Consider the following 56,354-nt stretch of genomic DNA (forward strand, 5'->3'; position numbering starts at 1 on the left):
GATGGCGTCGGCCAGGGCCTGCGGGTCGTCCTGCGGCACCAGCCGCCCCGTCACGCCGTCCCGGACCAGCTCGGGGATGCCGACCACCTCGGTCGAGACGACGGGGATGCCCCGCGCCAGTGCCTCGACGAGGACGGTCGGCAGGCCGTCGCGGTCGCCGTCGCCGTCGACCCGGCACGGCAGCGCGACGAGCGAGGCGCGGGCGTACGCGGCCTCGACGCCGGAGGACTCCATCGCCCCGTGGAAGGTCACCCGGTCCCCCACCCCGAGCGCGTCGGCGAGCGCCACCAGCTCCTCGCGCAGCGGCCCGTCCCCCACCACGTCGAGCCGCAGCCAGGGGTCGTCCGCGGCGGCCAGGGCCACGGCCCGGACGAGCACGTCGACCCCCTTCTTCGGCACGAGGCGGCAGACGCAGAGGACGGGCGCGTCGCGCCGCCCGGCGTGCACCACGTTGACCGGCCCGAGTGGGACGCCGTTGCGCACCAACCGGATCCGCGTTCCCGGGAGGACGTAGCCCAGATGCTCCACGTTGTAGTCGGACACCGTGACGACGGTCGAGGTGCCCGTCAGGCGCTCGGCGAGGACCTCCGCGTTCTCGACGTGGAAGACGTCCTTGGCGTGGGCGGTGACCGTGACCGGCACACCGGTGAGCCGGCCGGCGAGCGCCGCGACCTCGGCGGCCGAGGTGGCGAAGTGGGCGTGCAGGACGTCCGGGCGCTCCAGCCGCACGCGCTCGGCGACGAGCAGCCCGTGGGCCAGTCGGCGCAGCGCGCCGCGGTCCCCGGAGCGCACCCGCGCCTTCGCCGCCCGCACCTCGCGCCACACGGCGCGCGGCTGCGCGACCGCGGCACGCACCGCCGGCCCGAGCCATCCGGTCCGCCGGGGCAGGTAGCGCACGCGGGCCCGCACCCGGTCGACCTCGGCGTGGCGCGGGCCGTCCTCGGGCGGCATCAGGCTGTCGACGAGCACCTCGGTCCCGAGCTGCTCGACCTCCACCAGCTCGCGGACGACGAAGGTCTCGCTGAGCCGCGGGTAGCGCTTGAGCACGTAGAGGACCTTCATCACCGGCTCCCCGCCGCGCGCCGCCGGTCGAGGTCGAGGACCGTCCCGGTGCCGTCGGGACCGACGCCGGGCGCCGCGTGCCGCGGGACCGACGTGGCGTCGACCTCGCTCGGCGAGCCGACCCGCACGAGCCGGCCGCGGTCGAGCACCGCGACCGTGTCGGCGCCCCGGATGGTCGAGAGCCGGTGCGCGATGAGGAGGGTGGTGCGGTCGTCGGGCAGGTTGGACAGCGCCTCCATGACCAGCTCCTCGGTGTGCACGTCCAGGGCGGACGTCGGCTCGTCCAGGACGAGGACCGGGGCGTCACGCAGGATCGCCCGGGCGATGGCCAGCCGCTGGCGCTGCCCGCCCGACAAGGTCGTCCCGCGCTCGCCGACCCAGGTCTGCAGCCCGTCGGGGAGGCGCCCCGCGAACTCGTCGACGAGCGCGAGCCGCGCGGCCCGGCGGACGGCGGAGTCGGGGGCGGTGACGTCGCCGAGCCGGATGTTGTCCCACAGGGTGCCGCGCATCACGAGGCAGTCCTGGAGGACGACCGCGACCTGGGAGCGCAGGTCGGCCAGGGCCCGCGAGCGGACGTCGACGAAGTCGAGGTAGACGGCACCGGCCGTGGGGTCGACCAGCCGCGGGACGAGCGAGGCCAGGCTCGTCTTGCCGGCACCGGTCGGGCCGACGAGCGCGAGGGTCTGCCCGGGCTCGACCTCGAGCGAGACGTCGTCCAGCACCTGCGTGCTGCCGTAGCGCAGCGAGACCCCCGCGAACTCCAGGTGGCCGCGGGCCCGTCGCGGGCGGATGGGGCGGGCCGGCTCCGCGACGTCGGGGTGCTGGGCGAGGACGTCCTCGATGCGCTCCGCGGCGGCCGCGCCCTTGGCGAGCGAGGTGCTGAGCCGGGAGAGCGCCTTGAGCGGCTTGTAGAGCGACCCGAGGTAGGAGACGAAGACGAGGAGCATCCCGAGGGTGATCTCGCCGGAGCGGACCCGCGAGGTGCCCACCCACAGCACCATCGCGGCCGAGCCGGCCGCCGTGAGGTCGACGAGCGGGCTGAACCGGGCCTGGATGCGCGCCGACTCCAGGCCGGCGCGCAGGCTCTGGCCGGCGAGGTCGTCGAAGGTGCGGCGCTGCGAGCGCTCGAGCCCGAGGGACTGGACGAGCGGCATGGCCGCCAGGCTCTCGGCGGTCGCCGCGGCGACGACGCCGTCGGCGGCGCGGGCGGCCCGGCTGGTCTTCTTCAGCCGCACCGTCGAGCGGTGCACCGTCCACGCCAGCACCGGGGCCAGCACCAGTGCCACGAGCGCGAAGACCGGGTCCATCACGACCATGACGGCGAACATCCCGACCACGAGCATCACGTTGGGCCCGATGACGGCCAGCGACTGCACGAGCATGTCCTGCGTGCGGTCGACGTCACTGGTCACGCGGCTGGCGAGGTCGCCGACGCGCGAGCGGCCGTGGAAGGCCAGCGACAGCCGGTGCAGGTGGGTGAAGACGGTGCCGCGCAGGTCGGCGGCGAGGCGCAGGCCGGCCGAGGCGAGGACCCGCGTGGACCAGTAGTCGAGGACGGCCGCGAGCGCGACGACGACGAGCAGCATCACGGCCGAGAGCGTGGCGACGACCATCGGGTCGGTGATGCCGAGGAACGGCGCGGGGTCCGAACCGAGGGCGTGGTCGACGACGAAGCGCAGGGGCCACGGCTCCGCGAGCCGCACGACGACCTCCAGGACGGCGAGCACCGCCCCGAGGGCGAGCAGCTTCCGGTACGGGCGGACGTGCCCCGAGAAGCGGCGGAGCACGCCGACCACGCCGCTCACCGGGCCACCGCCAGGACCGGGGCGGACTCGAGGACGGGGGCGCTGCGGGCGCCGGCGAGGGCGAGCACGCGGCCGGCCACCCGGGCCGCGCCGTCGACGTCGAGGCCGCTGCGGGCCAGGTCCCAGCCGGTCTGGAGCCGGGGGCGGTCGAGGAGCCAGCGCACCTCGTCCGGTCCGGCGCCGGGGTCGAGGACGTCGGCCAGGCCGAGGCAGGCGAGGCGCCCGGCGCGGATGGCCTGCTCCCGGCGCGGCGCACGGCGCGGGACGAGCAGCGGCCGCAGCCCGGAGACGATCGCCTCGTAGGTGGAGTTGTAGCCGCCCATCTGCACGCTCGCGCTCGCCGCCTCGTACAGGTCGGTGCAGTCGTCGCGGGGCGCGACCACGTCGACACCGGCGGGGACGCTCCAGCGCGCCGCCGGACCCCGGACCACGACCACCCGGTCGTAGCGCGCGGTGTCCGCGACGGCCTCGAGCACGGACCCGACGACATCGCCGTCGCCGCCGCCGCCGGCCGTGACGAGCACCGTCCCGCCGACCGGCGGGGCGAGCGGGCGGGGCGTGGCCACCGGCGCGGTGACGATGCCGCAGTACTCGGGGGTGACGGGTAGTCCGTACTCCTCGACGTGGTCGCAGATGGCGGGGGCGCCGTAGACGAGCACCTCGTCGACGAACCGGCCGGCGCCGGCCCAGTCGGGCCCGGCGAGCTCGGCGCGCACGACGGGCGGCTCGTCGAGGATGTCGCGCAGCCCGAGCACGACGGCCGCGCCGCCCCGGCGGGCCGCGGCGACCGCCGGGCGCAGCTCGCCGCCGATGCCGAGCGGGTGCCGGTCGACGAGGAGCACGTCCGGCCGGGCCTCCTCGACGACCTCGGCGAACCGGCGCGCCCGCTCCCGCAGCGCGACGGCGAGGTCCCCGCCGTCCCGCGTGGTGTACCGCCCGGTGGCGTCCTTGGTGACGGCGGGGACGCGCACCACGCGCACCCCGTCGGCCCCGAGCCACTCGTGCTCGCTGGCCAGCCCGGTGACGAGGGTGATCTCGGCGTCGGGGTCCTGGGCGCGCACCGCGGCGGCGATCCGCGAGTTGCGCCGCGCGTGGCCGAGCCCGAAGCCGTCGTGCGAGGTGAGGACCACCCGCCGGCGACGGCCGCCGTCGTGCGCGGTCCGGAACCGGGAGGTCGCCGCAGCAGGGGTGCAGGTGTCCATGCGCGGAACCGTAGGTTCGGGGCACGGACGCCGACCATCGGACCTTGGGCCGACCACGGGTGTCCTCAGGTACTAGGCGGTTGGTACTAGTTCGGTCGGGCCGGGGTTTTGTTGGACGTCCAAGCACCTCGTTACCCTCGGGGCATGGCTGCGACGAGGCTGATGCCGACCGAGGAGGGGCGGGACCTCATCGAGCTGACCCGCGAGATCTGCGCCAAGGAGCTGCGGCCGCGGGTCGACGACGCCGAGCGCGCGGCCGCCACCGGTGAGCAGTTCCCCACCGAGGTCTTCCGCACGCTCGGCGAGGCCGGCCTGCTCTCCCTCCCCCACCCCGAGGAGCACGGCGGCTACGGCCAGCCCTACGAGGTCTACCTCCAGGTCGTCGAGGAGATCGCCTCGGCGTGGATGAGCGTGGCCGTCGGGGTCTCCGTGCACTCGCTGACCGCCTACCCCGTCACCGCCTTCGGCACGGCCGAGCAGCAGGCGGCCCTCCTGCCCGGGATGCTCTCTGGCTCCCAGCTGGGGGCCTACTGCCTCTCGGAACCGTTGGCGGGCAGCGACATCGCCTCGATGACCACGCGCGCCACCCGCGACGGCGACTCCTACGTGCTGCGCGGCCGCAAGGCCTGGATCAGCCACGCCGGCCACGCCGACTACTACACGACCTTCGCCCGCACCTCCGACGACGGCGGCCGCGGGCTGTCCTGCCTCGTCGTCCCCGCCGACGCCGAGGGCATCACCTTCGGTGCGCCCGAGAAGAAGATGGGCCTGCACTGCGACACCGTGCGCGAGGTGATGTTCGACGACGTGCGCGTCGCCGCCGACCGGCTCATCGGCGACGAGGGTCAGGGCATGGCCATCGCGCTCTCCGCCCTCGACGCCGGCCGGCTCGGCATCGCCGCCGCCTCCACCGGGCTGGCCCAGGGCGCCCTCGACCTCGCCGCCTCCTACGCCAAGGAGCGCAAGCAGTTCGGCCGCGCCATCGGCGAGTTCCAGGGGCTGTCGTTCCTGCTCGCCGACATGGAGGCCGCGGTCACCAGCGCCCGGGCCACCTACCTGCACGCGGCCCGGCTCAAGGACGCGGGGCAGGCCTTCAGCAAGGAGGCGGCGGTCGCCAAGCTCGTCGCCACCGACGCCGCGATGCGGGTCACCACGGACGCCGTCCAGGTGCTCGGCGGGGCCGGGTACACCCAGGACTTCCCGGCCGAGCGGTTCATGCGCGAGGCCAAGGTGACCCAGATCTTCGAGGGCACCAACCAGATCCAGCGCCTCGTCATCGGCCGTCACGTCCTGCGCTGACCCGGGAACCCCGACCGGCCCCGGCACGTCCCACGGGCACCCCCTGCGGAAGGAACACCGTGCGCACCCGCCTGACCGTCACCGCCGCCCTCGCCGCCCTGGCCCTCGCCGGGTGCGGCTCCACGAGCAGCACCGCCGGCTCCTCGCCGAGCTCGCCGGACCCCGTGCCCACCGCGTCCTCGCCCTCGGCGACGCCGCCGAAGCTGCCGTCGTCCTCCCCCACCGTCCCGCCGCCGGTCGACGACGCCATCCCGGAAGGGCTCGCGCAGCGCCCCGCGGTGAAGGCCGCGCTCGCCGACGCCGCCGGCCGTGCGGGCATCGTGGCCACGTCGGTGCAGGTGGCCGGGTACGAGCAGGTCGAGTGGGCCGACGGCTCGCTCGGCTGCCCGCAGCCGGGGATGTCCTACACGCAGATGACCGTCCAGGGCGAGCGCCTGGTGCTCTCGGACGGCCAGCGGAGGATGGAGTACCACGCCCGGCTCGGCGGCGACTTCACGTACTGCGCGACGCCGGGGCGCTGACCGTCCCGGCCACGGACGTGGCCGGACCGGGCCATCTCATACGTGGCCCGGTCCGTGGACAACGGTAGGCAGCACGGCGCCGCACCGGGGGGTTCGACACGCGGCGGGCACGTGAACGTCGAGGAAACCCGGGGCCCCGGTCCGGTCAGCCCGGCCGGTCGTCGAGGTCGCGGGAGATGCCGGGGAGCAGCGTCTCGCCCCGGCGCAGCGCCTCGAGCGCCTCGGGGTTCACGGCGTCGATGTGCTCCAGGCTCTTGCGGCGGTAGCGCACCAGCTGGACGACGCCGACGCCCCAGAAGAGGAACTGCACCGACATCGCGAGGCGGAAGTCGGCCAGCGTGTAGTCCTCCGGTCCGCCCGGCGCGAGGCGGTCGAGGACGACGCCGATCAGGGCGATGGCCAGCAGGGACGCCGTGAACCCGCCGACGTTGACCACCCCGGTGGCCCGGCCGAGCCGCGAGGACGGGTGGAAGGTGCGGGCCAGGTCGAAGCCGACCATCGAGCCGGGGCCGCCCACGGCGGTGACGACGGCGAGGAGCACCAGCACCCAGCCCGGTGCCGGCCCCGGCCAGAGCAGGACGACCGCCCACGACGTCGCGATGACGGCGACGATGCCGAGGACCAGCTGCGAGCGCCGGTACGGCAGACGGGCGGTGAACGTGGCGATGACCGGCCCGGCCGCCATCGCCGTGAAGGTCATGACGACGAGGACGAGCGAGGCGTCCCGCTCCGACATCCCCTCGCTGAGCAGGAACGGGTAGCCCCAGAGCATGGTGAAGACGGTCGCGCCGAACTGGGAGGTGAAGTGCACCCAGAGCCCCAGCCGGGTGCCGGGGTTGCCCCACACCTCGGCGAGGGTCCGGGCCAGCGCGCGCACCTTGATCCGCTCGACGGCCTCGCCGCGGTACGGGGAGTCCTTGACGACGAGGACGAGCGCGACGGTGAGCACGAGCCCGATGCCGCCCGCCGTCGCGAACGAGCGGGTCCAGCCGTAGGTCGAGAGAGCGGCGGCGAGCGGGGTGGCGGCCACCACCGCCCCGAGCTGGCCGACCATGCCGGAGAGCTGGGTGACGAAGGGCGCCTGCTTGACGCGGAACCACACCGCGACCAGGCGGAGCAGCGAGGTGAAGACCATCGCGTCGCCGGCGCCGAGCATCACGCGGGCGGCCAGGCCCACGGGGAAGGAGCCGGCGACCGCGAACCACAGCTGGCCCGCCGACATGAGCACCAGCCCGGTGAGCAGCAGGCGCTTGGAGCCGAACCGGTCGAGGAGGACGCCGACCGGGATCTGCATCGCCGCGTAGACGGTCAGCTGGACCACGGTGAAGGTCGAGAGCTGGGCCGCGGAGATGTCGAAGCGCTCGGCCGCGAGCAGGCCGGCGACGCCCAGCGAGGTGCGGTGGAAGACGGCGAGGACGTAGACCGACAGCGCCACGGACCAGATGGCCCAGGCCCGGCGCTTGCCGATGGTGTGCACCTGGCGGAGCACGGGGCGGGTCACGGAGGCGATTCTACGAGCGCCGGGAGCCTCGGCCGTCCGCCGTCCGCCAGCCCGAGCCCCTCCCTTCGAGTCGAGTGCGGAGGTGGTCGCCCCGGCAGCCACCTCCGCACTCGACGGCGCATGGTTGGGGGTGTTCAGCGGGGCAGGCGCTCCTCGGCCACGCCGTTGCCGCCGTCGACGACGAGCAGCTGCCCGGTGACGTACGCCGCGCCGGGGCTCGCGAGGAAGGCGACGGCGGCGGCCACCTCGGCGGGCGTCCCCGAGCGCCCGGCCGGCACGAGGTGGCCCTCGCGCTCCTCGGACGGCGTCTGCGACCCGGTGGCGACCCACCCGGGCGCGACCGCGTTCGCGGTGATGCCGTGCCGCGCCTCGTCGACCGCCACCGCCCGCGCCAGTCCGACCAGCCCGGCCTTGGCCGCGGCGTACGCGACGTCGGAGCGCAGCGCCATGACCGGGCCGGCCGTCGAGGAGACCATCACGATGCGCCCGGAACCGCTGCGGCGCACGTGCGGCAGCGCGGCGCGGGTCACGAGGTAGGCGGTGTCGAGGTTGCGCGCGATCGAGGCCGACCACCGGTCGGGCGGCGTGCCCTCGAGGTCGCCCTGCAGGTAGTCACCGCCCGAGGCGACCGACACCATCCCTGCGTTGTTGACGAGGACGTCGAGCCCGCCGCCGAGTTCGAGCGCCGCCGCCACGGCCGCCGATGCGCCGGCCTCGGTCGTCAGGTCGGCGACGGCCCCGGCGGCCTCGTGGCCCTCGGCCCGCAGCTCGGCGGCCCGCTCGTGAGCGCGGTCGGTGGTCGCCCCGAGGACGACCCGCGCGCCGCACTCGGCGAGCAGGCGTGCGCACGCCATCCCGATGCCGCTCGGCGACCCGGCACCGGTGACGAGCGCGGTGCGCCCCGAGAGGTCGAACGCGGCGGGGAGGGAGGGGGCCACGCTCAGGCCAGCGCCGCGCCCATCGACTCCTCGAGGACGTCCATCGCCTCGTGGAGCAGGTCGTCACCGATGGAGAGCGGCGGCAGGAAGCGGAAGACGTTGCCGTAGGTGCCGCAGGTGAGCGTGACGACGCCGCGCTCGTGGCAGCCCTTGTTGACCGCGCCGGCGAGCGCCGCCGCGGGCTCCTTGGTGGCCGGGTCGGTGACGAGCTCCATCGCCATCATCGCGCCGCGGCCGCGGACCTCGCCGATCTCGGGGTGCTTCTCGGCGAGCGAGCCGAGCCGGTCGCCGAGGATCTTGCCGATGCTGCGCGCCCGGCCGGCGAGGTCGTCGACCTCCATCGACTCGATGCTCGCGAGCGCCGCGGCGCAGGCCACCGGGTTGCCGCCGTAGGTGCCGCCGAGGCCACCGCCGTGCACGGCGTCCATCAGGTCGGCGCGGCCGGTGACTCCGGCGAGCGGCATCCCGCCGGCGATGCCCTTGGCGGTCGTGATGAGGTCGGGGACGACGCCCTCGTGGTCGCTGGCGAACCAGTCACCGGTGCGGCAGAACCCGGACTGCACCTCGTCGGCGACGAAGACGATGCCGTGCTCACGGCAGTACTCGGCCAGGCCGGGCAGGAAGCCCTCCGGCGGGACGATGAAACCGCCCTCGCCCTGGATCGGCTCGATGACGACGGCGGCGGTGTTCTCCTCGCCGACCTGCGCGTGGATCATGTCGGTCACCGTGCGCAGCGCCTCCTCGGCGCAGCGCTCGGGGCCGCCGGCCCATCGGTACGGGTAGGCCATCGGCACGCGGTAGACCTCGGGGGCGAACGGCCCGAAGCGGTGCTTGTAGGGCATGTTCTTCGCGGTCATGCCCATCGTGAGGTTCGTGCGGCCGTGGTAGCCGTGCTCGAAGACGACGACGGCCTGGCGACCGGTGGCGTGCCGGGCGATCTTCACGGCGTTCTCGACGGCCTCGGCACCGGAGTTGAACAGCGCCGAGCGCTTCTCGTGGTCGCCGGGCGTGAGCTGGTTGAGCTTCTCGCACACCCCGAGGTACGGCTCGTAGGGCGTGACCATGAAGCAGGTGTGCGTGAACCGGGCGATCTGCTCGGTGACGGCGTCGACGACCCGCTGGTTGCCGTTGCCGACGGTCGTCACGGCGATGCCGGAGCCGAGGTCGATCAGCTGGTTGCCGTCGACGTCGCGGATGATGCCGCCCGCGCCCTCGGTGACGTAGACCGGCAGGCCGGTGCCCACGCCGGAGGCGACCGCGGCGCTCTTGCGGGCCTGGAGCTCCTGGGAGCGCGGGCCGGGGATGGCGGTCGCGAGGATCCGCTGCTGCTCGATCATGGCGGCATCCTAACCGCGCGAAATCCCCGCCGAAAGCGGCGGAATCCGTCGTCCCACGGGCCGTCGAGGCCCCGATCCGCGCCGGGAGCGTGGCCTGGTCGGGGACGGGGTAGGACCGACGCACCACCGACGAAGGAGGCGGCCGTGCCCGCACGCAAGGACCCCGGCCCCTCGGTCAAGGACGCCGAGCTCTACGAGAGGCTCCGTGACGAGGGCAACAGCAAGGAGAAGTCGGCGCGCATCGCCAACGCCGCCGCGAACAGCTCGCGCTCGGCCGTCGGGCGTCGCGGGGGCCGCTCCGAGGCCTACGAGGAGTGGACCAAGGACGAGCTGATGCGGCGCGCCCGCGAGATCGGGATCGACGGGCGGTCCTCGATGACCAAGGCCGAGCTCGTGGAGGCGCTGCGCTCGCACTGACCCCCGGCCAGACCGGGACCCCTCGTGACCTGCGACGACGCCGCCCGCGGGACAACGAGAGGCGCCCGAGAGCTGCGTGCAGGGGGGTCGCAGCTCCCGGGCGCCGGCTCGGGGTCACCATCCGCCCGTGGGGCGGTCCATGACACGAGTATCGTACCCGACGGGGACCCGTGGTCGGTCCCGCAGTGACGACGAGGCGGGAAGGCGGGAGACGGCGTGAGGCTCCTGCTCGTCGAGGACGAACGCCCCCTGGCCGCGGCCCTGGACGACGCGCTGCGCGAGGCCGGCTGGGTCGTCGACCTCTGCGAGGACGGCCGTGAGGGGCTGCGGATGGGCGTGGTCGGCCAGTACGACGTCGTCGTCCTCGACATCATGCTGCCGGGGATGAACGGCTACGACGTCCTCAAGCACCTGCGCGAGCACAAGGTGTGGACCCCCGTCCTGATGCTCACCGCCAAGGACGGCGAGTTCGACCAGACCGACGCCTTCGAGCTCGGCGCCGACGACTACGTGACCAAGCCCTTCAGCACGCCGGTCCTCCTGGCCCGGCTCCAGGCGCTCGCCCGGCGCGGGGCTCCCGAGCGCCCGGTCGCCCTGACCGCCGGCCCGCTGAGCCTGGACCCCACCACCCGCCGGGTCACCCGCGAGGGCCGCGAGATCCAGCTGACCGCCCGCGAGTACGCACTGCTGCACCACCTGATGCGCAAGGCCGGCCTGGTGCAGAGCAAGGCCGAGATCCTCGAGAACGTCTGGGACTCGGACTACCCCGGCGCCGACAACGTCGTCGAGGTCTACATCGGGTACCTGCGCCGGAAGGTCGACACCCCCTTCGACGTCAAGGTCATCGAGACCGTGCGGGGTCTGGGCTACCGGCTCAACCCGCTGGAGGTCCCGCCGGGAGCCTGACGGCGAACCGGCACCACCCCTCGGGGCTCTCGGTGGCCTGCACCGTGCCGTCGTGCGCGGCCACCACCTCGGCGACGATCGCGAGGCCCAGCCCCGTGCCACCGGTGCCGCGGGTCCGGGAGTCGTCCAGCCGCACGAAGCGACCGAAGACGCGCTCCCGGTCGCGCGGGTCGATCGGGGGGCCGTCGTTGTCGACGGTCAGCACCGCCTCCTCCCCCTCGTGGGCCAGCCGCACGCGCACGACCTCGGTCATGTGCCGCTCGGCGTTCTCGAGGAGGTTGCGCACGACGCGCCCCAGCCGCGCCGGGTCGGCGTCGAGGCGCACCGGCTCGACCGCGACGGAGACGGGCATCCCCCGGGCGCGCAGCGCGCCGGTCTCGGCGAGCACGACGTCGTCGAGGTCGACCTCGGTGCGGTGCAGGACCATCGCGTGCTCGTCGGCCGAGGCGAGGGTCAGGAGGTCCTCGACGAGCACCGCGAGCCGGTCGACCTCCGCCGAGGCGCGGGCCGAGACGCTGGCGCGCTCGGGGGGCGGGCGCTCCTCGGCGAGCCGGTCGAGCAGGACCCGGATGGTGGCCAGCGGGCTGCGCAGCTCGTGGCCGGCGTCCGCGACGAACGCGCGCCGCGAGGCGTCGGCGTGCTCCATCCGGTCCAGGAGGTGGTTCATCGTCTCGGCGAGGCGGGCCAGCTCGTCGCGCCCCGCGGGCACCTCGAGCGCCGGTCCCGGCCGCGGGGGCGCCCCGGAGGAGGTGATCGCCTCGACCTGGTCGCGCATCCGCTCCACGGGCCGCAGCGCCTGGCCGACGGCGAACGTCGTCACCGAGCCGAGCAGGGCGATCAGGCCGACCGCCCCGATGAAGGCGAACTCGGTGGACTGCCCGAGAGCGGCCGCCTCCACCCGGGTCGGCACCCCGACGAGCAGCGTGTAGTGCGTGCCCTCGGGGTCGACGGCGTCGGCGACCGCGACGACGTAGGACCCCGGCCGCTGCCCCGGCAGGTCCTCGACGGACCCGATCCGGACCTGCGAGCCCTCGACCTCGGGCCGCACGAGCGGCGACGTGGGCGCCCCACCGGTCGCCGCCACCACCTCACCGGTGCGCGGTTCGACGACCTGGAGGATGCGCGTGCCGCCGGCGACGGCGTGCGTGGCGATGAGGTCGCTGACGCCGTTGACCGCGAGGCCGGCCCGCAGCTCGAGGACCTCGGCCTCGGCGACGTCGCGGGCGGAGGCCTCGAGGACCTGGTTGAGCGAGATGTACACCAGCCCGGCGAGGGCGGCGCTGATGAGCAGGACCACCGGCATCGTCAGGGCGAGGATGCGGCTCCTCAGACCCAGCCGGACGCGCATGCGGCGAGTCTAGGCCGGGGCCGCGCGGGCGACCCGGTGGGCGAGGATGGGGCGATGACACCGCCGCCCCGCTCGTTCGTCCTCCGCTCCGGGGGGCTGGCCCTCGAGGTCCTCACCTCCGGGGCGTCGGTGCGCCGCCTCGTGGTCGACGACGGACGCCCCGGCGAGGACCCGGTCGACGTCGTCCTCGGCCACGCGGACCCCGCGACCTACGTGGGTGGGGGCGGCTACCTCGGCGCGACCGTCGGTCGGTTCACCAACCGCCTCGCGGGCGGCACGGCGACGGTCGACGGGGTGGCCGTGCAGGTGCCGGCGAACGACGGACCGAACGCGCTGCACGGTGGCCCGGAGGGCTTCGACGCGCGCGAGTGGGAGGTGCTCGACGACGGCCCGGCGCACCTGCTGCTCGGGCTGACCAGCCCCGACGGCGACCAGGGGCTGCCCGGCGAGGTCGTGGCGCGGGCGCGGTACACGCTGCGCGAGAACGAGGTCGAGGTCTCGTACGAGGCGACGACCACGCGTACCACGCTGCTCGGCCTCACCAACCACTCCTACTTCCATCTCGACGGCGAGGGCTCCGGCGACGTCCTCGACCACACGCTCGAGGTGGCGGCCTCGGCGTACACGCCGGTGGGTGACGGTCTCGTGCCGACCGGCGAGGTGGCCCCGGTCGCCGGCACCCCCCTCGACCTCCGGGCCGGTCCGCACATCGGCGACGTGCTGGCCCGGGAGTCCGAGCAGCTCGGGCTCGCCGGGGGCATCGACCACCACTTCGTCGTGGACGGCGACGGGATGCGCCGGGCCGCGGTGCTCACCGGGCGTTCGGGGCGGCGGCTCGAGGTGCACACCGACCGGCCGGGGGTGCAGGTCTACACGGGCGCCCACTTCGACGGCAGCGTCGTCGGGCTCGGCGGGCGCCCCTACGACCGGGCGGCCGGGGTGGCGCTGGAGACGCAGGGCTTCCCGGACGCGCCGCACCATCCGGCGTTCCCGTCGGCCGTCGTCCGGCCGGGTGAGGTGTTCTCCTCCCGCACCCTCTGGCGCCTCGGCCGGGCCTGACCCGCGGCAACGGCCCGGTTCCCGCCGAGTCGAGTGCGTCCGTGGTCGCCACAGCGACCACTTCCGCACTCGACCGACGCACTGCTTGAGTCGAGTGCGGAAACGGCTGCCCTGACGACCGCTTCCGCACTCGACCCGAGGACGGGGGTGGGATGGGGTCAGGGGAAGACGGTGCGGACGGCGGCCATGTCGTCGCCGCCGTGGCCCTGCCCGGAGGCCTCGGCGAACAGCTCGTGGACGGCGTGCAGCAGCCCCGTCGGGAACCCCTCGGCCGCGGCGGCCTCCACCATCAGCCCGACGTCCTTGACGACGCCGTCGACGGCGAAGGAGGTGGACCAGTCGCCGGCGAGCATCGCGCCGCCCTTGACCTTCGCGTACGGCGCGAAGACCGGGCCGCCGTCGATGGCCTCGAGGAAGAGCGCCGGGTCGACGCCGAGGGTCTGCGCGAGCGCGAGGGACTGCGCCGTGCCGGCGGTGAGGAGGGCGACCCAGGCGTTGCACGCCAGCTTGAGGGCGCTGGCCGCCCCGACCTCGTCACCCGCCACGACCGCGCGCGAGCCGATGGCCTCGAGCACGGGAGCGACCTTCTGCCGCAACGCCTCCGGCCCGGACAGGAGCACCACGAGGGCTCCCTCCTCGGCGGGCTTGCGCGTGCCGAGCACCGGCGCGTCGAGCACCCGGTCACCCCCGACCTCCGCGACCCGGGCCGCCCCCTCGACCCCGACCGTGCCGCACTGGAGCCAGGTGGCGCCAGGGGCCGCCGCCACGACCTCGCGGCCGACGGCCAGGGTGGCCTCGGTGTCGAAGAGCATCGTCACGACGACCTCGGCGCCGTCGACGGCCTCGGCCACCGACCGGGCCACCGTCACGCCGTCGTCCGCCAACGGCTCGGCCCGCTCCGCGGTGCGGTTCCACGCCCGCACCTCGTGGCCGGCCCGTCGCAGCGAGCGCGCCATCCCGGCGCCCATGATCCCCGTCCCCAGCACCGCGACCCGCACGTCGTCCTCCTCCGCTCGTGGCGGCGCCGACCGGCCGGCGGCGCCGTCGTCCACCCTGCCACCGTGCACGCTCCCGCGGCCGGGGAGGGACCGGCCGCGGGAGCGTGTGGTCAGGGGTGGGTCACGGGTGGACGAGGATCTTGACGTTCTCCTCCTTGTTGTCGACGAGCTGGCGGAAGCCCTGCTCGACGATGTCGCCGAGGTCGATCCGCCCGGTGATGAACTGGTACGGGTCGACCTTGCCGTCGCGGACCATCGCGATCGTCGCCGGGTGGTCGTCGCAGTAGGCGAGGCTGCCGAGGACGTCGACCTCGCGGAAGACGAGGTCGTTCATCGCGACGGAGGCCTCGTGGCCCCAGATCGCGACGTTCACGCAGCGGCCACCGGCCCTGGTCGAGCGGATGGCCGTCGCGAGCACCTGGTCGATGCCGGCGCACTCGAAGGACACGTCGGCGCCGCGGCCGGCGGTGACCTCCATGACGGCCTCCACGACGTCGGCGTCACGCGGATCAACGACGTGGTCGGCGCCGGCGACGACGGCCTTCTCCTTCCGCGCCCGCGCCGGCTCGACGACGACGACCTCCTCGACGCCGACCGCCTTGAGGCAGGCGGTCGTCACGAGCCCGATGGGTCCGGCGCCGAAGACCAGCGCGGAGTGCTGCGGCTGCGCGCCCGAGAGCCGGACCGCGTGGTACGCCACGGCCAGCGGTTCGATGAGCGCGCCGACGTCCGTGCCGAGCTCACCCAGGGGATGGACCCAGCGCCGCTCGGCGACGACGAACTGGCTGAAGCCGCCTCCCTGTCCCGAGAGGCCGACGAAACCCAGTGTCGCGCAGACGTTGTAGCGACCCTGCTGGCACGCGTCGCAGCGCCCGCAGATGATGTACGGCTCCACCACGACCCGGTCGCCGACGGCGAGGTCGGTGACGCCCTCGCCGAGCTCGGCGACGACGCCGGCGAACTCGTGGCCGAGGGTGATGGGTGCCGACTCGCCGGTCAGCGGGTGCGGCGCCTCGGCCGTCGGCGCGAAGATCGGCCCGTCGAGGTACTCGTGCAGGTCGGTGCCGCAGATGCCGCACCACTCGACCTCGACCTTGACGGTGCCCGGCCGGGTAGCCGGCTCGGGGACGTCGTCGATGCGGATGTCACCACGGGCGTGGAAGCGGGCGGCCCTCATGACGTGTGGTGCACCTCCTGGAGCCGGTACACCGGGGTGTCGATGCCGTGGAAGCGGGCCGCCAGCTGGAGGGCCAGGTAGAGCGAGTAGTGCCGCGACTGGTGGAGGTTGCCGCCGTGCATCCAGAGGTTCGGCACCTGCGTCGGCTTCCACATGTTGCGCTGCTCGCCCTCCCACGGGCCGGGGTCCTTGGTGGTGTCGGAGCCGAGGCCCCACACCTTGCCCAGCCGGTCGGCGGTCTCCTGGTCGATGAGGTCGGCGACCCAGCCGTTCATCGAGCTGTAGCCGGTGGCGAGGACGACGAGGTCGGCAGGTAGCTCGGTGCCGTCGTCGAGCACCACGGCGTCCTCGGTGAGCCGGACGACCTGGCCGTGCGCCAGCTTGACGTCGCCGTTCGCCACGAGGTCGGCCGCGCCGACGTCGATGTAGTAGCCGGAGCCGCGCCGCAGGTACTTCATGAACAGGCCCGAGCCGTCGTCGCCCCAGTCCAGCCAGAAGCCGGCCTTCTCGAGCCGGTCGTAGAAGTCGTGGTCGACCTCGGCCATCTTCTCGTAGGCGGGGATCTGGAACTCGTGGAGGATCCGGTACGGCAGCGAGGCGAAGATGAGGTCCGCCTTCTCGGTGGTCACCCCCGCGTCGAGCGCGCGCTCCGAGTAGAGGTCACCCAGGCCGTACTCCATCAGGCTGTCGGACTTGACGATGTGCGTCGAGCTCCGCTGCACCATCGTGACGTCGACGTCGTTCTCCCACAGGGCACCACAGATGTCGAAGGCGCTGTTGTTGCTCCCGATGACGACCGCCCTCTTGCCGCGGTAGGCATCGGGTCCGGGGTGGCGCGAGGAGTGGTGGAGGTCGCCGCGGAACACGTCGGCGCCCTCGATCTCCGGCATCCGGGGCTTGCCGCTCATCCCCGTGGCGAAGACGAGCTGGGTCGGGCGCAGCGTGAGGGGCTGGCCCTCCTTCTCGACCTCGACCACCCAGTGGCCGGCCTCCTCGTTCCACGTCGCGCTCTTCGCCTCGGTGCTCGACCAGTACGGCACCTCCATGACGTTGACGTAGGACTCCAGCCAGTCGCCGATCTTGTCCTTCGGCGCGAACACGGGCCAGTTGTCGGGGAACTTGAGGTACGGCAGGTGGTCGTACCAGACCGGGTCGTGGAGGCAGAGCGACTTGTACCGGCCGCGCCACTGGTCACCGGGGCGCGGGTGCTTGTCGACGACCAGCGCCGGCACGCCCATCTGGCGCAGGCGCGACCCCATCGCGATGCCGCCCTGCCCGCCGCCGACGACCAGCACGTACGGCTGGGTGGTCGAGCCGAGCGACTCGGCCTCGGCCTGGCGGCGCTCCTTCCACGTCGTGCGCTCCTTGCTCGAGCCGTGCTCGGCGCCGGCCGGCCGACGGGTGCGCCGCGGCTCCTCGTGGCCCGTGAGCTCGTCGAGGGTCGTGAGGAGCGTCCACGCCTTGTCGGCGCCGTCCTCCTCCTTCAGGCGGAGCAGGCCGGTGCCCCGGCCCACGGCGGTCTCGAAGGTGAACCAGGCGGTCACCACGCCGCCGTCCTCGGTGGCGGGCTCGCTCGTCGCGAACGCGCGTGGGGCGGTGCGCTCGAGGGTCGCGCCCAGCAGGTCGCGCACGCCGTCGGGGTCCTCGACGGTCGTCAGGTTCCAGGTGAAGGAGACGAGGTCGCGCCAGAAGCTCTGCGCGGCGAACATCCCGGCGGCCCGCTCGACGTCGCCGGCGGTCAGCGCCTCCTCGAACGCGGAGAGCCACGCGTCGGCGCGGTGGGGGGCCGAGCCCTCCTCGGTCGCGGGTCGCTCCAGGGTGTCGGTCATCGGCTGCTCCTTCGCGGCAGGCGGGACGTCGTCGTCCCGCGCTCCCGGTCAGGACACCCTGCGGCGGGTCCGGCGGGGAAGGGTTGCAGCGCGTTGCACTGCCCGGTCGCACGGGGCGGGGCGCGGGGCGGCGGGCTACATTGGCGGGGTCGTCCGGGGCCGCTCCCCCGGGCGGTGAGGAGTCGACGATGACGCCGTACCGCGCCGGCAGTGCCGTCGTGCCGGGCACCGACCTCGGGCAGCACGCCCGGGCGCTGCGCCGCGTCCATGACGCCGTGATGGGTGGCGCCGCCCCTCCCGCGCCGCTGCGGCCCCTCGTCTCCCGGTCCTGGACCCGCGTCATCGGCTTCGGCCTGGACCCCACGCACGCCAACGCCCGCGACCCGCTGCCGTGGGCCGAGGTCGAGCGGCGGCGCCACCACTCACCGCTGGCGCTGGTCATCGACGAGATCCGCTCGGTGCTGACGTCGGTGGCCGACGCCTCGCGCTTCATCGTCGTCGTCACCGACGCCGACGGCGTCATCCTCTGGCGGGAGGGGTCGGCGGCGGTGCTGCGGAAGGCCGACGGGCTCGGGTTCACCGAGGGCGCCACCTGGACCGAGGACCACGTCGGGACCAACGCCATCGGCACCGCGCTCGCGGAACAGGCTCCGGTGCAGCTGTTCTCGGCCGAGCACTTCGAGGAGGGGCAGCACCCCTGGTACTGCACGGCCTCCCCGGTGCACGATCCCCGGACGGGGGCGCTGCTCGGTGTCGTCGACGTCTCGGGCCCGGCCCTGACGCTGCACCCGGCGCTCATCGCCCTCGTCGACACCGCCACCAAGCTCGCCGAGGCCCGGCTCTGGCGCCACCACGAGCAGTCCCTCCAGCGGCTGCGGCGCTCCGCCGAGCACGTCCTCGCGACGACCAGCGGTCCGGTGCTCCTCGTCGACGACGACGGCTGGGTCGCGCACTACAGCGGCGTGCTCGTCCGCGACCGCATCGCGGCGCCACGTCCCGACCGCCCGCTCACCGTGCCCGGCCTCGGGCTGTGCCTGCCGGAGCGGCTCGGCGAGGGCTGGCTGGTGCGCCCCGACGAGCGCCGCACGACGCTCACCGCGCGGCTCGTCACGGTCGGTGGCGAGGCGGTGCTCGAGGTGTCGGGGTCCGCCGACGGCGGGGCCGGTTGGCGGGCCTCGCTCACCCCCCGGCACGCCGCCGTCCTGCGGCTGCTGGCCGGCGCCGGTGCCGACGGGATGAGCGCCGCCGCCCTCAGCCGGGCGCTGTTCGGCGACGAGGAGCACCAGGTGACCGTGCGGGCCGAGGTCAGCCGGCTGCGCCGGGTCGTCGGCGCCCTCGTCGCGGCCGCGCCCTACCGGGTGGCCGAGGGCGTGCACCTCACCTGCGACCCCGCCTGACCGTCCTCCGACGCCTCCCGGTCCCTGAGGCCCTGACCGGGCGCTCCTCGCCGCGCCGGACCGGACGAACCGCGTTAGCGTGAAGACGTACCGACACCGGTACAGGGGAATCATCACCACGACACAAGGGGAATCTGCATGCGCCACAAGCTTCTCGGAGCCGCTGCCACCATCGGGGCGATCGGCATGGTCGTCGCGGCGGCACCGACCGCCTCCGCCGCCACGGGGTACGCCCGCTGCCCGGACAACCGCATGTGCGTGTTCACCGGGCCGAACGGCTCCGGCGCCATCGGCATCTTCGCCAACGGCGACGTGAACCTCGCCGACGGCACCGGGCCCACCGGGCTGAACAACAACATCGAGAGCATGCGCAACCGCACGTCCGGCAGCTGGTGCTTCTACAAGGACACCAGCTACAACGGGTACGTCTGGCGCGGTGGCCCGGGCGGTGGCGCGAACACCATCCCGGCCGCGACCAACGTCATCAGCTCCCTCAAGCGCTGCTGACCGACCTCCTCCTCGCCCGGGCGGCCGGTATCGTGCCCGGGCGAGGACGGGAGGCCCGATGACCGCCGCACCACGCAGCCCCACCGGGGCGTGGACCTGGCTCGTCCGGGCTGTGGCCGCCGCCGCCGTCCTGGTCGTCGGGTGGGTGGCCACGACGGCGTGGGAGGCGGTGCTGCACGCGCATCCCGCCTACCCCGTGCTCCTCGCCCTCACGGTTGCCGGTGCCGGGGTCGCCGGGTGGCGGTCGCGGCGACCGCGCGCCCGGCCCGGCCGGTGGCGCACGGTCGGCCGGGTCGTCCTGCTCCTCGTCGGCATCCTCTGGGTCGCGGCCGTCGCGTGGTTGCGGCCCTTCGGCGCGGTGCAGCCGGCCCTCGACGCGATGCGCTCCGACCGGACCGTCGCCGTCACCGAGTCCCCGACACGGATCACCTTCTCCCCCAGGTCGACTGCGAGCGATGTCGGCCTCCTCTTCCAGCCCGGCGCACGGGTCGACGCCCGCGCGTACGCCGCGGTCCTGCGCCCGCTCGCCGAGGCCGGGCACCCCGTCGTCGTCGTCAAGCAGCCTCTGGGCATCGGCTTCCTCGCCACGTCCGCCCTCGACGGCGCCCGCGCGGAGCATCCGGAGGTCACCCGGTGGGTGGTCGGCGGCCACTCGCTCGGCGGGACCGTCGCCGCCCTGGAGGCGGACGCCGCCGACGACGACGCCACCGCGCCTGCGGCCGGCCTCCTCCTGTTCGCCTCCTACCCGGCGAGCGACGTCAGCCGCAGCCTCACCGCCGCGGTGGCCTCGGTCTCCGGGACCCGGGACGGGCTCGCGACGCCGGCGGACATCGCCGCATCGCGGGCGCTGCTGCCGCCGGGGACGGTCTTCACGGTCGTCGAGGGCGGGTCGCACGCACAGTTCGGTGACTACGGCGCCCAGCCGGGCGACGGGACGGCCACCCTCGACCACGACGAGGCCCGGCGCCAGATCTCCGCGGCGGCGCTCGCCCTCCTCGACTCCCTCGACCGGTGACGCCCGGCGGCATCCTCCGTCAGGACGACGGGCCGAAGCGCTCGGTGCGGATGGCGCCCGAGTCGTGCCCCTTGTCGAGGAGGATGCGGGTCGCGGTCTCGACGAACCCCGACGGCCCGCAGCAGTAGACGTGCGGCGGGACGTCGAAGGCGTCGACCCCGGGCAGGTCCTCGGGACGCAGCCGCCCCGGTGCGCGGGTGTCGTCCGGCAGTCCGCCGCGCGAGTAGAGCCGGTCGATGCGCAGGCCCGGGCTGGTCAGCGAGAGGGCGTGCAGCTCGTTCGTGTAGAAGACGTGGTCCGGGGTGCGGGCGCTGTAGACGAGGTGGAACGGGGTCGTGGTGCGGGTGCGCTGGCGCTCGCGGAGCATCGCCATGAGCGGGACCACGCCCGAACCGCCCGCGACCAGGAGCACCGGCTCGGGCATCTCCGCGCTCCAGCGGAACCAGCCGCCGATGGGGCCGCGGACCTCGAGCCGGTCACCGGCCCGGGCCTCCTCGACGACCCACGGCGAGACCTCGCCGTCCCCGACGAGCTGCACGGTGAGCACGAGGCGGTCGGGCTCGGGGGCCGAGGCGACCGAGTAGGTGCGGGTGGCGGTGTAGCCGTCCGCGGCGGTGAGCCGGACGTCGACGTGCTGGCCGGCGTCGTGCCCGGGCCAGCCGGGGACGTCGAGGGTGACGGTGCGGGCGGTGCGGGTCTCGAGCCAGGCGTCGTCGACGGTCGCGACGCGCCAGGGCATGGGCTGCGGTGCGGTGCTCATCGAGGGACCTCGTCAGTCGCCGACGTAGCGCTGCTCGCGCCACGGGTCGCCGAGGGCGTGGTAGCCGAGCTGCTCCCAGAAGCCGAGGTGGTCCTCGGTGAGCATCTCGAGGCCGCGCACCCACTTCGCCGACTTCCAGAAGTACAGGTGCGGCACGAGGAGCCGGGCCGGCCCGCCGTGCTCGGCGGTCAGCGGCTTCCCGCCGTAGTGGGTCGCGACCCACGCGCGCCCGCCGGTGACGTCCTCCATCGGCAGGTTCGTCGTGTAGCCGCCGTAGGAGTGGACGAGCACGTGCGTGGCCAGCGCGCCGGCGCCGTCGAGCACGGCCTCCAGGGGCACGCCGCGCCAGGTGGTGTCGAGCTTGCTCCACTTGGTCACGCAGTGGATGTCGGTCGTGAGGTCCTCGCGCGGCAGGGCCATGAGGTCGGCCCAGGACAGGCTGCGACGCGCGCCGTCGGTGTCGACGAGGTCGAGGCGCCACTCCTCGGTGCGCACCCCGGGGGTCGGGCCGGCCGAGAGCACCGGGAAGTCGCGCTCCAGGTACTGGCCCGGGGGGATGCGCGGGTTCGACGGGCCGCGGCGGCCGGCGAAGCCCCTGGTGACGACGTCCATCCGGCCATTCTCCCCGACGGACCGCGCCGGCCGGGCCCCGGGCTCAGCCGCGGTCGATCTGCATGACGACGGCCTTCGGCTCGGTGAAGAACTCACGCGAGAAGTTGCCACCCTCGCGCCCGACGCCGGAGTCCCCGACGCCGCCGAAGGGCGTGCGCAGGTCGCGGATGAAGAAGCAGTTGACCCAGACCGTGCCGGCGCGCAGCCGCGAGGCGACGCGGTGGGCCCGCGACAGGTTCTCGGTGAAGAGCATCGCGTTGAGTCCGTAGCGGGTGTCGTTGGCGAGGTGGACGACCTCGTCCTCGGTGTCGAAGGAGTTGACGACGCAGACCGGGCCGAAGATCTCCTCGCAGTAGGGCGCGGCGTCGAGCGGCAGGCCGTCGATGACGGTCGGCCGGACGATCCACGAGCCGTCCTCGGCCACCCCACCGGTCCTGATGGTCCCGCCGAGCTCGCGCGCCGACTCGACGTAGGAGGCGACCTTGTCGAAGTGCCGCTTGCTCGCGAGCGAGGAGAATTTCGTCGCCGGGTCGAACGGGTCGCCGATGGTCAGCGCCTCGGCGGCCTCGACGAAGCGCGCCATGAACTCGTCGTAGACGGAGGAGTGGACGAACAGCCGCGAGCCCGCGAGGCAGATCTGGCCGGCGTTGCGGAAGATCGCCTCGACCGCCCAGTACACCGCGTTGTCGAGGTCGGCGTCGGCGAACACGACGTTGGCGCCCTTGCCGCCGAGCTCGAGCGAGACCGGAGCCAGATGGGTTGCCGCGGAGGCCATCACGTGCTTGCCCGTCGTCGACGAACCGGTGAACGTGACGCGGTCGACCCTGTCGTCGGCGGTGAGCGCCGCGCCCGCCGGTGCGCCGTGGCCGTTGAGCACGTTGAGGACGCCGGGCGGGAAGCCGGCCTCGACGGCGAGCCGGCCGAGCATCGTCACCGACGCCGGGGTGTCCTCCGAGGGCTTGATGATGCACGTGTTGCCCCAGGCGATCGCCGGCGCGATCTTCCACGAGGCCATCATCAGCGGGAAGTTCCACGGGCTGATGGCGGCCACGACGCCGGCCGGCCCGAACTCGCTGTAGGTGTGGTGGCCGGAGTCCATCGGGTAGACCTCGCCGACGGCGTCGCGCTGGTGGTCGGCGAAGAACCGGAAGTTCCAGACCGACCGGGCGACGTCGTGCTTCGCCTGCGCGAACGGCTTGGCCATGTTCGTGGAGTCGAGGCGGGCGAGGTCGTCGGCGCGCTCCTCCATGAGGTCGGCGAGCCGGTGGATGGCGGCGGCCCGCTCGACGCGTCCCATCCGCGGCCAGGGTCCCTCGTCGAAGGCGCGGCGCGCGCTGAGCACGGCACGCTCGACGTCCTTCTCGGACGCCTCGGCCGCCTGCGCCCACACCTCGCGGGTCCACGGGTTCCAGACGTCGAAGCGGGCCGCGTCGATCGACTCGACCTCCTCGTTGTCGATGACGTGGCCGAAGAACTGCAGGTCGCTCATGACGGCTCCTCCTCTGTGCGGGAACGGCGCTCGGCGATCGTGACGTCGCCGGCGGCGAAGTGGGTGGGCGGGACCTCGCGCAGGATGACGCGCACCGACTCGCGGGGGGCGCCGACCGCCTCGACGACGGCGTCGGTCAGGGCGGTGACGAGGGTGCGCAGCTGCTCCGGGGTGCGACCCTGCGCGAGGGTGACGTCGACGACCGGCACGGCTCAGCCCTCCCCACCGGCGAGGAACACCGAGCCGAGGTTCGTGAAGTGCAGCGCGGTGCTCGAGCCCGGCGGCGCGAAGACCGCGTCGGTCATCCCTCCGGTCAGCACGACCCAGCCCGCCTCGATGGCGTGGCCGCGCCGGGCGAGGTCGTTGGCGGCCAGCGCGAGGGCCTCTCCGGGGTGGCCCTGGACGGCAGCGCCGGTCGCGGAGTCGGTGACGACACCGTCGACCTCGACGAGCACGGCCTCGAGGGCGAGGTCGAGCTCGGACGGCGGCAGCCCGACCGGGCCGGTGACGAAGGCCCCGGACGACGCGTTGTCGGCGGCCACGTCGCCCGCGGTGAAGCGGAAGTCCTTGTACCGGCTGTCGATGACCTCGGCTCCGCCCCAGACCGACTCGACGGCGGCCATCGCCTGCGCGCAGGTGATGCCCGGCCCCTCCAGCCGCTCCCCCATCACGAAGACGATCTCCGGCTCGACGCGCGGGTGGATGAGCCGGTCCTGGGGCACGGGGTCGCCGACCGGCAGCACCATCGCGTCGGTCAGCCAGGCGACGAAGGGGAAGTGCACACCCATCCGCTGCTGCTTGGCACGGCTAGTCAGGCCGAGCTTGACCCCGACCAGCTTCTCCCCGCGCTCGAGCCGCTTGGCGAGGTTGAGGTCCTGCACGGCGTACCCGGTGTCGAGGTCGAGGCCCGGCCACTCGTCGGTGAAGGGCTCGCGCTCGCGGCGCTCGTCCTCGCAGGCGAGCAGCTCGGCGGCGACCGACTCGACGTCCCAGCGCCCCGCGGGTGCGCCCGCCATCAGCGCACCCCCACGGCGGCGAGATCGCCCAGCTCGAGCTCCTGGGCCCGTTCCTCGGCGAGCTGGAGGGCGATGTCGATGATCATGTCCTCCTGGCCGCCAACGTAGCCGGCCTCGCCGACCTTCGTGAGGATGGCGTGCGCCGGCACGCCGTAGCGCTCGGCCGCCCGCTCGGCGTGGAGGAGGAAGCTCGAGTAGACGCCGGCGTAGCCCTGCGTGATCGAGGCGCGGTCCATCCACGGCAGGCGTGGGATGAACGGCCGCACGACCTCCTCTGCGGCGGAGAGGACCTCACCGAGGTCGACGCCGGTGCGCACCCCGAGCCGCTCGAAGGTCGCGGCGAGCACCTCGGTCGGGGAGTTGCCGGCGCCGGCGCCGAGGGCGCACAGCGCACCGTCAATCTGGCGGGCGCCGGAGCGGTACGCGAGAACGGAGTTCGCGACGCCCATCGACAGGTTCTGGTGGCCGTGGAAGCCGACCTGGGCCTCGGCGCCGACCTCGCCGACGACCGCCTCGATGCGCTCCTGGGCGGTGTCGAGCACGAGCGCGCCGGCGGAGTCGACGACGTACACGCACTGCGCGCCGGCGTCCACCATGATGCGCGCCTGCCGGGCCAGCTCGGCGGGAGCGGCCTTGTGCGACAGCATGAGGAAGCCGACGGTCTCCATCCCGAGCTCGCGGGCGGCGCCGAAGTGCTGGAGCGAGACGTCGGCCTCGGTGCAGTGCGTGGCGATGCGGGCGACCGAGGCGCCGACCGCGTGTGCGGCCCGCAGGTCGTGCACCGTGCCGAGGCCGGGCAGCATCAGGATCGCGATGCGGGCGCTGGTGGCCTCGTCGACGGCGGCCTCGATGAGCTTCAGCTCGTCGACGAGCGAGAAGCCGTAGTTGAAGCTCGAGCCGCCGAGGCCGTCGCCGTGGCTGACCTCGATGACCTCGACGCCCGCGCGGTCGAGCGCGCCGACGACGCCGCGCACCTGGGCCTCGGTGTACTGGTGCTGCATCGCGTGCGAGCCGTCGCGCAGCGTCGAGTCGGTGATGCGGAGGTCGCGTGCGCCACCGGCGGACGGCGTCCGCGCGAGGACCTCGGACTCGGTCACCTCGCGCCCCACGACGGGCATGTCCTCGGGACGGATCGTCATGTCTCCCACGGGTTCACACTCCTGCGCTCTGCGCGCCGACGAGCGAGCCCGGCACGTCGCCGAGCTCGGTCGAGGACTTCCACGTCGTCTCGACCCCGAGCCGGTGGGCGACCATGAGGTCACCGACGCGGGCCGCGGCCGCGGTGATGATGTCGAGGTTGCCCGCGTAGTCGGGCAGGTAGTCGCCGCGTCCGCGCACCTCGATGGGGACGAACACGCGGGCCTGGCCCTTCCACAGCGGGCGGGCCGGGTCGAACTGCGGGTCGGCCCGTAGGTGGTAGCCGGGCACGTAGTCCTGGATGGTGCGGACCATCGCGTGGATCGACTCCAGCAGCCGGTCCTGGAGCGGCCCGGGCTCGCCGGCCTCCTCCGGGATCGCGCAGAACACGCTGTTGCGCATCATCATCGGCGGCTCGACCGGGTTGAGGATGATGATCGCCTTGCCGCGCTCGGCGCCGCCGACGGCCTCGACGGCCGAGGCCGTGGTCTCGGTGAACTCGTCGATGTTGGCGCGGGTGCCGGGGCCGGCGGAGCGGCTGGAGACCGACGCGACGATCTCGGCGTAGGGCACGGGGACGACGCTGGAGACCGCGTGGACCATCGGGATGGTGGCCTGGCCGCCGCAGGTGATCATGTTGACGTTGGTCGCGGACAGGTTGAACTCGAGGTTGACCGCGGGGCAGAGGTAGGGGCCGACCGCCGCCGGGGTGAGGTCGATCGCGAGGATGCCGGCCTCGGCGTAGCGCGGGGCGTTGGCCTCGTGCGCCTTGGCCGAGGTGCACTCGAAGACGACGTCCGGCAGCTCGTCCTGCGCGAGCAGCCAGTCCACGCCCTCGTGGCTGGCCTCGAGGCCGACCGAACGGGCGCGACGCAGGCCGTCGCTCGCGGGGTCGACGCCGACCATGTACCGCGGCTCGATGATGTCGCTGCGGCGCATCAGCTTGAACATCAGGTCGGTGCCGATGTTGCCGGGGCCGACGATGGCGGCGGTGGCGCGACGCGGGCTGCGGTCGGGGGTGGCGGTCATGCCGGCTCCTCAGACGAATCGGGCGGTGACGCTGCCGAGCCCGGCGAACGTCGCGGTGAAGGTGTCGCCGACCGCCACGGGGACCATCGCGCAGACGGCCCCGGGGAGGACGACGTGGCCGGCCTCGAGCGTGACGCCGCGGGCGCCGACGGTGTTGGCCAGCCAGACGAGGGAGGTGAGCGGCGACCCGAGCACGGCTCCGCCGGCCCCGGTGCCGGCGACCGCACCGTTGCGGTGCAGGACCGCGCCGGCGAGGCGCAGGTCGACGTCAGCGACGGGGGTCGGGGTGGAGCCGAGGACGACGCCGCCGGAGCTCGCGTTGTCGGCGATGGTGTCGAAGAGGCCGATCCGCCAGTCGCGGATGCGGCTGTCGACGATCTCGAGGGCCGGCAGGACGAAGTCGACGGCCTGCAGCGCCTCGTGGACGGTGACGCCCGGGCCACGCAGCGGCGCCTTGAGGACGAAGGCCACCTCGGGCTCGATGCGCGGCTGGATCCATCGCTCGGCCGGGATCGGCTGGTGCTCGAGGAAGAAGAAGTCGTCGAAGAGGTGCCCGTAGTCGGGCTCGGTGACGCCGAGGAGGCGCTGCATCGCGGCGCTGGTCAGACCGACCTTGTGGCCCTTGACGGTTCGCCCGCGCTCGACGAGCCGCTCGACCTGGAGCTGCTGGATCGCGTAGGCGTCGTCGAGCGCCATCCCGTCGTGGGTCGCGGTCAGCGGTTCGAGCGGGACCCGGCTGTCGTAGGCCGCGAGCAGCTCCGCGGCGACGCGGGAGCGGGTCTGGTCGTCCACGGACCGTCCTTCCGGGCTGGGGTGAGGTGGGCGCGGTGCGCGTCCTCCTCGACGGTACGGAGGGACGGGACCGGCGCGCGCGCCATGTTCCGCTCCCGGGAACGTGCGGCGGTTCGGCGCGACCCGCTGACCGGGGTCGGCCGGGTGTCGGCGGAGGGGTCAGCGACCGTGGGCGAGCGCGATGCGACGGCTGGCGGCGAGGAGCACCGGCACCAGGCGCTCGACCTGCGGCTCGATGACCTCGCTCGGTCCGAAGACCGACACCGAGGCGACGGCCTGCCGGTGGAGCATCACGGGGACGGCCACGGACGACGCACCGTCGAAGGACTCGCTGTGCGACACCGCGTACCCGACGCGGCGGACGCCGTCGAGGGTGCGGTCCCAGTCCGGTTCGGCGCGAACGGTCCTGCTGACCCGCGGCGGGAAGCCGGCGCGCCGGCGGGCGGCATCGAGGTCGGTGTTCCAGGCGGCGATGGCCTTGCCGCTGCTCGTGGTGTGCGCGGGGAGGCGGCGCCCGAAGTGCCCGAGGATGCGCACGCCGTCGCTGTTCTCGATGCGCTCGACGAAGACGATGTCGGCGCCGTCGGGCACGGAGAGGTTGACGGTGAGCCCGGTGGCGGCGGCGACCTGGCGCAGGAACGGCAGCGCGACGTGGCGCAGCTCGTTGCGGGCCAGGGCGAGCGCGCCGAGCTCGTAGACGTGGATGCCGAGGCGGTACTGGCCCTGGGCGTCCTGCTCGACGAAGCCACGGCTGGCGAGGGTCTGGAGGAGGCGGTGGGCGGTGGACTTCGCGACGCCGAGGCGGCGGGCGATGTCCGAGACGCCCAGCTCGCCGTCGGTGGCGAAGCACTCGAGGACGTCGAGGGCGCTCCCGACCGACTTCAGGCCGGCCGCGTGGGGCTCGGCCGCAGGGGTGCGCTTCGGCGTGCTGGCGCACCAGGCCTGCTCCTGGACGATGGTCGACATCCGCGGCTCCCTTGCCTCTGACGATGGGATGACAGTGCCCCCCGGGGCATGGTTCGATCAACGCATGCGTTCCACTGGGCGGAACGAGGCGCCCGTGACCCTCCTCTCGCGCGCCGCCGCCGTGGTCGGCGCCTTCGACCACCACTCCCCCTCGCTGTCCCTCGCCGAGCTCGCACGGCGCACCGGGCTGCCGAAGTCGACCGTGCACCGCATCGCGGCGGAGCTGGTCACGCTGCGGGTGCTCGAGCGGACCGAGCCGGGGGCGGGGGCCGACGGCTACCGGCTCGGGATGTGGCTCTTCGAGCGCGGCGAGCTGGTGCCGGCCCATCGCTCGATCTCGGATGCGGCGCTGCCCGTCATGGAGGACCTGCGCGCGGCCACCCGCCAGCGCATCCACCTCGCCGTGCTCGAGGGCGTGGACGTCGTGTACCTCGAGATCCTCGGCGACATCGGGATCGACATCGCGTCGCGCACCGGTGGCCGGGTGCCCGCGCACGCGACCGGGGTGGGGAAGGCGATCCTCGCGTACAGCTCGGCGGCGACGGTGCGGGCCAGGGTCGAGGCGGGCCTGCCGCGGCTGACGGCCCGGACCATCGTCACCCCCGGTGGCCTGACCCGTGAGCTGCGCAAGATCCGCTCGACGGGGATGGCCCTCGACCTCGAGGAGGCCAACGCGGGCGTCTCGTGCGTCGCCGCTCCGGTGTTCGGGGCCAACCACAAGGTGCGTGCGGGGTTGTCGGTCACCGGGCCGACCGGCTCGGTGGACCCGGGCACGCTCGGTCCGGCCGTGCGCACCGCGGCCTTCACGCTGAGCCGGGCGCTGCGCGACTCAGGCCTCTGACGCGGTCGACCCTGTCCTGATCGCGCCACCCGTCGGCAGTGCACTGACGGCCGCTCATCTGCGCGATGGCGGAGCCAGCGGTGCTGCCATGGGACCGCGAGCAGCAGCCATGAAGCTCTGCCCCGGGCGGCCGCCGGGCCAGAGACGCGCTTCGAGGCGGTCGCCGAGGTAGACGTCCACCGTTCCCTCGGACCCCCATTGCGCAGTGGCGCCACCGCCTATGACTCGACGCTCGCCGCACTCCCTGCTCAGCGCGGCCGTGTTCATGAACGGGGGATGCGCATCCGGTTGCGCCCATGGCGCAGTGAGGGGCGCCGGCCGGGTGTTGTAGAGCCACACGTCGCCGACGATTTCCTCGTCACGCAGCAGGTAGGCGAAGGCGGCGCCACAGGCGTCCTCCTCGAGGACAACTCGGAAGCCGCTGGGGCCACAGAGCTCCACGCGTCGGCCGTCACCTGGCGTCATCACCTCAGCGTGTCACAGTGGACGATCGCGCCTTGCCAGTCAGCAGCCTTCCCTGCGGCAGGAGAGCCCGTTATGACAGGGCTACGTGGACCTCGGCGGTCACCCACAGTCCACCTTCAGCGATCTGCGTGACCGCTCGGAGCGTCACCGCGTCCCCTGTGGTCCTCACTGTGCGCGCCGACCGGTAGCGGTAGCGAAGGTGCTCATCCCAGACCGCCGAGAGTTCCATAGCGATCGCCTGTGCGTCGCATCGCTTGCCGACGGCTCGCCCGACGATGAGCCACTCAGCGCCCCCGGTCCTTTGCACCTCCATCCCCTGCCACAGACCGGGACCGTCGTCGGCAGACGATCGGCCGCCGAGGAAGGCGCAGCAGTCAATCTCCATACCCAGCAGGTCGTCTCCATCGCTGGCAGGACCAGAGGCGCAGATCTCCGATCGGACTCGCTCGAACTCATCGCAGTCCACACGTGCATCGTGGCCCATTACGTGGCCGCTCACCGGCAGATGAGGTCGGGTCGGACGACGGGTCAGGCGACGTGGGGCTCGGCCTGAGGTGGAGAGAGTGCGGCGAGGGCGCGGTCGTAGGAGCCGTCGGTGAGGTCCCACGTGACGTAGTGGCCGTGCTGGTCGGGTCGCTGGCGGACCTCGGCCCAGAGTCGTCGGCGGTGGACGGTGGTGTGGTGCCGTTGGCAGAGCAGGGCGGCGTTGGCCACGTCCGTGGCGCCGCCGTCGACCCAGTGCCGGACGTGGTGGGCGCGGGCCCACGCGGCGGGCGCGGTGCAGCCGGGGAAGGTGCAGCGGCGGTCTCGTAGGCCGAGGTGGCGTCGTTGGGCCCGGGTGAACAGGCGGAGGACGCGGCCGATCGTGAGCGGCTGGTCGTCGGAGCCGAGGACATGGGGGATGAGGGCGGCGTCGCAGGCGAGGCGGCGCAGGGTCTCGGCGCTCAGGAGGGTTCCGTCCGCCACCGTGTCGAGGACCTCGCCGGCGCCGGTGCCGGCCTGCAGGTCGGCCAGGGCGATGGTGACGTGCAGGGTGGCGGCGGCGCCGAGGTCGGTGGCCGCCGCGGCGCTGCCGGCGGCCAGGCAGAGCTCGGTGAGGGCCTCGACGCGGCGTTGTCCGGCCGGGCGGAGGTCGGCCTCCCCGGTCTCGGGGTTGGGGGCGGGCGCGGAGAGCGGTCCGAGGGCGGCTTCGAGGGTGGCGGCCTGTTCGGGGGTCATCGCCAGCTGGTACTCGGTGAGGTCGCCGGACTCGATGCGCGGGGAGGACAGGCGCGCGGCGCAGGCGAGGCGGGCGTGCAGGTCGTCGAGCTCGCCGTCGTGGCCGTAGCGGGCGATCAGGGCCGGGCGCAGGCGCCGCATCTCGGTGGTACCGGAGGTGGCGGCGAGGTCGACCAGGGCGTCGGTGACGGTGGGGAGCGCCTCGTCGTGCAGCATGGGCCGGAGGCGCTCGACCTCGCGCAGGACCGCACACCCGGTCCCTGCGTCGAGCCACCCGTCGCGGACGGCGACCCACACCTGGCCGACGGGACCGGACGGGTCGGGGTCGCGACGGGTCAGACCGGACCCGGCGGCGGACACCTCGAGCGCGATCCTCGCCACGGCCGCGGCACCGCCCTGCCGCAGGGAGGGCGCGTTCTCCCGCAGCCACGCGGCCACCTCACCCCCGGCCACCTCGCCGCGACCGGTGGCCTCGACGGCCACCGCCACGCGCGCCGCCGAGGCCAGCGCGGCCACGGTGTCCACGAGGGCCAGGACGTCGGTCAGCTCCGCGGCCGACGCCGTTGAGAGCGCTTCACCGAACCCGGTGAGCGCTTCGCGAGCAGCCTCCAGCTGCGCACGGCGCTCGGCGAGTTCGATTGTCCCCGTTGACATGCCGTCATTCTCGCAGCCGCCACCGACAGCCCGACAGCCCTACCGGACGATCTGTGGACAACCCCCTCGACTCACCCGCCCTGTGGACGGAGCCCACCGCACTCAGCGCTTGATGAGGGGTGAACGCACCCCGCCACCGGCGCGGTCGCCCTCGGTGAAGAAGTCCTCGCGGTGGATGTCGCGCGGGAAGAGCCGCTTGGACATCAGGGTCTTCAGCGCCGCCTCCACCATCGGCGGCGGCCCGCAGAGGTACCCGGCGCACCCCGAGAGCGTCTCGTGGTCGGCGGCGATGACGTCGGTGACCAGGCCGAACCCGAACCCGTCGGCCGACTTCCCGCAGTCCTCCGGGGTCTCCTCCGACAGGCACGGCCGGTACGTGAACCGGTCGGGGAAACGCGTTGCGAGGGAACAGAAGTAGTCGACGTCGTAGAGCCACTCGCGGGTGCGGGCCCCTTGGTACAGCGTGAGGTGAGCGTCGGAGGCGCCGTTCTCGACCGCGTGCCGGATCATCGACTTCAGGGGCGCCAGCCCCGTCCCCCCACCGACGAGCACGGCATGCCGGTCGTCGCCGGTCCTCAGCACGAAGCGCCCGTAGGGTCCGGACACCGACACCGTGTCACCGACCGCCAGGCCGCCGAACACCCAGCCGTCCGTCCCGCGCCCACCGGGCACCCGGCGGATGTGGAACTCCAGGCGCCGGTCCTCGGTGGGCGGCGAGGCGATCGACCAGGTGCGGTCGACGGCCGGCAGCCCGTCCCGCGTCGGCACCTGGAACTTCAGGTACTGACCGGCGTTGAAGCCGATCTCCCGGTCCAGCTCCACGACGAGCCGCACGGTCTCCCGCGCGACCTCGGTCAGCTCGATGACGGTCGCCGTGTAGTCCTGCACGGGGAAGACCTCGACCGACTCGTCGACGTCGATGTCCACCTCGATGACGACGTCCGATCGCGGTCGGGCGGTGCAGGGCAGCAGCTTTCCCTCGTCGCGCTCGTAGTCCATCAGCGCGAACGAGCTCGCTGCCCCGTGGTCCACCTCGCCCTCGAGGACGTCGGCCTTGCACGTGGCGCAGGTGCCGTGCGTGCACGAGTGGGGCAGCCAGACCCCGCTGCGCAGGCACGCCTCGAGGATGCTCTGGTCCTCGCGGCACTCGACCTCGCGGCCGAGCGGCTCGACGGTGATCGTGTGGGACTGGGTCATGGTGGGTCGTGCTCCGTTCGGTGGCGCCACGTCGACCGCCGCGCAGGGTCAGGGAGCCCCCGAGCGCGGCGGCCGACGTTGACGGTGGGCGGGCCTCAGACGAGGACGCGCATCCCGATGACGTCCTTGTGCTCGACGCCGAGCTCCTCGAGGGTCTGGTCGTCACGCGGCTCGATGACCTCGCCGTGCAGGGTCCAGACGCGCCGGGCGGCCGGGTCGAAGTCCGGGTCCTCCTCGGCGTAGGGCACGAGCAGGCCGTTCCAGAAGTCGCCCCACGTCATCGCCTTGGGCGCCCGGAAGCAGGCCGACGCGCAGAACCACATGTTCTCCTGGAACCACACGTGCACGAGCTGGTCGTCGCCGTACAGCTCCTGGCGGGAGCGGGACGGGAAGTCGTACGTGCCGATGCTGTTGACGGCCATGGCGCTCAGGCCTCCGATCCGATGTGCGAGTGGTCCGCGGCGTCGTGCCACTGGTCCCAGTGGACGGCGTCGACCGAGCCCTTGTACTCGCCGCCGTCGCCCTCCTGGATGCCGTACCAGGCGAGCACGTCGGGCACCGTCGGGCCGCCGCAGTTGCCCTGGTAGATCTGGTGCACGGGGAGCCAGGCCTGCACGTACTTCTCCGGCTCGCGCTCGAAGATCCACTGGCACCCGTCGGAGCAGGTCTGGAACTTCTCGCCCCGGTACTCCGAGTGCCGCTGGCAGATCGTCGTCGGGTCGTCCGGCTCGGTGAAGAGCATCGGGATCTGGCAGACCTGGCAGAGCTGCGGAAGACCACGGACGAAGTGCCGCCCACCGTTCTCGAGGTTGCGAGCCTCCCTGTCCCACAGCGGCTTGTACAGCTTGTCGAACGTGCCGGGGTAGTTGTCGGACAGCCACCCCTGGGCATCGGCGTCGGGGAAGGTCGTCGTGAAGGCCGCCGCGTGCGAGAACTGGTACAGCGTCCAGTACACCTGGTGCGACAGCACCTCCTTCTCGGCGATTGCGTCGTCGACGTGCTTCGGCGGGGTGATGCCGTAGAAGGCGAGGTCCTGGAACAGGCCACCCAGCATCTGCTCCTCGAAGTAGAGCTCGAAGGCCTCCTTCCAGCTCATCACCTTGCGCGGCAGCATGTAGTCGAGCATCTGGGCGACGAGCGCCGTGACGCGATACCCACGCCAGAACCACTTGTCGATCCAGGCCTGGACGATCGGCACGTTCGCCTCGTCCTGCTCGAGGAGGAACTTGATGGCCTCGAGGCCGAGGGTCATGTGCCGCGACTCGTCGGACTGCGCCGAGAAGCCGAAGGTCATCGTCGGCAGGTCGCCGTTGAACGAGGCGCCCGACATGAACGGCACGAAGAGGAGGTTGGTCAGCAGGTACTCGAAGGAGAACCCGATGGCGATGAGGAACTCGAACGGGCCGGCGGTCAGGGCGTCGTCGAAGAACGACTTCGGCACCGAGAGGTACCAGACCCGGTCGTGCTGCTCGAGGTAGTTGTGGAAGCCGCCGTAGTACTTGTTGTAGTTGGAGAGGGTGTGGATCTCGGTCTGCGTGTGGCGCATCTCGTCGATCGACTGGCACAGCGCGGCGAACCGGGGACCGGGGCCGTTGAGGTGGCGGGCGAGGTAGGCGAAGTTGCGGTGCGCCTGGTACTCCAGCGGCGTGACGCCCTGGAGGAACAGCTTCATCGCGTTGAGGTAGGACGCCTCGGTGAGGGTCAGGTGGCCCTGGCTCTGGGCGAACCCGTCGAGCACGGCGTAGAGCCGCTTGTCCTTCTCCGCCTGGTACTTCGTGTAGGCGTCGACCGTGAGGCGGAAGGGGTCCTCCCACTTGCTCCAGTCGTGGATCCTGATGCCCTCGAACTCGGTGTGCGGGAACACGTCGCTCTTCGCGACGTAGCTCGGCTCCCAGTCGAGGTCCCGGGTCAGCGCCTCGTAGCGCTGTTTCATCGTCAGCTTGCGCGGGGCCTTGGGGGCAATGGTCATGGTGCTTGTCCTGTCTATGAGGTCTGGGTCACGAGCGGGTCCCACGCTCCGCGTGGGCGGACTTCGTGGGGTGACTCAGTGGTCCCAGGCGATGACGATCTCGTCGTCATCCCATTCCTTGATGTGCCCGAAGTAGCTCACGATGGCGAGCTGGAACTCGTGCGTCTCCCACTCGCGACCGAGGCGCTCCTCGACCGACTCTCGGGTGATGACGAGGCGACCCGGTGCGGTGATCCGCACGATCCCGGGGATGTGCTGCACGGTGCAGCCGTCGTTCGTCGACTCGATGGCCTCGACGACCGAGCGGTTGGTCTCGCTCTCCTGGATGTCGACGCCGACGGGGCGGGTGGGGGCGGTGGTGTCCATGGGCTCCGGTCCTTCCCGGTCAGTCGCTCAGGGCCGCGACGGCGTCGCGGATCGTGGTCGCGGTGGCGTCGAGGGAGGCCACCGCACCGGCACCGACGAGCTCGTCGGCGCGCGCCGCAACCGGACCGAGCGCCACGAGGGCGGCGGCGAGAGCCTCGGCGGTGGTGTCGGCGAGCAGCTGCTTGTTGGCCGCACCCGTGCCGGGGTCGGCGACCCACGCCTTGTACAGGGCCTCGACCCACGTGCGCTGGTCCGTGAACCAGGCTGAGAGGTGCTGGGCCACCAGGCTGTACGACCCCGCGCCCTGGTCGATCGCGGCGTCGTCGAGGTGGGTGGAGAACAGCCCGTAGACGAGCCGGTCGGCGACGTCGAGGCGGACGAGCGCCTTTCCCCAGTCCTTCTCGAGGAAGAGCTCCTCCACGTACCGCCGCAGGCCCTGCAACGAGGCGTCCTCGACCCAGCGGGTCTTCGCGTCGGCGAGCAGCTCGGCCGTCCCACCGCCGAGGGCGATGCCAACGCGGCTCAGGGCCTGGGCGTTGCCGATCCGGTCGAAGGCGGCGTAGGCGGCGCACTGCGTGATCGTCGTGCCGAACCCGAAGCGGGCGATGTCGCACGACACCATCTGCGCGCCGGACTCGTAGTGCCGCAACGGCACGAGCAGCTCACCCATCACCGACGACCAGGCCTCCGGGAGGCGGGAGAGCAGGTCGCGCTTGTCGAGGTAGTCGAGCGTGGCGGCCACCGCGTCGGCCATCGCGGCCCGGGAGGTGACGTAGGGCGCGTAGTAGTACTGGCGCGGGTCCGTGAACGAGTACGGGTCGGTCAGCCGGAACGCGCTGTAGGCCTCGTCGTAGATGTCGTGCTCGGGATCCCAGAGTGGCCGGTAGTGGAAGTTCTCCTTGGCCTGGATGTCGATGGTGCCCTCCTCGTAGCGCGAGGCGGGACGGTCGCCGTAGCGGGCCACCAGGTGGGTGAAGGTCTTGCGCGGTGGCTCGATGACCTGGGTCAGCAGTTCGTACTGCACGGGTGCCTCCTCTGGGGCTGGCCGGCTCGCGTGTCCGGCCCGTCTGGGTGGGTCGCTGGGTCAGGGGACGCGGTGGTGGGTGACGCCGGACTCGACGAGCAGGCGCACGATCAGGTCAGGGAGCGCGTCCGGCCCCTCGAGCTCGTGCGGGAGCTCGCTCTCGAAGCCGTCGCCGACGAGCCGGCCGTAGGCCGACCCGTCCTCGAACGTCGTCGACACCCGCGCCGCGCGGTCCCGGTGGGTCACCGAGAACGCGAGCTCGTGCGGCAGCGGCTCGTCGACGAGCGAGAGCCGGTCGTCGGCCGCTCCGAGCACCGCGTTCGCCTCGCTGACGAGCTGCTCGGCGAGCGAGCGGATGGCGACCTGGCGGTCGGCCCCGGTGCCGGTGGCGATCCGCCGGCTGGTCCGGGTCTCGGGCATGGGCGCCAGCTCCTCGAGGTCGAGGAGCCGGTCCTCCGGGGCACCGACGATCTCGGCGACGCGCAGCATGAACGGGGTCACGGGAGGGCCTCTCTCGGCACGGGCTGGAGATGGGCGGGGACGGCGGTCGTGTGGGCGGCGACGAGCGAGGCCAGCGCGGTGGCGCCCGCGGTGGCGACGTCCGAGTCCTCGGCCGCGGACCCGCCCGACACCCCGACCGCCCCCACGAGCGCGCCGTCGACGCGCACGGGGACGCCGCCGGGGAAGGCCGCCACGCCGGCCCGGTGGGTGATGCCCTCGCGCACCGAGGGCTCGGCGGCGACGGCCACGTGGAGGTCGGCCGTCGACAGGCCACCGAAGGCGGTCACGGTGCGCGCCTTGTCCCGGGCGATGTCGCCCGAGGCCGCGAAGGCGCCGTCCATCCGGGCGAAGGCCAGCACCGCGCCGGACGCGTCGGCCACGGCGACGTTGACCGCCACCCCGAGCTCCTCGGCCCGGACCAGCGCGGCGTCCAGCGCCACCCGGGCCCCGGCGTAGGTCAGGGCCGGCACGGTGCGCACGAGCATGGGGTGCTCCTCGTCGGGGCGGGCGCCCGGGCGCTGCCGGGCAGGGGCCATCGCGGTGACGGCGACGCAGGGGTCGCCGCCGTCACCGGGGGCGGTGGGTGGCACCGGGGACGGGCCCCGGGCCGCCGTCAGGTGAGGACCGAGGTGAACGCGTCGTTCAGCTCGCGGGCGTGGTAGAACACGCCCTTCCCGAGCGCGTCGGGGGTCCACACGGACATCGGGCGGTCGCGGAAGGCGAGGTAGCCGCCCGCGAAGACCTCGTTGCGGTTGCCCGAGGGGTCGAAGAAGTACACGGTCTGGCCGCGGGTGATGCCGTGGCGCGTCGGGCCGATGTCGATCGGCACGTCGTCCATCGAGAAGAGGTCGGCGGCCCGGCCCACCTCGACCCAGTCGCCGAGGCGAAAGGCGAAGTGGTGCAGCTTGGCGTTCGGCCCGGCGAGGACCGCGAGCTGGTGGATCTGGTTGCCGCTCGTCATCCACGTCGCGATGACGTCGGCGTCGTCGTCCAGGCTCGTCTGCACGCGCTCGGTCGGGTAGAAGTCGAAGACGTCGGTGAGGAAGCGGTCCATCAGGCCCGGGTCCTCGGCGGTGATGAGCGCGTGGTCGAGCGCTGGGACGCCGACGCCGACGAGGTGGCGCGGGAAGGCATCCGGGTTGTGCGCCCCGACCTCGGTACCGATGCAGGTGGCCTCGTGGTAGACCTCGAAGACGTGGTCGCTCGGGGTGGTGAACCGGATGCCGTCGCCGATCTCCGGGTTCTCGCCCTTGCTCATCCGCTCGACGGTGACGCCGAAGGCGGTGGCGCGCTTCTCGATCGCGTCGATGTCGGTGGAGTACTCGACCTTCCAGCCGAACTTCACGAGGCCGACGCCGCCCTCCTCGAGGACGACCGAGTGGTGGTCCCACTCGTCCCAGGCCTTGTAGTAGGTCTTGTTGCCCTCGGAGTGGGTCTCGTAGAGGCCCATCGTGTTGGCGTAGTGGTCCTTGGCCTCGGCCATGTCCGTGACGCGGACGTGGGCGTAGCCCATCCTCATGACTGCCATGCGTTACTCCTTGGTGGTGGCGGCGCCGACCGGGGCGGCGGCGAGCTCGGCGGCGCGCAGGCGCGCCTTCTCGTTGATCTGGCGCAGGAAGGGGTTGACGAGGCGCACGTCCTCGCCGCGCAGCTCGATGGTCACGTCCGTCGTCGGCACGGCGCGGCAGCTGAGGCAGGTGCCGTCGGTGCGCTCGTCCTCGGAGAGGACGGTGTCGGCGATCGGGTGGTCGTAGGAGAACTCACCGGCGAGGCAGTCGACCTTGCAGATCGCGCAGCCGCCGCGCCGGCAGCCCACCGTGTACGAGTAGCCCGCCCGGTAGAGACCGCTGAGCACGGTCTCACCGGCGTCGAGGTGGATGACCTCGCCCGTCGGGTGGATCGTCACGATCGGCACCGGCGCTCCCTTGCGGTCAGTGGGTGACGCGGCACCGTGCCGCTCCATGACGAGGGTCGCCGGGCCCGTGCGGAGCGGCCACCCACGTTCCTCATCACGGAACATCCGGCCGGTCACGACGAGAGGAAGTCGAGGACGAGGCGGTTGAAGGCGTCGGCGTGCTCGATCTGCGTCCAGTGGCCGCACCGGCCGAAGACGTGCAGGCGGGCGTCGGGCAGCATCCCGAGCAGTGCGATGGAGGACTCGACGGGGATGACCCGGTCGTCGTACCCGTGCACGACGAGCGTGGGGTGGCCGATGGTGGCGACCGCCGCGACCGGCTGGGTGATGGCGTCGAGCGCCCGCTGCCGGGGAGCGGGGAACATCGACGAGTACGCCTCCTGCACACCGGTGGCGATGCTCGCCTCGTACCGGAGCCGGGCGAGGTCCGGGCCGAGCGCGGCGCGGTCGAACGCGAACAGCTCGAGGAGGGCCTGCATGTTCTCCACCGACGGCTCGTAGCCCCACACGGCGTCCAGCCCGGGCGTGATGCGCTGCGGGGCGACGGTGGCCCCCATGAGCACGAGCCGGCGCAGCCGCTCCGGGTGGTGCACGGCGAGGGAGGCGGCCAGCCCGCCGCCGAAGGAGTTGCCGACGACGTCGGCCCGCTCTATGCCGAGGGCGTCCAGGACGCCGACGAGGTGGGCGGTCCAGGCGGGCATCGAGTACTCGAACCCCTCCGGTCGCTCGGTCGAGCCGAAGCCGACGACGTCGGGTGCGACGACGCAGAACCGCTCGGCGAGCGCGGGCATCGTCAGGCGCCAGTTGGCGTGGGCGGTGACGCCGGGGCCCGAGCCGTGGACGAGCACGACGACCGGCTGCGTCGCCGGGTCGCCGAGCACGTGGACGGTCGTGGCGATGCCCGCGGCGGTCACCGTGCGGGCGGTCGTGGGGGTCTCGAGGGTGGTCGTCATGCGCGCAGGGTAGGGACGTGGCGCCCGGGCCCGGGCGCCGTGTTCCGGCGTCGGGAACCCGGCCGGAGCCGATGCCGAACGCTGACCGAGTGCTGGTGTTCGCCTGACCTCCCCGCGGCCCGCGGTGCCTAGCGTGATGGGAGCCGCGGACGCCGGCGCCCGCGGCGCGACCGGGCTCCCCCCGGCCGGTTCCCGGACCCGAAGGGACCCGCATGCGTTCCACCGTCGCGACGCCGCCGCTCCGCAGGCTCACCGTCCTCGTCACCGCCGCCGTCCTCGGGGGCGGCACCGTCGCCGCCGCCTCGGCGACCGCGGCCCCGGCCGTCACCCGTACCGGCCACGGGCCGAGCACCTCCCTCCCCTACAAGAACCCGCACCTCCCGACCGAGCGCCGGGTCGCGGACCTGCTCGCGCGGATGACGCTCGCCGAGAAGGTCGGGCAGATGACCCAGGCCGAGCGCGGGGGCATCGACGCCGACCCCTCCCAGATCACGACCCTCGGCCTCGGCAGCGTCCTCTCCGGCGGGGGCTCGGTCCCGAGCCCGAACACGCCGACCGCGTGGGCCGACATGGTCGACCGCTACCAGCGGGCCGCCCTCGGCAGCCGGCTGGGCATCCCGCTCGTCTACGGCGTCGACTCCGTGCACGGCCACGGCAACCTCGACGGCGCCACCGTCTTCCCGCACAACATCGGCCTCGGCGCCACCCGCGACCCGGCCCTCGTCGAGCGCGTCGCCCACATCACGGCCGAGGAGACCCGGGCCACCGGTCCACAGTGGGCCTTCGCGCCGTGCGTCTGCGTCGCGCGCGACGACCGCTGGGGCCGTACCTACGAGAGCTTCGGCGAGACACCGGAGCTCGTGACGACGATGGAGACCGCCATCCGCGGGCTCCAGGGCCGGCGCGGCCAGCTGGACGACCCCGACCGGGTGCTCGCCACCGCGAAGCACTTCGCCGGCGACGGCCTCACCACGTACGGCACCGGCTCGAACAGCCAGCAGACCGGGAACTACCCCGTCGACCAGGGCGTGGACCAGGTGTCCCGGCGGACCTTCGACCGGCTCGCCCTCGACCCCTACCGCCCGGCGATCCACCGGTGGGACGTCGGGTCGGTGATGCCCAGCTACTCGGACGTCGACTGGACCGAGGACGGCCTCGGCAACCCCGTGAACATGCACGGCAACCGCGAGCTGCTCAGCGGCTGGCTCAAGGAGAAGCAGGGCTTCGACGGATTCGTCATCTCCGACTACGAGGGCATCCACCACATCGACCCGGGCTCGACGTACGCGCACCAGGTCGAGACGGGCGTCAACGCGGGCGTCGACATGTTCATGGAGCCCTACGACTTCCGCGACTTCACGACCACGCTGACCGCTGCCGTGCAGGCCGGCCGGGTGCCGATGGCCCGCGTCGACGACGCCGTGTCCCGCATCCTCACGAAGAAGTTCGAGCTGGGGCTCTTCGAGCACCCGTACACCGACCGTCGCAACCTCGACGACGTCGGGTCGGCGGCGCACCGGAAGGTCGCGCGCGAGGCCGTGCAGAAGTCGCAGGTGCTGCTGAAGAACGACCGGAAGGCGTTGCCGCTCAGCGACCGTCGGCCGGTGTACGTGGCCGGCAGCAACGCGGACAACATCGGCAACCAGGCCGGCGGATGGACGCTGACCTGGCAGGGCGGGTCGACCACCGACATCCCCGGCCAGACGATCCTCGACGGCATCCGCGGTGAGTCCCGCAGGGTCACGTTCAGCGAGGACGCCTCGGCACCCGTGCCGCGTGGTGCGGTCGGTGTCGTCGTCGTCGGCGAGACCCCGTACTCCGAGGGCTTCGGCGACGTCGGCGGCCCGAGCTGGTCCTCGGACCCGGGCGATGCCGGGCAGCCCCGCCCGGCCAAGACGATGGAGCTCTCCGCCGCGGACTCCCGGGCCGTCGACACCGTCTGCGCGAAGGCCTCGACGTGCGTCGTGCTCGTCGTGTCCGGGCGGCCGGTCGTCATCCCGCCGGCGCAGCTGCGGCACATCGACGCGCTCGTCGCGTCGTGGCTGCCGGGCAGCGAGGGCCGGGGCGTGTCGGACGTCCTCTTCGGCGACGCTCCCTTCACCGGGAAGCTGCCCTTGACCTGGCCGCGCTCGGTGGCCCAGGAGCCGATCAACGTCGGTGACCGCGGGTACGACCCCGCCTTCGCGTACGGCTGGGGCCTGCGGACCCGCGGCGGCCACCACGGCCACGACGACCACGGCGGTCGCGGGCACTGACACCCCTCGACGGCCCCGGCCCCCGAACAGGCGATTTGGGGGCCGGGGCCGGTCCGTGGCTATCGTGGCGGGGATCGACACCCACGGACGGAGAGACCCGTGACCTGCCCCGAGTGCGGCGCCGCGGTGGACGCCGAGGCCCGTTTCTGTCCCCGCTGCGGCACCGCCCTGCTCGCCGGCCCCGACGAGGAGCCGCTGTCCCCCGCCGGCGACGACGACCCCCAGCCCTGGGTCGAGGACACCTCCGACCTCGACGAGCTGCTGCCGTTCGGTGCCTACCCCGACGTCGACCGCCCCGGCGGCCGCTACGCCGCCGGGCCCGCGGACGACGAGCGCGAGCCGCGCGTGGCCACCGACCCCGACTCCCGCCGCGGCTGCATCGGGATGGTGGCGCTGGCGGTGGTCGGCCTGCTGATGCTCGTCGGCCTGCTCTGGTACTTCGGCTCCGACGAGCCCGACGCCCCCGCCGCCGCGCCGACCGCCTCGAGCACCGTCGCCTCCACGCCCGGCGGCTCACCGAGCGAGGAGGCCTCGCCGTCGGCCACCGGCCCCTCGCCCACGCAGCGCGCCTCGACGGCGAAGAAGTGCGCCGAGGCCGAGGGAGCGACCGCGTGGAGCGGCAACGAGGTCACGACGTGCGACTTCGCGATCGAGACCGCGCGGGCGCTGGTCGCCGCGGGTGGGACGCTCCCGGCCACGGTCACCGCGAACTCCCCGGTGACGAAGCAGGACTACCGCATGGAGTGCTCGAACACGACGCCGGTCGTCTGCCGTGGCGGCAACGACGCCCTCGTGTACGTCGACCTCCCGCAGGACTGACTCCGTCCGGCCCGTCCTCGCTCGCCGGCACGCAGCACCTCCCACGGTTCCCGGACGGCCCTGCGTGGCGCGGGAGCTTCCCGGCTGCGTCGGTGCGTCGTCCGAAGCGGCCGGATCGGAGCGTTTCGGCGGCCACCGGCCCGCACGAGCCCTAGCCTCGCCGTCGTGAGCGAGCCACCGACGACCCCACCGTCCGACCCGATGCCCTCGTGGTCGGCGGCGCCTGCGGCCCCTCCCGTGGAGCAGTGGCGGGGTCCCTCGACGCCGGACGGACGGCACCAGCCCGGCACCAACGGCTTCGCCATCGCCTCGCTCGTCCTCGGGATGATCGGTGGCGTCCTGCTGAGCGTCGTCTTCGGGTGCGTGGCCCTCGGGCAGGTCCGCCGGAGCGGCCAGGCGGGACGCGGGCTCGCGATCGCGGGGCTCGTCCTGTCCGGCCTCTGGGTGGTGGGGATCCTCGCCTTCGTCGTCTTCGCCGTCGCCGGCAGCGCCTCGCGTGCCGACGACGGGGCCGGGGGCGGTGCCGGAACCGTCTCGGCCACCGACCTGCGGATCGGCGACTGCGTCGGCGAGCTCAGCGAGACCGACGACCTCGGGCAGGTGCCGGCCGTACCGTGCGACGCCCCCCACCACGGTGAGGTCTTCGCGAGGTTCGACCTCGCCGACGGCGACTACCCGGCCGAGGACGAGCTCGACCGGCTGGCGGGGGACGGGTGCTTCGACCGGCTGGCCGACTTCGCACCGGCCGCCGCGGACGACCCGACCGTGGACGTCTTCTACTCCTTCCCACAGGCCCGCGGGTGGCGCCTGGGGGACCACGAGGTCATGTGCTTCGCCGTGTCGACGGAGGGACGGCTCCCCGCGGGGTCGATCGTCGACCGGACCCCGGCACCCGTCGACGCCTGAGGTCCTGCACGTCCACCCCGGAAGGCGCCCCTCACCACCGAGCGCAACGGCCACAACGTGCGTGGACGACCACGAGGTGGGCTGAACCGACGGCGGCCGACCGCAGCAGCAACGTGTCACCTCCCGCAACGTAGCCCGTGGGGCCGAGCGCCTTCTGGCCGCAGCGGGGTGGTCGTCGCGACGGTGTTGCCGCCCCCTGTCCACCGGACGCTCCGCGTCACGCCGGTCGCGTCGCCCGCACGGATCTCGATCGGCGCGCACCGGCTCGACACGAGGCGCCTTGACATCCCGACCCGTCACGCGGCAGACTCGGCGACGACAAACTGTAAACGTTTACTGTTTACAGCAGAACGTTTACACCGGCACGGTCGTCGAAGGAGACTGATGGCGCAGGCCACGCTCGACCCTCCGCGTCAGCGGCGGGCGAAGCCCCCGCGAGCCTCCGGCGAGCGGCTCTCCGGACGCCAGCTGTGGTTCCTCCTGCTGCCGAGCCTCGTGCCGGTCGTGCTCTTCAGCGTCTACCCCCTCGTCAACGGCATCTGGCTGGGCTTCACCGACGCCAAAGCCGGCTTCGACGTCCAGTTCCGCTTCAACGGCCTCGACAACTACTCGCGCCTCCTGCAGGACGACCTCTTCTGGAGCTCTTTCCGCATCGGCTTGGTGTGGGCCTTCTCGGTCACGGCCATCCAGTTCGTCCTGGCCCTCGGCCTCGCCCTGCTGCTCAACGCCCAGCTGCGCTTCCAGTGGCTCGTGCGGCCGCTGGCCCTGGTCCCCTGGGCGATGCCGTCGGTCATCGTGGCGATCCTCTGGAAGCTGATCTACCACCCGGACGCAGGGGTCCTCAACGGGGTGCTGAACGGCCTCGGCATCATCGACACGAACATCAACTGGCTGGGCAGCTTCGAGCTCGCCCTGCCGGCGGTCATCGTCGTGGGCGTATGGGCCGGGATGCCGCAGACCACGATCGCCCTCCTCGCCGGCCTCCAGAGCGTCTCCCCCGACCTGCACGAAGCGGCCGCCCTCGACGGCGCGGGCGGCTGGCAGCGCTTCCGCGCGGTCACCTGGCCGGCCATCCGCCCGGTCGTCGTCGCCATCACCTCGCTGGACTTCGTGTGGAACTTCAACTCCTTCGGACTGGTCTACGTCCTCACCGAGGGCGGACCCGGCGGGCGAACCCAGCTGCCGATGCTCTTCGCCTACCAGCGGGCCTTCGGCAACGGTGAGTTCGGGTACGCCTCGGCCCTGGGCAACGCGATGGTCGTCGTCGTCATGGCGATCATGGGCGTCTACCTCTGGCGCCAGCTGCGGGAGGCCACCTGATGCGTACCTCTGCCCCCGTCCGCGCGGCGCAGTACGTGGCGCTGGCCGCCTACGCCGTCTTCCTCGGGTTCCCCCTGCTCTGGCTCGTGCTCACCTCGCTGAAGTCCGCCCCCGAGCTCACCCGACTCACGCCGACCTTCCTGCCCGAGCAACCGACCTTCGAGAACTTCCGGGTCGCCGTCGAGCAGACGACCCTTCTCACCGCGCTGCGCAACTCGCTCGTCGTCGCCATCGCCACGGCGCTCGTGACGACCATCGTCGCCCTCCCGGCCGCGTACGCCCTCGCCCGCTACCGCAGCGTGGTCCGCAACATCGGCATCGGGTGGATCCTGCTCAGCCAGGTCTTCCCGTTCATCCTCATCGTCATCCCGGTCTTCATCGTCCTGCGCAACCTCGGGCTGCTCAACACCCTTGTCGGGCTCGTGCTCGTCTACGTCGTCTGGTCGCTGCCCTTCACGCTGTGGATGCTCCAGGGCTACGTGGCCGCCATCCCCCGCGACCTCGAGGAGGCCGCGGCCACCGACGGCGCCGGCCGGGTCACCGTGCTCACCCGGATCGTCTTCCCGCTCCTACTGCCCGGCCTCGTCGCCACCTCGATGTTCGCCTTCATCTCGGCGTGGAACGAGTTCTTCTTCGCCCTCGTGGTCATCCAGGACCCCGACCTCCAGACCGCCCCGCTGCTCCTCGCCCGCTACGTGGGCGCGGAGGGGTCGGTCAACCTCGGGCCGCTCGCGGCCACTGCCCTGCTCACCACCCTCCCGAGCCTTCTCGTGTTCGCCGTCGTCCAGCGGAAGCTGGTCTCCGGCATGCTCTCCGGCTCGGTCAAGGGCTGACCCCTCCGCACCGTCGACCCGCTCCCGCCCAGCCCTCGCCCAGAACAGGATCCGCTCGTGAACCACCGCCGCTTCACCGCCGTCGCCGTCACCACGACCGCCGCCGCCCTCGCCCTCACCGGCTGCATCAGCGGCTCCGGGTCGCCCGACTCGGACGCGGGCGCGTCCTCGGGTGGCAAGGTCACCATCACCTTCGCCAGCTACGCCTTCCAGGACGAGACGGTCAAGGCCACCCAGCAGATCGTCGACACCTGGAACAAGGACCACCCCGAGATCCAGGTCGACTACCAGAAGGTCGACCCGAACTCGGTACACGACAAGCTCGTCACCCAGTTCGCGGGCAACCAGGCGCCCGACGTCATCCACGACGAGTCCGCCGACATCGCGGGCTTCAGCCGGCAGGGCTACCTCGCCGACCTCGGCCCGCTGCTGCCCGCCGAGCTGAAGTCCGACGTGCCCGACTCGGTGTGGAAGTCGGTGACCGTCGACGGCAAGGTCGCCGGTGTGCCGACCATCGCGCAGGTCTACAACGTGTTCGCCAACACCGCGGCGCTCAAGGCGGCCGGCATCACCGCCCCGACCCCCGACGCCCCCTGGACGTGGGACGACCTCGCCGCGAACGCGAAGAAACTGAGTTCCGGCGGCAACTTCGGCTTCGCCTGGGGCCTGAAGTCCCCCACGGCCGGCCTGATGTCGAGCGGCCTCGCGTTCGACGGGAAGTACTTCTCCGGCGACGAGGCGAAGCCGTCGATCACCGTCGGCGACAACGAGATGCAGGTGCCCAAGCGGGTCCGCGCGATGATCGACGACGGGTCGATGGCCCCCACGTCCACCTCGCAGGCCGGGTCCGACGTGCTGCCCGGCTTCTTCGCCGGCAAGTACGCGATGATCATGGCCGGCAACTACGTCGAGGCGCAGGTCGAGGAGAAGGCGCCGAAGGGCTTCGACTGGACGATGCTGCCGGTGCTCGAGGGCACGAGCCAGGCGCAGGCGTCGAACCCGCAGACCCTCTCGGTCGCGCGGCAGAGCCAGCACCCGAAAGAGGCGATGCAGTTCATCGCCTGGTACGCGAAGGCCGAGAACCTGGCCGCGGTCGCGAAGGGTGACGCCCTCATCCCGATGACCACCTCGTCGGCCAAGATCGCCGCCACCGAGCTGACCGACCACGGCTGGCCGAACGTCCTCGCCGCGGGCCCGGCCCTCGTCGACGCCCCGTGGCAGAAGGCCGACAAGTTCCCGCAGTGGAAGACCGAGACCGCGACCCCGGCCTTCCAGGAGTACCTCGCGGGCAAGATCGACGACGCCACCCTCGCCAAGCGGCTCACCGACGGCTGGACCACGGCCCAGGGCTGACCCCGGGGGCCCCGCGACCCGGGGCCCTCGGCCACCGTCCCGTCACCACGCACCGAGAACGCCCCGATGAGGAGCAGATGAGCACCACGACCGTGGACCAGACCACGAGCAACACCCGGAACACGCTGCAGGACAAAGCCATCGGTGCCCTCGCGGGCGCGGCGGTCGGCGATGCGATCGGGGGTGCCACCGAGGGCCGGAGCACCGAGGAGATCGTCGAGCGATACGACGGCTGGGTCGAGGGCATCGTCGACTACTTCATGCCCGACTGGCGCACCGCCAAGCCGATGTCGCCGTACCACAAGGGCGACGGCAACGTCACCGACGACACCCTCATGACGAACCTGCTGGTGTCCGTGTACGCGAAGCACCGCCGCCACCTCACGGCCTACGACGTCGCGAACGACCTCGTGCCGCTGATGATGAACCAGGTGCAGTGGATCCCCGAGCTCGAGCGCGAGACCGTGCCGCTGCTGCGGGTCTTCCTCGCCGAGAAGTGGCTCGTCACCCGGCTGCACTACGGACACGTCGACCCGCGTGAGGCCGGGGTCGGCAACGTCGTCAACTGCGGGGCCGCCATGTACATGGCCCCGGTCGGCATCGCCAACGCCGGTGACCCGCAGGGTGCGTACACGGAGGCCCTCGAGCTCGCCGGAGCCCACCAGTCGAGCTACGGGCGCGAGGCGGCCGCGGTGTTCGCGGCGGCCGTGGCGGCCGCCATGGCTCCGGGCGCGAGCGTCGACGACGTGCTCACCGCGGCGTCGTCCCTGGCGCAGGACGGCACCCGCGACGCGATCGCGGCCGTCCTCGACGCGGCAGTCCCGGGGTCGGACTGGCGCGACGCGATCCCGTTGCTGCGTAGCGCCGTCCGGCCGTTCGACACGGTGGGTGAGGTCTATCGCGAGCCGGCCCAGGACAGCCGGCGGCCCAGCCGGCTGCGCTCGATCGAGGAGCTCCCCGTCGCCCTCGGCTTCCTCAAGGTCACGGGGGGCGACGCCCGCGGCGCCATCCTCGGGGCGACGAACTACGGCCGCGACTCCGACTCCATCGCCACGATGGGCGGCGCCATCGCCGGGGCGCTCGGCGGCGAGTCCGGGCTGCCCGCCGAATGGGTCGAGGAGGTCGGCCGGGCCTCGCGCCTCGACCTGCGCGCCGGCGGCCTCGCGATGGCCGAGGTGGCCGCCGAGGTGTTCGCCGCCGACGAGGCCGCCTTCGCCCGCCGAGTGCGCGCCGTCGGTGATCTGCTCGGCACCGGGGGCGCCTCGTGACCCGACCCGCCCTGCGCGTCACCTGGGTCCAGCCCGAGGACCTCGTCCGGCACGAGCTCTGGCAGGCCGCGCAGGAAGGACGCGACGTCGAGGCGGTGCGCGCCCGCTGGGCCGTCGCGTGGGACGGACCGCTCGACCCGCCCTACGTCGGCGCCTCCCCGGACGTGGCCGGCCCCGCCCAGCGCGCCCTCGCCGAGGAGCTGCTCACCGAGCTCGACGCCCTCCCCGACCCGGGCGCCGACCGCGAGCCCAGCGACTGGCCGGCCATCCGCGACGCCATCGCCGCCACGGCCCCGACCCGCGCGGCGTCCCCGGCCGACCTCGACCGGCTGCACGCCGCGTGGCTCGGCCGCGCCGTCGGCTGCGTCCTCGGCAAGCCCGTCGAGAAGGTGCCGCGCGAGGGCATCGAGGCGATCCTGCGCTCCACCGGTCGCTGGCCGCTGGACCGGTGGTTCACGGCCGTCGGCCTCGCTCCCGACGTCGCCGAGCGCTGGCCCTGGAACCGGGCCAGCCGCACGACGAGCCTCGAGGAGAACCTCGACGGCACGCCCGAGGACGACGACATCAACTACACGCTGATGGCCCTACGCGTCCTCGAGCAGCACGGCGCGGGCTTCACCCCCGACGACGTCGCGAACGGCTGGCTGCTCGACCTCCCGGCCGGCCGGGCCTTCACCGCCGAGCGGGTCGCCTACCGCAACCTGCTCGAGGGCCTCACCCCGCCCGACACCGCCCGCGTCCGCAACCCGTTCCGGGAGTGGATCGGCGCCCAGATCCGCACCGACCTCTACGGCTGGGTCAGCGCGGGCGACCCGCTGCGGGCCGCCGAGTGGGCCTGGCGCGACGCCTCGGTCAGCCACACCCGCAACGGCCTGTACGGCGCGATGTTCACCGCCGCGATGGGCAGCGAGGCGGTGCGTGGCTCCGACATCGATACCGTGCTCGACGTGGGAGCGAGCGTCATACCGCCGCGGAGCCGGATGGCGGGTGCCGTCGCGCTCGGGCGCGACCTCGCCGCGTCGACCTCCGACCCCACCGAGGCCTATGTCGCGCTCGAGCGCGAGTACACGGGGCACCACTGGGTGCACGTTCTCAACAACGCCGCGCTCGTGGCCTACGCGCTCGCCGCGTCCGGTGGCGACTTCGACCGGGCGGTCAGCCTCACCGTCATGGGCGGCTGGGACACCGACTCCAACGGCGCGACGGTCGGCGGCATCGCCGGCGCGCTGGGCGGCACCTCGGCCATCACCGCCCGGTGGAGCGAGCCCCTGCGCGGGCGGGTCTCCTCGTCCCTCCCCGGCGCCGACGGGGCCACCTTCACCGAGCTCGCCGAGCGCACGCACGCGGTCGCGACGGGGGCCCGCCCGTGACCCGTCGCCCCACCGTCGTCGAGGTCGCCCAGCTGGCGGGCGTCTCGATCGCGTCGGTGTCCCGCGTGCTGAGCGGGAAGTCCGCCCGGCGCGACACCGAGGACCGGGTGCGGGCCGCTGCCTCCGAGCTCGGCTACGTGCCGGACGCCACCGGTCGGGCGCTGAAGATGGGCTCGACGCTCCAGGTCGCGCTGGCCGTCGACGACGTCGGCAACCCGGTGTACACCGAGATGATGCAGGGGGTCGAGCAGGGCCTCGGCGGCACGGGGGCCCGGCTCGTCGTCTCCTCCACCGGCCACGACCTCGACGACCTCGTCGCCTACGTGCGGGGCCTCGGGCGCGGCCACGCCGACGCGCTGGTCATCAGCCCGCTGCAGCGCTCCCCCGAGCTCGTCGACGCCCTCGTCCACTCGCCCGTGCCGGTCGTCGTCGTCGGTGACGTCGGCGAGGGCGTGCCGGTCGACACCGTCCGCACCGACTCGCGCGCGGGCGTGCTGCTCGCCCACCGACACCTCGTCGGGACCGGGCGCTCGCGCATCGCGTTCGTCAACGGGCCGGCCGGCACCTCGCCGGGACGGGCCCGGCGCGAGGGCTACCTCGAGGCCTGTGTCGAGTCCGGCCTGGCCCCCGAGGTGGTCGAGGCGGACGCCTTCACCGTCGCGGCGGGCGAGGACGCCTGGGCCCGGGTCGCCGCCCTCTCCGGGCGCCGCCGCCCCGACGCGGTCATCGCCGGCAACGACCTCCTCGCCTTCGGCGTGATGCGCGGCGCCCTCAGTGCCGGGCGCCGCCTGCCCCGCCAGCTCGCCGTCGTCGGCATCGACGACACGCAGTTCGCCCGGGTCTTCAGCCCCTCGCTCACGAGCGTGTCCCTCGGGGCCCGCGAGCGCGGTCGGCTCGCGGCCGAGCTGCTCCTCGACCGCCTGGCCTCGCCGGGGCGCGACGCCCGCACGGTGCGGGTCGAGCCCCGCCTCGAGGTCCGCGAGTCCAGCGCCCCGGTCGTCGAGGCGGTCCGGACGCCGGGCGCGAAGAGGTCCTCGTGAGCGCCGGAGCCGCCGGCCGGGTCGTCGTCGTCGGCAGCCTCAACGCCGACCTCACCCTGACCACGGAGCGGCTGCCGGGCGCCGGTGAAACCCTCCTCGCCGGGTCGCTACGACGGACCGCCGGGGGCAAGGGGGCCAACCAGGCCGTGGCCGCTGCGCGAGCCGGTGGCGCACCGACCGCGATGGTCGGTGCGGTCGGGGCGGACGCCGAGGGCGAGTCGCTCGTCGCCGGGCTCGTGGCCGCCGGTGTCGACGCGGCGGCGGTCGCCCGGCTGGCCGACCGCCCGACGGGGATGGCCGTCATCACCGTCGATGCCTCCGGCGAGAACACGATCGTCGTGGCGGCCGGAGCCAACGAGGGTGTGTCGCTGGACGACGCCGCGCGACGGATCGTCGGGGACGCCGACGTCGTGCTGGCCCAGCTCGAGGTCCCCCAGCCGGTGCTCGTGGCCGCCGCGTCGGCCCGCCGCCCCGGAGCGCTCCTCGTCCTCAACGCCGCCCCGTCGGCGCCGCTCCTCCCCGAGCTCGCGGCGCAGGTCGACGTCCTCGTCGTCAACGAGCACGAGGCCGCCGACCTCGGCGGCACCGCCGACCTCGACACCGCGGTGGCCGCCCTGCTCGACGTGGTGCCGGCGGTGCTCGTCACGCTCGGCGCCACAGGCTCCCGGCTGCACCGCCGCGGGTCCGGTGCACCCCTCGAGGTCACGGCACCACGCGTCACGGCGGTGGACGCGGTCGCCGCCGGCGACACCTACTGCGGCGTCCTCGCGGCCCGGCTCGCCGCGGGAGCCGACGACGTCACGGCGATGCGAGCCGCCTCGGCCGCCGCCTCCCTGGCGGTGCAGCGGGCGGGGGCCCAGGAGTCCGTCCCGACCGCCGACCGGACCGAGGCCGCCGCCGTGGCCGCGTACGGGTCCTGATGGACGCCGACCTCGACCCCCTCGTCCCGCGTCCCCTCGACCGGCCGCGAGCGGTGCCGCTGGAGCCGGGCGCCGACCTCTCGGCGCTCGATGACGGCAAGATCCTCGCGGCCCCCGACGACCCCGCCGACTGGCCGGCCTGGCGTGCATCCCTCGCCCGCTGGCGCGACGGGGTCCGCGACCACCTCGACGACTCGATCTACCGTCGCGAGGACCTCGCATGGGCCCGCTCGTGCGTCGTGGTCAGCCAGGTCTGGCTCTGGGACGAGCTGCTCTACGACTGGGACCGGCACGTGTTCACCCCCGAGCGCCTCGTCGCGGACTTCCGCGAGCGCTTCGGTGGCGTCGACGGCCTGGTCCTCTGGCACGCGTACCCGGTCATCGGCATCGACGACCGGAACCAGTGGGACTTCTACCGCGACGTCGACGGGCTGCGCGACCTCGTCGACGCGCTGCACGGCCTCGGGGTCCGGGTCTTCGTCGACTACAACCCCTGGGACACCGGGACCCGCAGGTCTCGTGACGACGCCACCGAGCTCGCCGCCCTCGTCGCGGGCCTCGACGCCGACGGCGTCTTCCTCGACACCCTCAAGGAGGGCGGTGGCCCGCTGCTCGAGGGGCTGGCCGCGGCCCGCCCCGGCGTCGCGGTCGAGGGCGAGTCCACAGTGCCGCTCGCCCGGCTCGTCGACCACCCGTTGTCGTGGGCACAGTGGTTCGCCGACTCCTCCGTCCCCGGCGTCGTCCGGTCGCACTGGGCCGAGCGCCGCCACCAGATGCACCACGTGCGGCGCTGGCACCGCGACCACCACGAGGAGCTGCAGTCGGCCTGGCTCAACGGGATCGGCGTGATGGTGTGGGAGGTCGTCTTCGGCGCCTGGGTCGGATGGTCCGAGCGGGACGCGGAGCTGCTCTGCCGGATGGCCGCCGCGCAGCGGGCCCTGTCACCGCTGCTCGTCGAGGGCCGGTGGACCCCGCTCGTCGATCTCGGGCCCGAGGCCGTCGCGGCTGGAGTCTTCGGCGCGGAGTACCAGGCGGACGGCGAGCGCCTCGTCGCCCTCGTCAACCGCTCCGCGACCGACGCCACGCTGCCGGTGCCCCGGCTCGGCGGTACGGGCAGCACCGCCCACGACGTCTGGACCGGACGCCCCGCGCCCCGCGTCGGCGACGCCGTCGAGGTGCTCGTGCCGGCGTACGGCATCGGTGGCCTGTGGGAGGCGCCGGAGGGGGCGGACACCTCGTGGCTCGACCCGAAACCACCCCGCCCGGGCAGTGCGACCTTCCCGCACCGGCGTGCGGTCCGAGTGGTGCCGGAGCCGTCGCACCGCACCCCGCCGGACGACGTCGCCGTCGTCCCGGCGGGCGAGCACGTCCTCACCGTCCGGTACCGGTGCCGCGAGACGGGCCTTTACGACGGTGCGCCCTTCGTCGACGAGTGGAAGCCGCTGCCTCCGCGCCTGCACGACCTGCGCACCGTGGAACGGGCGGTGTCGCTCGCCACCCCGGTGGCCGTGGCCCGCCTCGAGGTCGGCGAGCGCGAGTTCGCCCGGTTCGTTGCCGAGACCGGTCACCGGCCGGCCGTCCCCGGCGGTCGTCCGCCGGCCTGGCTCGGCCGGTCCGCCGAGGACGCCGGTGACGGGCCGGTCACCGAGATCGACCTCGCCGACGCCCGGGCCTACGCCCGCTGGGCCGGCGGGCGGCTGCCCACGGAGGACGAGTGGCAGCTGGCCGCCGAACGCGGCGGGGTCGAGCGGCGGGAGCCGGCGGTCTGGAACCACACCGAGAGCGAGCACAGCGACGGGAGGAGCCGGTTCACGATGCTCAAAGGAGGCGCGGCCCACCACACGGAGGGATCGAGCTGGTATGCGGACGGTGGTGTGCGAGAGCCCCACTACGTCCTCAAGTACCTCGTGCCGGGCTCGGGCCTCGGACGCTCGACGAGCATCGGATTCCGGCTCGCCTGGGACCTACCCTCGGAGGAGGCCCGATGACCGGGGCGCTGGACGACCTGCGCGTCGTCGACGCCTCCACGCTTTTCGCCGGCCCGATGACGGCGATGCACCTGGGCGACCTCGGCGCCGAGGTCGTCAAGGTCGAGCACCCACGCCGCCCTGACCCCTCCCGCGGCCACGGGCCGGAGAAGGACGGCCACAACCTGTGGTGGAAGACGTTGGGCCGCAACAAGCGCACGGTGCAGGTCGACCTCTCGACACCGGACGGCGCACAGGTGTTCCGGAGACTGTGCGCCACCGCCGACGTCGTCATCGAGAACTTCCGGCCCGACACACTCGAACGCTGGGGGCTGGGCTACGACGCGCTCAGCGAGGACAACCTCGGGCTCGTGCTCGCCCGCGTCACCGGCTTCGGGCAGGTCGGGCCGTACCGCCGACGTCCCGGCTTCGGCACGCTCGCCGAGGCGATGAGCGGGTTCGCGGCATCGACCGGTGAGCCCGACGGGCCGCCCATCCTTCCGCCCTTCGGCCTTGCTGACGGGATCGCCTCCCTCGCAACGGCCTTCGCCGTGATGTCCGCGCTGCACCGTCGTGAGGCGACCGGGCTCGGGCAGGTCGTCGACGTGGCCATCGTCGAGCCGATCATGGCGCTGCTCGGGCCGCAGATCACCCGGTGGGACCAGCTGCGCACGGTGCAGGCGCGGCACGGCAACCGGTCGGTCAACAATGCGCCGCGCAACATCTACCGCACCGCCGACGACCACTGGGTCGCCGTGTCGACCAGCTCGCAGAGCATCGCCGAGCGGCTGATGGGCCTCGTCGGGCGTCCCGAGCTCGTCGACGAGCCGTGGTTCGCCTCCGGGCGCACCCGCGCCGAGCACGCCGACGAGCTCGACGACGCCGTCGGCGGGTGGATCGGGCGACACGACCGCGACGAGGTGCTCGCCGCGTTCGAACGGGCCGAGGCCGCCGTCGCGCCGGTCTACACCGCCGAGGACATCGCCGCCGACCCCCAGTTCGAGGCCCTCGGCACGGTGCGCCGGGTGGCGGACCCCGACCTCGGCGAGATCGCGGTGCACGGTGGGCTGTTCCGCCTCGGCGACGGCGACGCCCCCACCCGCTGGACCGGCCGGGCCCCGGGCGCGGACACCGACGAGGTGCTCGCCGAGCTCGGGTACGACCCCGCCGAGGTCGCGGCCCTGCATGCCTCCGGCGTCGTCGCCGGTCCACGGACGGAGCAGGCCTGATGGCCGGCGTCCCGCTCACCTGGCTGTACGTCCCGGCCGACCGCGCCGACCGGGTCGAGAAGGCCTTGGCCTCCGCCGCCGATGTCGTCGTCCTCGACCTCGAGGACGCCGTGGCCCCGGCCGCCAAGGACGCCGCCCGCGCCACGGCCCGCGCGGTCGCCTCGGACGCGGGCCGTCCCCTCCAGGTCCGGGTCAACGGCTTCGGCACGCCGTGGCACGACGACGACCTCGCGCTGGTGGCCGGCCTGCCGAGGGAGGTCGGCCTGCGGCTGCCGAAGGCCCAGGACCCCGCGATGGTCCGGTCCCTCGCCCGGCGCCTCCGGGGGCGCCCGCTGCACCTGCTCGTCGAGTCGGCCCGTGGCGTCGAGGACGCCGGCGACCTCGCCGCCGCCGACCCGGCCGTCGCGAGCATCGGCCTCGGGGAGGCCGACCTGCGCGCGGAGCTCGCCGTCACCGACGACTCCGGCCTGCTGTGGGCGCGCAGCCGCCTCGTCGTCGCGGCCGCCGCGGCCGGTCTGCCCTCCCCCGCGATGTCCGTGTACGACGACGTTCGTGACCTCGCCGGCTTCGCGGAGAGCTGCCGGGTCGGACGGTCACTGGGCTTCCTCGGGCGCGCGACCATCCACCCCGCCCAGCTGCCCGTCGTCGTCGAGGCTTTCACCCCGGGTGCCAAGGAGGTCGCGCGCGCCCGCGAGGTGGTCGCGGCCGCCGAGGCCGCCGCGCACGCGGGCATCGGCGCCCTCGCCCTTCCCGACGGCCGGTTCGTCGACGAGGCCGTCGTGCTCCGGGCCCGGCGCACGCTCGCCCTCGCCGACAACTGACCCCTTCCCCCCGACGGCACCCGGAGCGCCATCTCCAGAGGTTCTTCACGAGCCCACGGGCCGGATCCCGTTACGGTGAGGGGCATGACGGCGGTCGTGACGGTCGACCACCTCACCAAGGACTACGGTGCGGTGCTGGCCCTCGACGCCCTCACGCTCGACATCGGCGAGGGCACCACCGGCCTCGTCGGCGCCAACGGTGCGGGCAAGTCGACCCTCCTCAAGATCCTCCTGGGACTCGTCCCGGCCACGAGCGGGCGTGCCGAGGTGCTCGGCCACGACGTCGTCACCGAGGGCGCCGCCGTGCGCGCCGCGGTCGGCTACCTGCCCGAGCACGACTGTCTCCCACCGGACGTCAGCGCCAGCGACTTCGTCGTGCACATGGCGATGATGTCCGGCCTCCCGCGGGTCGCGGCGCGCGAGCGGGCCGCCGAGGTGCTGCGGCACGTCGGCCTCGCCGAGGAGCGGTACCGGCCGATGGGTGGCTACTCGACGGGCATGAAGCAGAAGGCCAAGCTGGCGCAGGCCCTGGCCCACGACCCGCGCCTCGTCCTGCTCGACGAGCCGACCAACGGCCTCGACCCCGCTGCTCGCGACGAGATGCTGGGGCTGGTGCGCCGCATCGGCCACGACTTCGGCATCGCGGTCGTCGTCACCTCCCACCTGCTCGGCGAGCTGGAACGGGTGAGCGACAACGTGGTCGTCCTCGACGGCGGCCGGCTGCTGCGGGCCTCGCGCACCGACGACTTCCTCGACGCCACCGGCACCCTGCTCGTGGAGGTGCTCGGCGAGGACGCGCAGGCCCGGATGGCCGCCGCGCTCGCGGCAGCCGGCGTCCCGGTGGTGGCACGCGGGTCGCTGCTCACCGTCGAGGCGGCGGAGGCCACCGCCACGACCCGCGACGTGCGGGACGTGGTGCGCGACACCGCGAGCGACCTCGGCGTCGGCCTGGTGCGGATGCAGGCCGACCACCGCCACCTCGAGGACGTCTTCGCCGAGGGCGCCCACGCCGCCCCCGGCCCGGTCGACGC

Annotated in this window: 53 protein-coding genes (2 of these 53 running past the window's edge); 23 read left to right on the forward strand and 30 right to left on the reverse strand. The window is 73.5% G+C overall.

Annotated elements, in window-relative coordinates; genetic code table 11:
- The 3 genes in view from ACQZ2A_RS05985 to ACQZ2A_RS05995 are tightly spaced (each overlapping or abutting the next) and all read right to left on the reverse strand, a layout consistent with a single transcriptional unit that may run on beyond the window.
- A protein-coding gene (locus ACQZ2A_RS05985; RefSeq protein ID WP_430208327.1) for a glycosyltransferase family 4 protein crosses the window boundary here: on the reverse strand, positions 1 to 1,062 show its 5' portion. 132 nt of this gene lie to the left of the window's left edge; 1,062 of the gene's 1,194 nt are visible here — the first part of the coding sequence; its start codon is at positions 1,060 to 1,062; its stop codon lies beyond the left edge, outside the window.
- Complete coding sequence (locus ACQZ2A_RS05990; RefSeq protein ID WP_430208330.1) at positions 1,062 to 2,867, reverse strand: ABC transporter ATP-binding protein; 1,806 nt, start codon at positions 2,865 to 2,867, stop codon at positions 1,062 to 1,064. The genes ACQZ2A_RS05985 and ACQZ2A_RS05990 overlap by 1 nt, the downstream gene beginning before the upstream one ends.
- Positions 2,864 to 4,069, reverse strand: a complete 1,206-nt coding sequence (locus ACQZ2A_RS05995; protein WP_430208333.1) for a glycosyltransferase family protein — start codon at positions 4,067 to 4,069, stop codon at positions 2,864 to 2,866. The genes ACQZ2A_RS05990 and ACQZ2A_RS05995 overlap by 4 nt, the downstream gene beginning before the upstream one ends.
- Before the next feature lie 144 nt (positions 4,070 to 4,213).
- On the opposite strand from ACQZ2A_RS05995, the gene ACQZ2A_RS06000 reads away from it, so the two are divergent.
- Together ACQZ2A_RS06000 and ACQZ2A_RS06005 are read left to right on the forward strand one after the other, a co-directional pair.
- Positions 4,214 to 5,368 (forward strand): acyl-CoA dehydrogenase family protein, encoded by a 1,155-nt coding sequence (locus ACQZ2A_RS06000; protein ID WP_430208336.1) that lies wholly within the window; start codon positions 4,214 to 4,216, stop codon positions 5,366 to 5,368.
- A 59-nt stretch (positions 5,369 to 5,427) separates the two neighbouring features.
- Positions 5,428 to 5,889 (forward strand): hypothetical protein, encoded by a 462-nt coding sequence (locus ACQZ2A_RS06005; RefSeq protein WP_430208337.1) that lies wholly within the window; start codon positions 5,428 to 5,430, stop codon positions 5,887 to 5,889.
- Positions 5,890 to 6,034: 145 nt separating this feature from the next.
- Here ACQZ2A_RS06005 and ACQZ2A_RS06010 read toward each other — a convergent pair whose 3' ends face one another.
- The 3 genes from ACQZ2A_RS06010 to gabT form a co-directional block, all read right to left on the reverse strand.
- Positions 6,035 to 7,390 carry an MFS transporter gene (locus ACQZ2A_RS06010; protein ID WP_430208340.1) on the reverse strand — a complete coding sequence of 452 codons (1,356 nt, stop codon included), beginning with the start codon at positions 7,388 to 7,390 and terminating at the stop codon, positions 6,035 to 6,037.
- A 134-nt stretch (positions 7,391 to 7,524) separates the two neighbouring features.
- Complete coding sequence (locus ACQZ2A_RS06015; RefSeq protein WP_430208342.1) at positions 7,525 to 8,328, reverse strand: SDR family NAD(P)-dependent oxidoreductase; 804 nt, start codon at positions 8,326 to 8,328, stop codon at positions 7,525 to 7,527.
- A 2-nt stretch (positions 8,329 to 8,330) separates the two neighbouring features.
- A complete protein-coding gene (gene gabT, locus ACQZ2A_RS06020) occupies positions 8,331 to 9,665 on the reverse strand; it encodes a 4-aminobutyrate--2-oxoglutarate transaminase (protein WP_430208345.1) in 1,335 nt (444 codons plus the stop codon).
- A gap of 144 nt (positions 9,666 to 9,809) precedes the next feature.
- Between gabT and ACQZ2A_RS06025 the strand changes: the two genes are divergently transcribed.
- Together ACQZ2A_RS06025 and ACQZ2A_RS06030 are read left to right on the forward strand one after the other, a co-directional pair.
- The gene (locus ACQZ2A_RS06025) at positions 9,810 to 10,082 is read left to right on the forward strand and encodes a DUF7218 family protein (protein ID WP_430208348.1); all 273 of its coding nucleotides are present in this window, start codon (positions 9,810 to 9,812) and stop codon (positions 10,080 to 10,082) included.
- A gap of 216 nt (positions 10,083 to 10,298) precedes the next feature.
- On the forward strand, positions 10,299 to 10,988 hold the full coding sequence (locus ACQZ2A_RS06030; RefSeq protein WP_430208351.1) for a response regulator transcription factor: 690 nt from the start codon (positions 10,299 to 10,301) through the stop codon (positions 10,986 to 10,988).
- Here the strand turns inward: ACQZ2A_RS06030 and ACQZ2A_RS06035 are convergent.
- A complete protein-coding gene (locus ACQZ2A_RS06035) occupies positions 10,957 to 12,336 on the reverse strand; it encodes a sensor histidine kinase (RefSeq protein ID WP_430208353.1) in 1,380 nt (459 codons plus the stop codon). The two genes, ACQZ2A_RS06030 and ACQZ2A_RS06035, sit on opposite strands and share 32 nt — an antisense overlap.
- Before the next feature lie 54 nt (positions 12,337 to 12,390).
- On the opposite strand from ACQZ2A_RS06035, the gene ACQZ2A_RS06040 reads away from it, so the two are divergent.
- Complete coding sequence (locus ACQZ2A_RS06040) at positions 12,391 to 13,395, forward strand: aldose epimerase family protein (protein WP_430208355.1); 1,005 nt, start codon at positions 12,391 to 12,393, stop codon at positions 13,393 to 13,395.
- 158 nt (positions 13,396 to 13,553) lie between these two features.
- On the opposite strand, the gene ACQZ2A_RS06045 is transcribed toward ACQZ2A_RS06040, so the two are convergent.
- From ACQZ2A_RS06045 to ACQZ2A_RS06055, 3 genes are all read right to left on the reverse strand, one after another.
- Positions 13,554 to 14,447, reverse strand: a complete 894-nt coding sequence (locus ACQZ2A_RS06045) for an NAD(P)-dependent oxidoreductase (RefSeq protein ID WP_430208358.1) — start codon at positions 14,445 to 14,447, stop codon at positions 13,554 to 13,556.
- A 67-nt stretch (positions 14,448 to 14,514) separates the two neighbouring features.
- On the reverse strand, positions 14,515 to 15,570 hold the full coding sequence (locus ACQZ2A_RS06050) for a 2,3-butanediol dehydrogenase (protein ID WP_430208360.1): 1,056 nt from the start codon (positions 15,568 to 15,570) through the stop codon (positions 14,515 to 14,517).
- Positions 15,567 to 17,399, reverse strand: a complete 1,833-nt coding sequence (locus ACQZ2A_RS06055; protein ID WP_430208362.1) for a flavin-containing monooxygenase — start codon at positions 17,397 to 17,399, stop codon at positions 15,567 to 15,569. The genes ACQZ2A_RS06050 and ACQZ2A_RS06055 overlap by 4 nt, the downstream gene beginning before the upstream one ends.
- 188 nt (positions 17,400 to 17,587) lie before the next feature.
- Here ACQZ2A_RS06055 and ACQZ2A_RS06060 point away from each other — a divergent pair, with 188 nt between their 5' ends.
- From ACQZ2A_RS06060 to ACQZ2A_RS06070, 3 genes are all read left to right on the forward strand, one after another.
- A complete protein-coding gene (locus ACQZ2A_RS06060) occupies positions 17,588 to 18,796 on the forward strand; it encodes a GAF domain-containing protein (protein ID WP_430208364.1) in 1,209 nt (402 codons plus the stop codon).
- 138 nt (positions 18,797 to 18,934) lie between these two features.
- A complete protein-coding gene (locus ACQZ2A_RS06065) occupies positions 18,935 to 19,303 on the forward strand; it encodes a peptidase inhibitor family I36 protein (RefSeq protein ID WP_430208366.1) in 369 nt (122 codons plus the stop codon).
- Between the two features lie 58 nt (positions 19,304 to 19,361).
- Positions 19,362 to 20,318, forward strand: coding sequence for an alpha/beta hydrolase (locus tag ACQZ2A_RS06070; protein ID WP_430208368.1), 957 nt, complete (start codon positions 19,362 to 19,364; stop codon positions 20,316 to 20,318).
- 19 nt (positions 20,319 to 20,337) lie between these two features.
- Here ACQZ2A_RS06070 and ACQZ2A_RS06075 read toward each other — a convergent pair whose 3' ends face one another.
- The 9 genes from ACQZ2A_RS06075 to ACQZ2A_RS06115 form a co-directional block, all read right to left on the reverse strand.
- Entirely contained in the window at positions 20,338 to 21,078 is a 741-nt protein-coding gene (locus ACQZ2A_RS06075) for a ferredoxin reductase (protein WP_430208370.1), read from the reverse strand.
- A gap of 12 nt (positions 21,079 to 21,090) precedes the next feature.
- Positions 21,091 to 21,690: a sulfite oxidase-like oxidoreductase gene (locus ACQZ2A_RS06080; RefSeq protein ID WP_430208372.1), complete on the reverse strand. Its 600-nt coding sequence runs from the start codon at positions 21,688 to 21,690 to the stop codon at positions 21,091 to 21,093.
- A 43-nt stretch (positions 21,691 to 21,733) separates the two neighbouring features.
- A complete protein-coding gene (locus tag ACQZ2A_RS06085; RefSeq protein ID WP_430208374.1) occupies positions 21,734 to 23,179 on the reverse strand; it encodes an aldehyde dehydrogenase in 1,446 nt (481 codons plus the stop codon).
- On the reverse strand, positions 23,176 to 23,388 hold the full coding sequence (locus ACQZ2A_RS06090) for a 2-hydroxymuconate tautomerase (RefSeq protein WP_430208376.1): 213 nt from the start codon (positions 23,386 to 23,388) through the stop codon (positions 23,176 to 23,178). The genes ACQZ2A_RS06085 and ACQZ2A_RS06090 overlap by 4 nt, the downstream gene beginning before the upstream one ends.
- Positions 23,389 to 23,391: 3 nt before the next feature.
- Positions 23,392 to 24,195, reverse strand: a complete 804-nt coding sequence (locus tag ACQZ2A_RS06095) for a 2-keto-4-pentenoate hydratase (RefSeq protein ID WP_430208378.1) — start codon at positions 24,193 to 24,195, stop codon at positions 23,392 to 23,394.
- Positions 24,195 to 25,334, reverse strand: coding sequence for a 4-hydroxy-2-oxovalerate aldolase (dmpG, locus tag ACQZ2A_RS06100; protein WP_430208380.1), 1,140 nt, complete (start codon positions 25,332 to 25,334; stop codon positions 24,195 to 24,197). The genes ACQZ2A_RS06095 and dmpG overlap by 1 nt, the downstream gene beginning before the upstream one ends.
- Before the next feature lie 13 nt (positions 25,335 to 25,347).
- Positions 25,348 to 26,361 (reverse strand): acetaldehyde dehydrogenase (acetylating), encoded by a 1,014-nt coding sequence (locus ACQZ2A_RS06105; RefSeq protein WP_430208383.1) that lies wholly within the window; start codon positions 26,359 to 26,361, stop codon positions 25,348 to 25,350.
- 9 nt (positions 26,362 to 26,370) lie between these two features.
- Positions 26,371 to 27,153 (reverse strand): 2-keto-4-pentenoate hydratase, encoded by a 783-nt coding sequence (locus ACQZ2A_RS06110; RefSeq protein ID WP_430208384.1) that lies wholly within the window; start codon positions 27,151 to 27,153, stop codon positions 26,371 to 26,373.
- Positions 27,154 to 27,312: 159 nt separating this feature from the next.
- The gene (locus ACQZ2A_RS06115) at positions 27,313 to 28,119 is read right to left on the reverse strand and encodes an IclR family transcriptional regulator (protein WP_430208386.1); all 807 of its coding nucleotides are present in this window, start codon (positions 28,117 to 28,119) and stop codon (positions 27,313 to 27,315) included.
- A gap of 94 nt (positions 28,120 to 28,213) precedes the next feature.
- Here ACQZ2A_RS06115 and ACQZ2A_RS06120 point away from each other — a divergent pair, with 94 nt between their 5' ends.
- Positions 28,214 to 28,960 (forward strand): IclR family transcriptional regulator, encoded by a 747-nt coding sequence (locus ACQZ2A_RS06120; protein ID WP_430208388.1) that lies wholly within the window; start codon positions 28,214 to 28,216, stop codon positions 28,958 to 28,960.
- A gap of 993 nt (positions 28,961 to 29,953) precedes the next feature.
- On the opposite strand, the gene ACQZ2A_RS06125 is transcribed toward ACQZ2A_RS06120, so the two are convergent.
- The 11 genes from ACQZ2A_RS06125 to ACQZ2A_RS06175 form a co-directional block, all read right to left on the reverse strand.
- A complete protein-coding gene (locus ACQZ2A_RS06125; RefSeq protein ID WP_430208391.1) occupies positions 29,954 to 31,297 on the reverse strand; it encodes an HNH endonuclease in 1,344 nt (447 codons plus the stop codon).
- Positions 31,298 to 31,399: 102 nt separating this feature from the next.
- Positions 31,400 to 32,494, reverse strand: coding sequence for an NADH:ubiquinone reductase (Na(+)-transporting) subunit F (locus tag ACQZ2A_RS06130; protein ID WP_430208394.1), 1,095 nt, complete (start codon positions 32,492 to 32,494; stop codon positions 31,400 to 31,402).
- Positions 32,495 to 32,589: 95 nt separating this feature from the next.
- A complete protein-coding gene (locus tag ACQZ2A_RS06135) occupies positions 32,590 to 32,916 on the reverse strand; it encodes a phenol hydroxylase subunit P4 (protein WP_430208396.1) in 327 nt (108 codons plus the stop codon).
- A 5-nt stretch (positions 32,917 to 32,921) separates the two neighbouring features.
- Complete coding sequence (locus tag ACQZ2A_RS06140; protein WP_430208398.1) at positions 32,922 to 34,463, reverse strand: YHS domain-containing protein; 1,542 nt, start codon at positions 34,461 to 34,463, stop codon at positions 32,922 to 32,924.
- Positions 34,464 to 34,538: 75 nt separating this feature from the next.
- Positions 34,539 to 34,829, reverse strand: a complete 291-nt coding sequence (locus tag ACQZ2A_RS06145) for an MmoB/DmpM family protein (RefSeq protein WP_430208399.1) — start codon at positions 34,827 to 34,829, stop codon at positions 34,539 to 34,541.
- 19 nt (positions 34,830 to 34,848) lie between these two features.
- On the reverse strand, positions 34,849 to 35,853 hold the full coding sequence (locus tag ACQZ2A_RS06150; protein ID WP_430208401.1) for a hypothetical protein: 1,005 nt from the start codon (positions 35,851 to 35,853) through the stop codon (positions 34,849 to 34,851).
- A 60-nt stretch (positions 35,854 to 35,913) separates the two neighbouring features.
- Positions 35,914 to 36,354, reverse strand: coding sequence for a hypothetical protein (locus ACQZ2A_RS06155; protein ID WP_430208404.1), 441 nt, complete (start codon positions 36,352 to 36,354; stop codon positions 35,914 to 35,916).
- Positions 36,351 to 36,944, reverse strand: coding sequence for a GlcG/HbpS family heme-binding protein (locus ACQZ2A_RS06160; protein WP_430208407.1), 594 nt, complete (start codon positions 36,942 to 36,944; stop codon positions 36,351 to 36,353). Before ACQZ2A_RS06160 ends, ACQZ2A_RS06155 begins: the two co-directional genes overlap by 4 nt.
- A 23-nt stretch (positions 36,945 to 36,967) precedes the next feature.
- A complete protein-coding gene (locus ACQZ2A_RS06165; protein ID WP_430208409.1) occupies positions 36,968 to 37,882 on the reverse strand; it encodes a catechol 2,3-dioxygenase in 915 nt (304 codons plus the stop codon).
- Positions 37,883 to 37,885: 3 nt separating this feature from the next.
- Complete coding sequence (locus ACQZ2A_RS06170) at positions 37,886 to 38,269, reverse strand: 2Fe-2S iron-sulfur cluster-binding protein (protein WP_430208412.1); 384 nt, start codon at positions 38,267 to 38,269, stop codon at positions 37,886 to 37,888.
- A gap of 113 nt (positions 38,270 to 38,382) precedes the next feature.
- Positions 38,383 to 39,222 (reverse strand): alpha/beta fold hydrolase, encoded by an 840-nt coding sequence (locus ACQZ2A_RS06175; RefSeq protein ID WP_430208415.1) that lies wholly within the window; start codon positions 39,220 to 39,222, stop codon positions 38,383 to 38,385.
- Between the two features lie 212 nt (positions 39,223 to 39,434).
- Between ACQZ2A_RS06175 and ACQZ2A_RS06180 the strand changes: the two genes are divergently transcribed.
- The 14 genes from ACQZ2A_RS06180 to ACQZ2A_RS06245 form a co-directional block, all read left to right on the forward strand.
- On the forward strand, positions 39,435 to 41,477 hold the full coding sequence (locus ACQZ2A_RS06180; protein ID WP_430208417.1) for a glycoside hydrolase family 3 protein: 2,043 nt from the start codon (positions 39,435 to 39,437) through the stop codon (positions 41,475 to 41,477).
- 99 nt (positions 41,478 to 41,576) lie between these two features.
- Complete coding sequence (locus tag ACQZ2A_RS06185; protein ID WP_430208420.1) at positions 41,577 to 42,296, forward strand: zinc-ribbon domain-containing protein; 720 nt, start codon at positions 41,577 to 41,579, stop codon at positions 42,294 to 42,296.
- Between the two features lie 165 nt (positions 42,297 to 42,461).
- Positions 42,462 to 43,202 carry a septum formation family protein gene (locus ACQZ2A_RS06190; RefSeq protein ID WP_430208421.1) on the forward strand — a complete coding sequence of 247 codons (741 nt, stop codon included), beginning with the start codon at positions 42,462 to 42,464 and terminating at the stop codon, positions 43,200 to 43,202.
- A 384-nt stretch (positions 43,203 to 43,586) separates the two neighbouring features.
- Positions 43,587 to 44,522, forward strand: coding sequence for a carbohydrate ABC transporter permease (locus ACQZ2A_RS06195; RefSeq protein WP_430208424.1), 936 nt, complete (start codon positions 43,587 to 43,589; stop codon positions 44,520 to 44,522).
- Positions 44,522 to 45,355: a carbohydrate ABC transporter permease gene (locus ACQZ2A_RS06200; protein ID WP_430208426.1), complete on the forward strand. Its 834-nt coding sequence runs from the start codon at positions 44,522 to 44,524 to the stop codon at positions 45,353 to 45,355. Before ACQZ2A_RS06195 ends, ACQZ2A_RS06200 begins: the two co-directional genes overlap by 1 nt.
- Positions 45,356 to 45,412: 57 nt before the next feature.
- Positions 45,413 to 46,708, forward strand: coding sequence for an ABC transporter substrate-binding protein (locus tag ACQZ2A_RS06205; RefSeq protein ID WP_430208427.1), 1,296 nt, complete (start codon positions 45,413 to 45,415; stop codon positions 46,706 to 46,708).
- A gap of 77 nt (positions 46,709 to 46,785) precedes the next feature.
- The gene (locus ACQZ2A_RS06210) at positions 46,786 to 47,976 is read left to right on the forward strand and encodes an ADP-ribosylglycohydrolase family protein (RefSeq protein WP_430208429.1); all 1,191 of its coding nucleotides are present in this window, start codon (positions 46,786 to 46,788) and stop codon (positions 47,974 to 47,976) included.
- The gene (locus ACQZ2A_RS06215) at positions 47,973 to 49,346 is read left to right on the forward strand and encodes an ADP-ribosylglycohydrolase family protein (RefSeq protein WP_430208431.1); all 1,374 of its coding nucleotides are present in this window, start codon (positions 47,973 to 47,975) and stop codon (positions 49,344 to 49,346) included. Before ACQZ2A_RS06210 ends, ACQZ2A_RS06215 begins: the two co-directional genes overlap by 4 nt.
- On the forward strand, positions 49,343 to 50,386 hold the full coding sequence (locus ACQZ2A_RS06220; RefSeq protein ID WP_430208433.1) for a LacI family DNA-binding transcriptional regulator: 1,044 nt from the start codon (positions 49,343 to 49,345) through the stop codon (positions 50,384 to 50,386). Before ACQZ2A_RS06215 ends, ACQZ2A_RS06220 begins: the two co-directional genes overlap by 4 nt.
- Positions 50,383 to 51,306, forward strand: coding sequence for a ribokinase (locus ACQZ2A_RS06225; protein WP_430208435.1), 924 nt, complete (start codon positions 50,383 to 50,385; stop codon positions 51,304 to 51,306). The genes ACQZ2A_RS06220 and ACQZ2A_RS06225 overlap by 4 nt, the downstream gene beginning before the upstream one ends.
- Complete coding sequence (locus ACQZ2A_RS06230) at positions 51,306 to 53,294, forward strand: SUMF1/EgtB/PvdO family nonheme iron enzyme (RefSeq protein WP_430208437.1); 1,989 nt, start codon at positions 51,306 to 51,308, stop codon at positions 53,292 to 53,294. Before ACQZ2A_RS06225 ends, ACQZ2A_RS06230 begins: the two co-directional genes overlap by 1 nt.
- Entirely contained in the window at positions 53,291 to 54,502 is a 1,212-nt protein-coding gene (locus ACQZ2A_RS06235; RefSeq protein ID WP_430208440.1) for a CaiB/BaiF CoA transferase family protein, read from the forward strand. The genes ACQZ2A_RS06230 and ACQZ2A_RS06235 overlap by 4 nt, the downstream gene beginning before the upstream one ends.
- Positions 54,502 to 55,323: an HpcH/HpaI aldolase/citrate lyase family protein gene (locus tag ACQZ2A_RS06240; RefSeq protein ID WP_430208443.1), complete on the forward strand. Its 822-nt coding sequence runs from the start codon at positions 54,502 to 54,504 to the stop codon at positions 55,321 to 55,323. The genes ACQZ2A_RS06235 and ACQZ2A_RS06240 overlap by 1 nt, the downstream gene beginning before the upstream one ends.
- An 84-nt stretch (positions 55,324 to 55,407) precedes the next feature.
- A protein-coding gene (locus tag ACQZ2A_RS06245; RefSeq protein ID WP_430208444.1) for an ABC transporter ATP-binding protein crosses the window boundary here: on the forward strand, positions 55,408 to 56,354 show its 5' portion. It continues 115 nt past the right edge of the window; only the first 947 of its 1,062 coding nucleotides appear in the window; its start codon is at positions 55,408 to 55,410; its stop codon lies off the right edge, out of view.

The organism is Phycicoccus avicenniae (assembly GCF_050496545.1).
Taxonomy (GTDB): Bacteria; Actinomycetota; Actinomycetes; order Actinomycetales; family Dermatophilaceae; genus Phycicoccus; species Phycicoccus avicenniae_A.

Excerpts from the sequence above, each read along its gene's own strand:
- ACQZ2A_RS05995 (WP_430208333.1), bottom strand. The coding sequence starts at position 4,069 with ATGGACACCTGCACCCCTGCTGCGGCGACCTCCCGGTTCCGGACCGCG.
- ACQZ2A_RS06000 (WP_430208336.1), top strand. The coding sequence starts at position 4,214 with ATGGCTGCGACGAGGCTGATGCCGACCGAGGAGGGGCGGGACCTCATC.
- gabT (WP_430208345.1), bottom strand. The coding sequence starts at position 9,665 with ATGATCGAGCAGCAGCGGATCCTCGCGACCGCCATCCCCGGCCCGCGC.
- ACQZ2A_RS06035 (WP_430208353.1), bottom strand. The coding sequence starts at position 12,336 with ATGCGCGTCCGGCTGGGTCTGAGGAGCCGCATCCTCGCCCTGACGATG.
- ACQZ2A_RS06040 (WP_430208355.1), top strand. The coding sequence starts at position 12,391 with ATGACACCGCCGCCCCGCTCGTTCGTCCTCCGCTCCGGGGGGCTGGCC.
- ACQZ2A_RS06050 (WP_430208360.1), bottom strand. The coding sequence starts at position 15,570 with ATGAGGGCCGCCCGCTTCCACGCCCGTGGTGACATCCGCATCGACGAC.
- ACQZ2A_RS06055 (WP_430208362.1), bottom strand. The coding sequence starts at position 17,399 with ATGACCGACACCCTGGAGCGACCCGCGACCGAGGAGGGCTCGGCCCCC.
- ACQZ2A_RS06060 (WP_430208364.1), top strand. The coding sequence starts at position 17,588 with ATGACGCCGTACCGCGCCGGCAGTGCCGTCGTGCCGGGCACCGACCTC.
- ACQZ2A_RS06065 (WP_430208366.1), top strand. The coding sequence starts at position 18,935 with ATGCGCCACAAGCTTCTCGGAGCCGCTGCCACCATCGGGGCGATCGGC.
- ACQZ2A_RS06070 (WP_430208368.1), top strand. The coding sequence starts at position 19,362 with ATGACCGCCGCACCACGCAGCCCCACCGGGGCGTGGACCTGGCTCGTC.
- ACQZ2A_RS06075 (WP_430208370.1), bottom strand. The coding sequence starts at position 21,078 with ATGAGCACCGCACCGCAGCCCATGCCCTGGCGCGTCGCGACCGTCGAC.
- ACQZ2A_RS06080 (WP_430208372.1), bottom strand. The coding sequence starts at position 21,690 with ATGGACGTCGTCACCAGGGGCTTCGCCGGCCGCCGCGGCCCGTCGAAC.
- ACQZ2A_RS06085 (WP_430208374.1), bottom strand. The coding sequence starts at position 23,179 with ATGAGCGACCTGCAGTTCTTCGGCCACGTCATCGACAACGAGGAGGTC.
- ACQZ2A_RS06095 (WP_430208378.1), bottom strand. The coding sequence starts at position 24,195 with ATGGCGGGCGCACCCGCGGGGCGCTGGGACGTCGAGTCGGTCGCCGCC.
- dmpG (WP_430208380.1), bottom strand. The coding sequence starts at position 25,334 with ATGACGATCCGTCCCGAGGACATGCCCGTCGTGGGGCGCGAGGTGACC.
- ACQZ2A_RS06105 (WP_430208383.1), bottom strand. The coding sequence starts at position 26,361 with ATGACCGCCACCCCCGACCGCAGCCCGCGTCGCGCCACCGCCGCCATC.
- ACQZ2A_RS06115 (WP_430208386.1), bottom strand. The coding sequence starts at position 28,119 with ATGTCGACCATCGTCCAGGAGCAGGCCTGGTGCGCCAGCACGCCGAAG.
- ACQZ2A_RS06125 (WP_430208391.1), bottom strand. The coding sequence starts at position 31,297 with ATGTCAACGGGGACAATCGAACTCGCCGAGCGCCGTGCGCAGCTGGAG.
- ACQZ2A_RS06130 (WP_430208394.1), bottom strand. The coding sequence starts at position 32,494 with ATGACCCAGTCCCACACGATCACCGTCGAGCCGCTCGGCCGCGAGGTC.
- ACQZ2A_RS06135 (WP_430208396.1), bottom strand. The coding sequence starts at position 32,916 with ATGGCCGTCAACAGCATCGGCACGTACGACTTCCCGTCCCGCTCCCGC.
- ACQZ2A_RS06140 (WP_430208398.1), bottom strand. The coding sequence starts at position 34,463 with ATGACCATTGCCCCCAAGGCCCCGCGCAAGCTGACGATGAAACAGCGC.
- ACQZ2A_RS06145 (WP_430208399.1), bottom strand. The coding sequence starts at position 34,829 with ATGGACACCACCGCCCCCACCCGCCCCGTCGGCGTCGACATCCAGGAG.
- ACQZ2A_RS06165 (WP_430208409.1), bottom strand. The coding sequence starts at position 37,882 with ATGGCAGTCATGAGGATGGGCTACGCCCACGTCCGCGTCACGGACATG.
- ACQZ2A_RS06175 (WP_430208415.1), bottom strand. The coding sequence starts at position 39,222 with ATGACGACCACCCTCGAGACCCCCACGACCGCCCGCACGGTGACCGCC.
- ACQZ2A_RS06180 (WP_430208417.1), top strand. The coding sequence starts at position 39,435 with ATGCGTTCCACCGTCGCGACGCCGCCGCTCCGCAGGCTCACCGTCCTC.
- ACQZ2A_RS06195 (WP_430208424.1), top strand. The coding sequence starts at position 43,587 with ATGGCGCAGGCCACGCTCGACCCTCCGCGTCAGCGGCGGGCGAAGCCC.
- ACQZ2A_RS06200 (WP_430208426.1), top strand. The coding sequence starts at position 44,522 with ATGCGTACCTCTGCCCCCGTCCGCGCGGCGCAGTACGTGGCGCTGGCC.
- ACQZ2A_RS06210 (WP_430208429.1), top strand. The coding sequence starts at position 46,786 with ATGAGCACCACGACCGTGGACCAGACCACGAGCAACACCCGGAACACG.
- ACQZ2A_RS06230 (WP_430208437.1), top strand. The coding sequence starts at position 51,306 with ATGGACGCCGACCTCGACCCCCTCGTCCCGCGTCCCCTCGACCGGCCG.
- ACQZ2A_RS06235 (WP_430208440.1), top strand. The coding sequence starts at position 53,291 with ATGACCGGGGCGCTGGACGACCTGCGCGTCGTCGACGCCTCCACGCTT.
- ACQZ2A_RS06240 (WP_430208443.1), top strand. The coding sequence starts at position 54,502 with ATGGCCGGCGTCCCGCTCACCTGGCTGTACGTCCCGGCCGACCGCGCC.